The sequence below is a fragment of the Glycomyces sp. NRRL B-16210 genome (genome assembly GCF_000719515.1).
GTDB lineage: Bacteria > Actinomycetota > Actinomycetes > Mycobacteriales > Micromonosporaceae > Glycomyces.
In genome coordinates this window covers 1-57,671 of the sequence record NZ_JOGR01000017.1, presented here as the reverse complement: position 1 = coordinate 57,671, position 57,671 = coordinate 1, and the positions used below count along the sequence as shown (strand labels likewise).

General features: G+C 71.1%; 46 protein-coding genes and 2 pseudogenes. 24 read left to right on the top strand and 24 right to left on the bottom strand.

Going from position 1 to position 57,671, the window contains the following annotated elements:
• Positions 1-258: 258 nt before the first annotated feature.
• From mshA to IF12_RS0121610, 3 genes are all read left to right on the top strand, one after another.
• A complete protein-coding gene (gene mshA, locus IF12_RS0121620) occupies positions 259-1,494 on the top strand; it encodes a D-inositol-3-phosphate glycosyltransferase (protein WP_051704743.1) in 1,236 nt (411 codons plus the stop codon).
• The gene (locus IF12_RS0121615; RefSeq protein WP_030162232.1) at positions 1,491-1,970 is read left to right on the top strand and encodes a YbjN domain-containing protein; all 480 of its coding nucleotides are present in this window, start codon (positions 1,491-1,493) and stop codon (positions 1,968-1,970) included. Before mshA ends, IF12_RS0121615 begins: the two co-directional genes overlap by 4 nt.
• Positions 1,971-2,081: 111 nt before the next feature.
• Positions 2,082-2,489: a VOC family protein gene (locus IF12_RS0121610; protein ID WP_030162231.1), complete on the top strand. Its 408-nt coding sequence runs from the start codon at positions 2,082-2,084 to the stop codon at positions 2,487-2,489.
• A 34-nt stretch (positions 2,490-2,523) separates the two neighbouring features.
• Here the strand turns inward: IF12_RS0121610 and IF12_RS23475 are convergent, their stop codons facing one another.
• From IF12_RS23475 to IF12_RS0121595, 3 genes are all read right to left on the bottom strand, one after another.
• Positions 2,524-3,546 carry a hypothetical protein gene (locus IF12_RS23475; RefSeq protein WP_035749953.1) on the bottom strand — a complete coding sequence of 341 codons (1,023 nt, stop codon included), beginning with the start codon at positions 3,544-3,546 and terminating at the stop codon, positions 2,524-2,526.
• The gene (locus tag IF12_RS0121600; protein ID WP_133884445.1) at positions 3,539-3,958 is read right to left on the bottom strand and encodes a hypothetical protein; all 420 of its coding nucleotides are present in this window, start codon (positions 3,956-3,958) and stop codon (positions 3,539-3,541) included. Before IF12_RS0121600 ends, IF12_RS23475 begins: the two co-directional genes overlap by 8 nt.
• 236 nt (positions 3,959-4,194) lie before the next feature.
• A complete protein-coding gene (locus tag IF12_RS0121595; RefSeq protein ID WP_030162228.1) occupies positions 4,195-5,022 on the bottom strand; it encodes an SHOCT domain-containing protein in 828 nt (275 codons plus the stop codon).
• A gap of 109 nt (positions 5,023-5,131) precedes the next feature.
• Between IF12_RS0121595 and IF12_RS23470 the strand changes: the two are divergent.
• From IF12_RS23470 to IF12_RS0121535, 12 genes and pseudogenes are all read left to right on the top strand, one after another.
• Positions 5,132-5,995, top strand: a pseudogene (locus tag IF12_RS23470) (GNAT family N-acetyltransferase).
• Between the two features lie 268 nt (positions 5,996-6,263).
• On the top strand, positions 6,264-7,073 hold the full coding sequence (locus IF12_RS0121585; RefSeq protein ID WP_030162226.1) for a hypothetical protein: 810 nt from the start codon (positions 6,264-6,266) through the stop codon (positions 7,071-7,073).
• Entirely contained in the window at positions 7,066-7,359 is a 294-nt protein-coding gene (locus tag IF12_RS0121580) for a hypothetical protein (protein ID WP_030162224.1), read from the top strand. The genes IF12_RS0121585 and IF12_RS0121580 overlap by 8 nt, the downstream gene beginning before the upstream one ends.
• A gap of 33 nt (positions 7,360-7,392) precedes the next feature.
• A complete protein-coding gene (locus tag IF12_RS0121575; protein WP_030162222.1) occupies positions 7,393-8,442 on the top strand; it encodes a hypothetical protein in 1,050 nt (349 codons plus the stop codon).
• 103 nt (positions 8,443-8,545) lie between these two features.
• The gene (locus IF12_RS0121570; protein ID WP_081913833.1) at positions 8,546-9,379 is read left to right on the top strand and encodes a phosphoglyceromutase; all 834 of its coding nucleotides are present in this window, start codon (positions 8,546-8,548) and stop codon (positions 9,377-9,379) included.
• Positions 9,380-9,388: 9 nt separating this feature from the next.
• Positions 9,389-10,579 carry a cell wall metabolism sensor histidine kinase WalK gene (locus IF12_RS0121565; protein WP_197034829.1) on the top strand — a complete coding sequence of 397 codons (1,191 nt, stop codon included), beginning with the start codon at positions 9,389-9,391 and terminating at the stop codon, positions 10,577-10,579.
• 60 nt (positions 10,580-10,639) lie between these two features.
• Positions 10,640-11,326, top strand: a complete 687-nt coding sequence (locus tag IF12_RS0121560; protein WP_030162216.1) for a response regulator transcription factor — start codon at positions 10,640-10,642, stop codon at positions 11,324-11,326.
• A 100-nt stretch (positions 11,327-11,426) separates the two neighbouring features.
• Complete coding sequence (gene mgrA / locus IF12_RS0121555) at positions 11,427-12,419, top strand: L-glyceraldehyde 3-phosphate reductase (RefSeq protein ID WP_030162215.1); 993 nt, start codon at positions 11,427-11,429, stop codon at positions 12,417-12,419.
• Between the two features lie 377 nt (positions 12,420-12,796).
• Positions 12,797-13,294 (top strand): PH domain-containing protein, encoded by a 498-nt coding sequence (locus tag IF12_RS0121550; protein ID WP_030162213.1) that lies wholly within the window; start codon positions 12,797-12,799, stop codon positions 13,292-13,294.
• Entirely contained in the window at positions 13,291-14,841 is a 1,551-nt protein-coding gene (locus IF12_RS0121545; RefSeq protein ID WP_081913832.1) for a PH domain-containing protein, read from the top strand. The genes IF12_RS0121550 and IF12_RS0121545 overlap by 4 nt, the downstream gene beginning before the upstream one ends.
• Before the next feature lie 388 nt (positions 14,842-15,229).
• Complete coding sequence (locus IF12_RS0121540; RefSeq protein ID WP_030162209.1) at positions 15,230-16,099, top strand: ABC transporter ATP-binding protein; 870 nt, start codon at positions 15,230-15,232, stop codon at positions 16,097-16,099.
• Positions 16,096-17,280, top strand: a complete 1,185-nt coding sequence (locus tag IF12_RS0121535) for an ABC transporter permease (RefSeq protein WP_051704736.1) — start codon at positions 16,096-16,098, stop codon at positions 17,278-17,280. Before IF12_RS0121540 ends, IF12_RS0121535 begins: the two co-directional genes overlap by 4 nt.
• A 52-nt stretch (positions 17,281-17,332) precedes the next feature.
• On the opposite strand, the gene IF12_RS0121530 is transcribed toward IF12_RS0121535, so the two are convergent.
• Positions 17,333-18,685 carry an NCS2 family permease gene (locus IF12_RS0121530; RefSeq protein WP_030162205.1) on the bottom strand — a complete coding sequence of 451 codons (1,353 nt, stop codon included), beginning with the start codon at positions 18,683-18,685 and terminating at the stop codon, positions 17,333-17,335.
• A 561-nt stretch (positions 18,686-19,246) separates the two neighbouring features.
• On the opposite strand from IF12_RS0121530, the gene IF12_RS0121525 reads away from it, so the two are divergent.
• Positions 19,247-21,517, top strand: coding sequence for a glycoside hydrolase N-terminal domain-containing protein (locus IF12_RS0121525; RefSeq protein WP_051704735.1), 2,271 nt, complete (start codon positions 19,247-19,249; stop codon positions 21,515-21,517).
• Between the two features lie 106 nt (positions 21,518-21,623).
• Here the strand turns inward: IF12_RS0121525 and IF12_RS0121520 are convergent, their stop codons facing one another.
• The 5 genes from IF12_RS0121520 to IF12_RS0121500 form a co-directional block, all read right to left on the bottom strand.
• Positions 21,624-22,130: a hypothetical protein gene (locus IF12_RS0121520; protein ID WP_030162201.1), complete on the bottom strand. Its 507-nt coding sequence runs from the start codon at positions 22,128-22,130 to the stop codon at positions 21,624-21,626.
• Between the two features lie 42 nt (positions 22,131-22,172).
• A complete protein-coding gene (locus IF12_RS0121515) occupies positions 22,173-22,592 on the bottom strand; it encodes a hypothetical protein (protein WP_030162199.1) in 420 nt (139 codons plus the stop codon).
• A 57-nt stretch (positions 22,593-22,649) separates the two neighbouring features.
• Positions 22,650-23,027 carry a hypothetical protein gene (locus IF12_RS0121510; RefSeq protein ID WP_030162196.1) on the bottom strand — a complete coding sequence of 126 codons (378 nt, stop codon included), beginning with the start codon at positions 23,025-23,027 and terminating at the stop codon, positions 22,650-22,652.
• An 82-nt stretch (positions 23,028-23,109) separates the two neighbouring features.
• Complete coding sequence (locus IF12_RS0121505; protein WP_030162194.1) at positions 23,110-23,475, bottom strand: hypothetical protein; 366 nt, start codon at positions 23,473-23,475, stop codon at positions 23,110-23,112.
• Between the two features lie 205 nt (positions 23,476-23,680).
• A complete protein-coding gene (locus IF12_RS0121500) occupies positions 23,681-24,691 on the bottom strand; it encodes a hypothetical protein (RefSeq protein ID WP_030162191.1) in 1,011 nt (336 codons plus the stop codon).
• Positions 24,692-24,977: 286 nt separating this feature from the next.
• Here IF12_RS0121500 and glnII point away from each other — a divergent pair, with 286 nt between their 5' ends.
• On the top strand, positions 24,978-25,991 hold the full coding sequence (glnII, locus tag IF12_RS0121495; RefSeq protein WP_030162189.1) for a glutamine synthetase: 1,014 nt from the start codon (positions 24,978-24,980) through the stop codon (positions 25,989-25,991).
• A 119-nt stretch (positions 25,992-26,110) separates the two neighbouring features.
• Here the strand turns inward: glnII and IF12_RS0121490 are convergent, their stop codons facing one another.
• Both IF12_RS0121490 and IF12_RS24500 read right to left on the bottom strand, forming a co-directional pair.
• Positions 26,111-27,415, bottom strand: a complete 1,305-nt coding sequence (locus IF12_RS0121490; protein WP_051704734.1) for a glycosyltransferase — start codon at positions 27,413-27,415, stop codon at positions 26,111-26,113.
• Positions 27,412-30,627, bottom strand: a complete 3,216-nt coding sequence (locus IF12_RS24500; protein WP_051704733.1) for a glycosyltransferase — start codon at positions 30,625-30,627, stop codon at positions 27,412-27,414. Before IF12_RS24500 ends, IF12_RS0121490 begins: the two co-directional genes overlap by 4 nt.
• A gap of 180 nt (positions 30,628-30,807) precedes the next feature.
• Between IF12_RS24500 and IF12_RS0121480 the strand changes: the two genes are divergently transcribed.
• Complete coding sequence (locus IF12_RS0121480) at positions 30,808-32,412, top strand: glycosyltransferase family 2 protein (RefSeq protein ID WP_051704732.1); 1,605 nt, start codon at positions 30,808-30,810, stop codon at positions 32,410-32,412.
• On the opposite strand, the gene IF12_RS0121475 is transcribed toward IF12_RS0121480, so the two are convergent.
• The 9 genes from IF12_RS0121475 to IF12_RS0121435 form a co-directional block, all read right to left on the bottom strand.
• On the bottom strand, positions 32,395-33,972 hold the full coding sequence (locus IF12_RS0121475) for a hypothetical protein (RefSeq protein WP_133884447.1): 1,578 nt from the start codon (positions 33,970-33,972) through the stop codon (positions 32,395-32,397). The genes IF12_RS0121480 and IF12_RS0121475 overlap by 18 nt on opposite strands.
• Positions 33,973-34,036: 64 nt before the next feature.
• Positions 34,037-35,593: a glycosyltransferase gene (locus IF12_RS0121470; RefSeq protein ID WP_133884448.1), complete on the bottom strand. Its 1,557-nt coding sequence runs from the start codon at positions 35,591-35,593 to the stop codon at positions 34,037-34,039.
• 49 nt (positions 35,594-35,642) lie between these two features.
• Positions 35,643-37,601, bottom strand: coding sequence for a glycosyltransferase family 2 protein (locus IF12_RS24495; protein ID WP_166659632.1), 1,959 nt, complete (start codon positions 37,599-37,601; stop codon positions 35,643-35,645).
• A gap of 49 nt (positions 37,602-37,650) precedes the next feature.
• Complete coding sequence (locus IF12_RS0121460; RefSeq protein WP_133884449.1) at positions 37,651-38,310, bottom strand: hypothetical protein; 660 nt, start codon at positions 38,308-38,310, stop codon at positions 37,651-37,653.
• A 55-nt stretch (positions 38,311-38,365) separates the two neighbouring features.
• On the bottom strand, positions 38,366-40,654 hold the full coding sequence (locus IF12_RS0121455; protein WP_051704730.1) for an acyltransferase family protein: 2,289 nt from the start codon (positions 40,652-40,654) through the stop codon (positions 38,366-38,368).
• 180 nt (positions 40,655-40,834) lie between these two features.
• On the bottom strand, positions 40,835-42,349 hold the full coding sequence (locus IF12_RS26945; RefSeq protein WP_255343567.1) for an ABC transporter permease: 1,515 nt from the start codon (positions 42,347-42,349) through the stop codon (positions 40,835-40,837).
• Complete coding sequence (locus tag IF12_RS0121445) at positions 42,336-43,391, bottom strand: iron-containing alcohol dehydrogenase family protein (protein ID WP_030162169.1); 1,056 nt, start codon at positions 43,389-43,391, stop codon at positions 42,336-42,338. The genes IF12_RS26945 and IF12_RS0121445 overlap by 14 nt, the downstream gene beginning before the upstream one ends.
• On the bottom strand, positions 43,391-44,119 hold the full coding sequence (locus IF12_RS0121440; RefSeq protein ID WP_030162167.1) for an NTP transferase domain-containing protein: 729 nt from the start codon (positions 44,117-44,119) through the stop codon (positions 43,391-43,393). Before IF12_RS0121440 ends, IF12_RS0121445 begins: the two co-directional genes overlap by 1 nt.
• 185 nt (positions 44,120-44,304) lie before the next feature.
• Positions 44,305-45,525 (bottom strand): NADP-dependent isocitrate dehydrogenase, encoded by a 1,221-nt coding sequence (locus IF12_RS0121435; RefSeq protein WP_030162165.1) that lies wholly within the window; start codon positions 45,523-45,525, stop codon positions 44,305-44,307.
• A gap of 524 nt (positions 45,526-46,049) precedes the next feature.
• Here IF12_RS0121435 and IF12_RS0121430 point away from each other — a divergent pair.
• From IF12_RS0121430 to IF12_RS0121405, 6 genes are read left to right on the top strand one after another with little or no spacing between them, the layout of a single operon-like run.
• On the top strand, positions 46,050-47,150 hold the full coding sequence (locus IF12_RS0121430; RefSeq protein WP_030162163.1) for an ABC transporter permease: 1,101 nt from the start codon (positions 46,050-46,052) through the stop codon (positions 47,148-47,150).
• Entirely contained in the window at positions 47,150-48,061 is a 912-nt protein-coding gene (locus IF12_RS0121425; protein ID WP_081913831.1) for an ABC transporter permease, read from the top strand. The genes IF12_RS0121430 and IF12_RS0121425 overlap by 1 nt, the downstream gene beginning before the upstream one ends.
• Before the next feature lie 4 nt (positions 48,062-48,065).
• Complete coding sequence (locus IF12_RS0121420) at positions 48,066-49,124, top strand: ABC transporter ATP-binding protein (RefSeq protein WP_051704729.1); 1,059 nt, start codon at positions 48,066-48,068, stop codon at positions 49,122-49,124.
• A complete protein-coding gene (locus IF12_RS0121415) occupies positions 49,117-50,271 on the top strand; it encodes an ABC transporter ATP-binding protein (RefSeq protein WP_081913830.1) in 1,155 nt (384 codons plus the stop codon). The genes IF12_RS0121420 and IF12_RS0121415 overlap by 8 nt, the downstream gene beginning before the upstream one ends.
• Positions 50,259-50,447, top strand: a complete 189-nt coding sequence (locus tag IF12_RS26345; protein WP_030162157.1) for a hypothetical protein — start codon at positions 50,259-50,261, stop codon at positions 50,445-50,447. The genes IF12_RS0121415 and IF12_RS26345 overlap by 13 nt, the downstream gene beginning before the upstream one ends.
• Positions 50,444-52,231 (top strand): ABC transporter substrate-binding protein, encoded by a 1,788-nt coding sequence (locus IF12_RS0121405; RefSeq protein ID WP_030162156.1) that lies wholly within the window; start codon positions 50,444-50,446, stop codon positions 52,229-52,231. Before IF12_RS26345 ends, IF12_RS0121405 begins: the two co-directional genes overlap by 4 nt.
• Positions 52,232-52,492: 261 nt before the next feature.
• Here the strand turns inward: IF12_RS0121405 and pknB are convergent, their stop codons facing one another.
• From pknB to IF12_RS26805, 4 genes and pseudogenes are all read right to left on the bottom strand, one after another.
• A complete protein-coding gene (gene pknB, locus IF12_RS0121400) occupies positions 52,493-54,391 on the bottom strand; it encodes a Stk1 family PASTA domain-containing Ser/Thr kinase (protein ID WP_051704728.1) in 1,899 nt (632 codons plus the stop codon).
• A gap of 70 nt (positions 54,392-54,461) precedes the next feature.
• Positions 54,462-55,736: a serine/threonine-protein kinase gene (locus IF12_RS0121395; RefSeq protein ID WP_133884450.1), complete on the bottom strand. Its 1,275-nt coding sequence runs from the start codon at positions 55,734-55,736 to the stop codon at positions 54,462-54,464.
• A 250-nt stretch (positions 55,737-55,986) separates the two neighbouring features.
• Positions 55,987-57,459: a penicillin-binding transpeptidase domain-containing protein gene (locus IF12_RS0121390; RefSeq protein WP_030162153.1), complete on the bottom strand. Its 1,473-nt coding sequence runs from the start codon at positions 57,457-57,459 to the stop codon at positions 55,987-55,989.
• Positions 57,456-57,671, bottom strand: a pseudogene (locus IF12_RS26805) (hypothetical protein); the annotation flags it as partial. The gene IF12_RS0121390 and the pseudogene IF12_RS26805, both read right to left, overlap by 4 nt.

Below are 57,671 nucleotides of genomic sequence, written 5' to 3'. Positions count from 1 at the left end.
CCCGGACGCGTGGTCCGTCGCCTCGGGGCCGGGCCGGGAAACTCCATGTCGCCTATCGGCTTGACGGAATGCGGAGTTGGTCACTCTGGAGGCGACGGCGGTTGTGCGTTAACCGCAGGACACGGAAAGATTGCGAGGGTTTTGCGCGTTGCTCCAGGTGACCTCCGGCAGCGCGGGAGAGAGGACGTACACGTGAACGCACGGCGCACACCGGCCTTCCGGGCCCGATGCCGCAAGCAGGCCGTCCACCGCGTCGCGATGGTCTCGGTCCACACCTCCCCGCTCGCCCAGCCCGGCACGGGCGACGCCGGGGGCATGAACGTGTACGTGCTCAACACCGCCCGCGAACTCGCCCGCTCCGGCGTCGAGGTCGAGATCTTCACCCGCGCGACCAGCTCCGAGGAGCCCCCGACGACCGAGGCCGCGCCCGGCGTCCTCGTCCACCACCTGCCCGCCGGGCCCTTCGAGGGCCTCTCCAAGAACGACCTGCCGACGCAGCTGTGCGCCTTCACCGGCGGCCTCCTGCGCGCCGAGGCGCACAACCCGGCCGGCCACTACGACCTCATCCACGCCCACTACTGGCTCTCGGGCCAGGCCGCGTGGGTCGCCTCCGAACGCTGGGGGGTGCCGCTGGTGCAGACCTTCCACACCCTCGCGAAGGTCAAGAACGACCGGCTCGCCGACGGCGACTCGCCCGAGCCGATCGGCAGGGTCGTCGGCGAGGAGCAGATCACCACCGAGGCCGACCTCCTCATCGCCAACACCGCCGCCGAGGCGGGCGAGCTCCAGCGGTACTACAACGCCGACACCCGGCGCGTCGAGGTCATCCACCCCGGCGTCGACCTCGGGGTATTCCGGCCCGGCGACCGCCGCCTGGCCCGCGAGGCCCTGGGGCTGCCCGCCGACGCCCTCGTGGTCGCCTTCGTCGGGCGCATCCAGCCGGCCAAGGCCCCCGACGTGCTGCTGCGGGGCCTGGCGCGGCTGCGCGAGACCGACCCGGCGCTGGCCGAGCGGATCGTCCCGGTGCTCGTGGGCGGCCCCTCGAACACCGACCTTTACTGGCTGCCGAAGCTCGCCGGGGACCTGGGCCTGGGCGACCGGGTCCAGTGGCGCACCCCGCGCTCGGGCGAGGCGCTCGCGCAGGTCTACCGCGCGGCCGACGCGGTGGCCGTGCCCAGCTACAACGAGTCGTTCGGCCTGGTCGCCCTCGAAGCGCAGGCCGCGGGCACCCCGGTCATCGCCGCGAAGGTCGGCGGACTGCCCACGGCCGTGGCCGACGGCGTCTCGGGGCTCCTGGTCGACTCCCACTCGGCCGAGGACTGGGCCGCGGCGCTCGGTCGCGTCATGGGCGACGCGGCCCTGCGCGAACGCCTCGCCGCCGGGGCCCGCGCCCACGCGGCCCTGTTCTCGTGGCAGGCGACCGCCGAGGGACTCGGCAACGCCTACCGGCGCGCCCTCCTCATGCGCTCGCGAGCGATTACGCTCAACAGGTGATCGAAGCACTCATCGCGGCGCTCGAGGAGATCGGCGTCGACCACCGGGTCGACGGGCCCAGGTCGGTCGTCGTGTCCCTGCCCGGGCAGCGCAAGCTCAACATCGCCTGCGGCCTCGTCGTCGAGGACCACGCGCTCCGCGTCGAGGCCTTCGTGGCCCGCCGGCCCGAGGAGCACCACGAAGCGGTGTGGGCGGACCTCCTGCGCCGCAACGGGAAGCTCTACGCCGTGGCCTTCGCGACCGACGAGTCCGAGGACATCCACCTCGTCGGGCGCCTGCCGCTCGGCGCGATCACCGCCGAGGAGCTCGACCGCGTCCTGGGACAGGTCCTCGAAGCGGCCGACGATACCTTCAACGTGATCCTCGAACTCGGCTTCAAATCCTCCATTGAGGACGAATGGCGCTGGCGCCTCGCCCGCGGCGAGTCGACGAAGAACCTCGAAGCGTTCGAACACCTCAGGCCCCGTGACGAATAGCCATTAAGACTATTGTGGACCGATAACTCGGCGTCCTGAGCGATAAGGCACCGGTGTTCGCGCCTCGCAAACCGGTGCCGTTCGCGCATCGCTCTGTGGCAAGATCGCCTGATGCTGAAACTCACCGATTTCATCATCGACTGCCCCGACACGATGGCGCTGGCGGCCTTCTACTCGGCGGTGACCGGCAGGGAGGTCCTCGCCACGAGCACCGAGGACTGGGCCGGCATCCAGTACGGCGAGATCGAACTGGCCTTCCAGCGGGTGGACGAGTACCGCCGCCCGACCTGGCCCGGCGGCGAGCACCCCAAGCAGTTCCACCTCGACTTCGAGGTGGACGACATCGAGGCCGAGCAGCGCCGCATCGTCGACCTCGGCGCGACCTTGCAGGAGGACTTCATCGGGTCCGAAGGCTACGGCTGGCGCGTCTACACCGACCCGGTCGGGCACCCGTTCTGCCTGTGCCGCAACAAGGGCGTGGTCTGGACCGGCACCGAGATGGCCTGGCCCGAACGCTAGGCGGTTCGATCCGGTGGCGGCGCGTCCGACGCCGTCACCGGCTCTCCGGGTGCGGTAACAGGCGCCCGGAGGCCAGGATCTCCTGGGCCTGCGCGGTCATCGCCTCGGCCCGCTCCTGGAACTCGTAGAACGCCGTCTCGTTGGCGCTCACGTAGGCGATGAGGTACTCCCAGAAGACCGTCTCCTGCGCCTCCTGGAGCCCCGACTCCTCGTGGCAGGCCGCGTCGTCCTCGGCGGTCCCCACCACCGCCGCGGCCAGTTCGGCCTCGGCTTCCTCCAGGCCGATGGCCTGCCGGATCTGCCACTCCGCCTTGAGGTCTCCGGCGAAGTTCGATAGGGAGCCGCGCAGCGCCAGCGGCGACTCGAAGTCGTAACCGCGAGCGTCCATGCATGCGGCCCAGTCGAAACGGGCGGTCTGGACGCGCTCGTCGCTCTGCCAGTTGGTGCCGCCGCGCGCCCCCGCGAGCCCGGCCTGGTTGAGGTAGTCGGGGTAGGCGCCGCCCGAGATCGCGTCCTCGGCCTCGCGCATGCACCCGCCGCCCGCGCGCTCGGACTGGCCCAGATCGGGAAGCTGCACGACCTCGGGCTCCATTTCGGACGAACCGTACAGCGCGGTGAAGTAGGCGTCCCGCTCCGACTCGGTCTGGGAGTTGAACGGATTCGGCTCGGTGTAGGCGCCCTCGTCGTGCTCGTCGATGACCACCAGCGTGATCGAGGGGCTGTCGACGACGACGCCGTAGATCTCCGGCGGCGGCAGCGACGGGTCCGGGGCGGAGTAGACCTCGGCGCCGAGCAGGTGCTCCAGGTCGGGGGCATCGGGATACTCCAGGCCCGCGGGGTGCACCGTGAAGCCGAGTTCCTCCAGGCACAGGCGGGAGACGCGCTCCAGCGCGAGCTCGACCTCGTTGGCCGCGTTCAGGTTCTCCAGCAGCACCGCCTCGGCGACGGCCCGGTCGATCGGCTCCGGCGCCTCCGCGCAGCCCGCCGCGGCCGCGAGGACCGCGACGAGCAGGGCCCGGCCCGCCTTGCGGCGGACCGGGATTGCGCGCTCAGGCATAGGACCACTCGACATGGCAGCCCGAGCCGCAGCCCGAATGCCATGACTTGTAGGCGCCGACCCGGTACAGCCGCAACTGCTCGGGGACGTTGACGCTCGCCTGGCCGTCCGACTGCCACTTGCCGGTGGAGCCGGAGCCCGAGGACGAGGCGTAGTGGACGTCCAGCCACCCGTAGTGCGAGGAGCAGGTGCTCTGCGAGTGGCGGTAGCGCTGGGTGTATCCGTAGTCGTCGCCCACCTGGTTGGTCTTGCCCTGCCAGTAGTCCTTGCAGGTCATCGTGTACCAGACGTCTCCGGCTCCGGCGGCCGACGGAGTGGCGACGTTGACGCCGAGCACGAGCGCCGCGACGGCGGCGGCCGCGGCGATGCCGCGCAGCGCCCGGGTTAGGGTAGGCCGAATACCACGTGTCATGGGTTCTCCTTTCTGACATGCGGTTTCCGGTGCGCGGTCGTTCTGGTTGGCGCCTGCGGCCGCGCACCACTTGATACCCGACGGTAGCGACGTCGGCACGGGTCCACAAGAACCGAAACCCGATGTGGCACAAAGTCCCAGGAACTGGAACGCCTTGCGCCGCAATCGCATACCCGCAGTGATGGCGGCTTGACTCCGAGGTGCGGACGCGGCGGCGCGGACGGGCTTGCGGCGGTTCAGGTTCCGAGGTGGCGGCGCTTCGCCCGCTGAAACTCCTCTTCGGAGAGCAGGCCTTCGCGGCGCAGGGCCGCGAGCCGTTCGAGCTCGCCGATCACCGAGGCCTCGGGCGCGCCGGAGTCCTCGAAGGTCCGCTCCGCCAAGGCGGCCCTCGCGGCAGCGGCGTTGAACGGGCGGTACCAGGTGAGGGCGATGCGCGCCCGGGTCGGGTCGTGCGGCGGGTAGACCGCCAGCAGCGCCCGGCGCGTCCACGACTGCGGGACGGCCGGGAAGCGCCTGCGGTGCCGGTGGCCGCTCTTGTCGCGGAACACCAGTGTGCCGCTGCCGATCCCGGGCTTGGCGCCCTCCTGGTAGTCGACGAGATGGGCGGGGACCCGCTCGCGTCCGATGAGCGATTCCAGCGTCGCGGTCGCCCGCAGTTCGTAGACGAGGCCGGCGAAGGCCAGCAGCAGGCCCGCGCCCGCCACCGCGCCCCAGACCTTGAACTCGGTCGCGACCTCGGACGCGGGCAGGCCGGAGTCGATCGCGTCTTGCCAGCCCTGGATCGCCGCGAGCGGCGCCAGGGCCAGGGCGGCCCCGAAGGCGACGAGCCGCAGCACCGAGATGAGGACCAGGAAGAACGCGACGGTGGCGGCGGCCCCGCCGAAGAACAGGAACACCTTCGGGTCGTCGGTGCTGCACCCGTCGGCGCCGCAGGCCCAGGCGATGGTGTGGGCGACGGCGTTGCCCTCGCGCAGCAGGGACCAGGCCGCGTAGGCGAGCGGCAGGGCGAGCGCGATGCGCCCGAGCGCGATCCGGGGTGAAGGGCGCGGCGGAACTGGGGTCACGGGTCAAGTCTGCCCGCAGCGCGCCAACCCGCGCCACCGGCTGAACGGCCGTAGGGAACGTGCACAAATCGATTGCGAGCGGGCGGTGCGGTGGTGTGTGATCGGGTGCATGGCGATCGAATTGGGGCGACCGAGTGTCGACGGACTGGGCGAAGCCGCGGACGCGCTTCGGGAATGGCAGTCCGATGCGGCGCCGATGCAACTGCATCCGGGCGACCTGGGCTGATTCTGGCGCTTCGGGGCCGAGCAGACCGCCGCGGCGGTCCGGACCTGGTCCCGCGACGGCCGGATCCTCGCCGTCGGGCTGCTCGACGGCCCCGCACTGCTGCGGATGACCCTCGCGCCGGACGTGTACGAGGACGCCGCGCTCGCGCTCCGGCTCGCCGACGACATCGCCGACCCCGACCGCGGCGTCCTGCCCGCCGGGAAGGCGGACCTCGAATCGCCGCACGGCGCGCTGTTCAAAGACCTGCTGTCCGAACGCGGTTGGAACGCCGGCGAGCGGTTCACCCCGCTGCGCCGCGACCTCGCCGCACCGGTGGACGACCCCGGGGTCCGGATCGAAGTGGTCGGGCCCGACCTGGTCGCCGACCGGACCGCCGTGCAGCGCTCGGCGTTCAAGGGCTCGACCTTCACCGACGAGCGCTGGCACGCGATGGCCTCCGGGCCGCTCTACGCCGACGCCCGGTGCCTGGTCGCGTACGACGAGGACGCCGCCGTGGGCACGGTGACCGTGTGGTCGGCCGGACCCGGCAGGCCGGGCCTGCTGGAGCCGATGGGTGTGCACGCCGAGCACCGCGGTCGCGGCCACGGCAAGGCGGTCAACCTCGCCGCCGCGGCCGTGCTCCGCGAGATGGGTGCGTCGAGCGCGATCGTGTGCACCCCGAGCGCCAACATCGGCGGCGTCGCCGCCTACAAGTCGGCCGGCTACCAGGCGCTTCCCGAGATCGGCGACCTGAGCCGCGGCGCCTGACGCCGAAAGGCTCGGTGAAGGTTTGATAACGATTGGATTCCCCCGGTCTCGGGTCCCGTTGAGCGAGGACCGGGATCGGGGGTTCCACATCGTACGGACGTTCGCCTCCGGTGGCCTCGGATTAACATCGCGCCTGCTCCCGGCGGTGCCGGGGCGGGCGCGTGAGGCACCGCGCGCGGCGGAATCGGCCGACGCGTTAACACGGAGTTCGCAAAACCCTGCGTACCATGGGGCAACCCTTGAACCTTCAATCCACGCAGGAGACCTGTTGTCCGAGAACACTCCCGGAGAGCGCTCACTCACCAGCGCCTGCGGCCGGGTCACCGTGACCGTCACCCTGGGGGCACCGCCGAAGGTCGAACTGTCACCGGGGGCCGAACGCATGTTCAGCCAGGACCTCGCCGACCTCGTCACCCATACCGCCATCGCCGCGACCGACGCGGCGCTGGCCGAAGCGCCCGAACCCGCTGCGGCGCCGTCGATCGAGGACTCGATCGCCGAACTCACCGGCCTGCGCGACGACCTCCAGCAGCACGATCTCGCCACCGCCTTGGAGCGGCGCCGCTCCGCGTTCTCCCCCGCCGAGGACCGCCCCGCACCGCAAGAGGGCTTCACCGGGCCGACCAAGCTCGAACTCCACCCCGCCGTCATGGAGACCATCGAAGCCTCGATCAAGCTCCTGGAGCGCTTCAACACCGCGCCTCCGGGCGGCGGCGGCAAGGACGAGGTCGAGCCGCCGGTCGGCAAGGCCACCAACGAGGCCCGCACGGTGACGATCGAGTCCACGTTGGACCAACCCATCGTCTCGGTGTGGCTCAGCAAGCGCGCCAGCGAGATCGGGCCCAAAGCGCTCGGCGTCGAACTCACCGAGACCGCCGCGGCCGCGGCCGCCGACCTCGCGGGAAAGCAGAACGGCTACTTCACCGACCTCGGCATCCCCTTGGGCCCCGACGACATCGGTCTCATCGCCGACGAGAACCGCGCCCGGGGCGACCAGGCGATCGAGGACATCGAGCACATCGACCGCCAGCGCGAGGAACTCGAACGGCGCTTCAACGAAGGAGGGTTCCGTGCCTAACATCGAGACCGCCCGGATCGACCAGCTCGGCGACGAGATCGAGACCGAGATCGTGCCGCTGCTGGAGGAGGCCAACGAGCTGCTCCCCACCCTGCGCTCGCTCGACCAGACCCTCTACACCACCGTCCACTATTCACTGGCGCTCGCCTACACCGGCGCCACCAGCTACATGTTCGAGATGATCCGCGGCGCGGCCGAGTGCTTCCAAGGCCTCAACCAGGACCTGACGGCGACCGCCGAGTCCTGGGCCGACGCCGACGACGCCACCGCGAACGACTTCAAGTGACGCCCTCGAACGAGTCCTGAAGGAGCACGACAGATGGCGTACACCGCCCCCGATCCCAACCAGTTCAGCGGCCTGGAGCAGGCCAGCTCCTATATGGCCCCGCTCGCCGCGGCCCAGATCACGTTGCCGGCGTTCGTCTTCTCCGGTCCCTGCACCGCGCTCTCGCGCCTGATCTACATGAACCAGTGCAACCCCGGCCAGCTCATGATCGTGGCCGCGACCTGGCTCCAGGTCGCCGAGAAGTACCTCGCCGCGAGCGACAAGCTCAAGGAGAAGACCGGCGCCGTGGACGGCGACGCCTGGACCGGCGACGACCGCGACGCCTTCGACGGCAAGGCCGACAAGGTGGCCGTGCAGTTGCAGGTCATCGGCGCCTTCGCCATGCAGATCGGCATCTCGCTGTTCATCATGGGGACGATGCTCGCGGTCATGGTCCCGCTCATGCTGGCCGTCGCCACCTCGCTGATGGCGTTCGGCGTGGCCTACCTGACGATCCGGGCGATCCCCAACCCGATCTCGGCCATCGTGGCCGAGAACGTCCGGTTGGCGGCGACGACCACGGCCGCGAGTTCTCTGACGGCGTTGACCGCTCTGGACAACGCGATCGGGGTCGCGGCGAAGACCCTCGCCGCCTTCATCGGGGGGAACATGACCACCTCGTGGATCGCGATGGCCTCCCAGGGCAACTTCATCAATCCCGTCAACACGTTGGGCTCCACCGGGTTCAGCATGCTCCAGGGGCTCTCGCAGCTCGCGCTGCGCAACCTCATGGCCCCGGGCCGCAAAGGGGCCGACGGGCTCCACCTCGACAAGATCTCCAAGGGCCTCAACGACACCGTGGCGAAGGCCAACCCGTTCATGCAGGGCTTCGTGGGCGTGCAGGGCGTGTACAACATCGGCAACAACGCCGCCGGGGACGTCAACCCCGACGGCCCCAACGCGATGACCGACGCCGGCATCGACGTCATGGGCCTGGACTTCATCCCCAACAACTTCGAGGACAAGGCGCGCGGCGGCGGCGACGCCGCGCCGTCGTGGTCGCTCCAGGACGAGACGGCCGACGGCGAGGAGGGCGGCGGATGAGCGCCCTCGTCGGCCGCGGGCGGCCCGGCCGAGGGGCGACGCCCGCCACACACCTCCGCCGACCGGGACGCGTCCCAGCCATCGGGCAGGCAGGATAAGGGGCATGACCTACACTCTCGTGCTGCTTCGCCACGGCGAAAGCGAATGGAATGCCAAGAACCTGTTCACCGGGTGGGTCGACGTGAAGCTGTCGGCCTCGGGCGAGGACGAGGCCCGCCGCGGCGGGCGCCTGCTCGCCGAGGCCGACCTGCTCCCGGACGTCGTGCACACCTCGCTGCTGCGCCGCGCCGTCAACACCTCCGAGCTGGCGCTGGCCGAGGCCGGCCGCTCCTGGATCCCGGTCAAGCGCTCCTGGCGCCTGAACGAGCGCCACTACGGGGCCCTCCAGGGCAAGGACAAGGCCGCGACGCTCGCCGAGTTCGGCGAGGAGCAGTTCATGACCTGGCGCCGCTCGTACGACGTGCCGCCGCCGGCCATCGAGGCCGGCTCCGAGTACGCCCAGGACGGCGACGCCCGCTACGGCGACCTCGCCCCCGAGATCCTTCCGGCGACCGAGTGCCTCAAGGACGTCCTGGAGCGGATGCTCCCGTACTGGTACGACGGGATCGTCCCCGACCTCAAGGGCGGCAAGACCGTGCTCGTGGCCGCGCACGGCAATTCGCTGCGGGCGCTCGTGAAGCACCTCGACGGGGTCGGCGACGAGGCGATCGTGGGCTTGAACATCCCCACCGGGATGCCGCTGCGCTACGAGCTGGACGAGGCGACCCTCAAGCCGGTGGTCGCCGGCGGCGAGTACCTCGACCCCGAGGCGGCGGCCGAGGCCGCCGCGGCCGTGGCGGCCCAGGGGAAGAAGTTAGGCGCGGATGTTCACTTCGCGTTAACGCGGTGTGACGTTCGATGCGGCCCGGCGTTCGACGCCGGGCCGTTTCGCCCCTAGGCTGGGGTCGTGGCCCACAATCATCAGCCCAAGAGCCTGCGCAAAGGCGTCGGCCGCCTCCTCACCGGCGTCGCGGCGGGAGCCGCGTTCGGCGCCGCTGCGACCGCCCTCATGCGCGTCAGGAACCGCGGCGGCGCCCGCACCGAGCCGCGCGCCGTCCCCGTCGCCGACTCCCGCCCGTGGGAGGCGGCGACCAATCTGCTCCGCACCGGCGTGTGCCTGGTCGACGACCACAACCGCGTCCTCTACGCCAACCGGGTCGCCCGCGACCTGGGCCTGGTGGACGACCACGAGATAGTGTCGCTGACGCTGCGGGCGCTGCTGGCCCAGGCGCGGCGCTCGGGCCGGTACCGGGACGCCGAGATCGAGGTCCCCGGCCGCGCCATGGGCGAGCCGAGCGCCGTGAGCGTCCGCATCACGCCCCTGCCCGAGGGCGTGTCGGTGGCCGAGTTCCAGGACATCTCCGAGCTGCACCGCCTGGAGCGCGTCCGCCGCGACTTCGTGGCGAACATCAGCCACGAGCTGAAGACCCCGGTCGGGGCGATGCAGATCCTCGCCGAGGCGCTCAAGGACGCCTCGGAGGACCCGGACGCGTCGGCGCGGTTCGCCGCCCGCATCCAGTCCGAGTCCAAGCGCATGAATCACCTGGTCAACGACCTGTTGGAGCTGTCTCGGCTCCAGGGGGCGGAGAAGTTGCCCGACCCCGAGCCGGTGGAGGTGGACCGGATCGTGGCCGAGGCGTTCGACCAGACGCGCATCGCCGCCGAGGAGAAGGACATCGAGCTGAAGCACTCGGGGCTGACCGGCGCCGAGGTGCTCGGGTCCGAGCCGCAGCTGGTGACCGCGGTGAAGAACCTGGTCGGCAACGCCATCTCCTATTCACCCGAGAACACCACGATCGAGGTGTCGACCTCGGTGCGCTCGCCCACCGGGCACCTGGCGGGGGCGCGGATGGTGTGCATCGCCGTTCACGACCAGGGCATCGGCATCCCGGCCGAGGAGCTGGACCGGATCTTCGAGCGGTTCTACCGGGTGGACTCGGCGCGGTCGCGGGCGACCGGGGGAACCGGGCTCGGCCTGGCGATCGTCAAGCACGTCGCGGTCAATCACGGGGGTAGGGTCGAAGTGTCCAGTATGCCCGAAGCTGGATCAGTGTTTACCTTGATGTTGCCTGCCCGTTCCCTTCCGTCCGACGCCTAGGCACCGGGCTCGGATCAAATCGGAACCAGCAGGAAGCCGTTTGTTCAGAAAGGTTCGCTCGTGACCCGCGTGCTCGTAGTTGAAGACGAGGAATCGTTCTCCGATGCCCTCTCCTACATGCTCCGCAAGGAGGGCTTCGAGGTGGCCGTCGCCGCGGACGGCGACGCCGCCATCAAGGAGTACGAGCGCGCCGGGGCCGACGTGGTCCTGCTCGACCTGATGCTGCCGGAGAAGTCGGGCACCGAGGTCTGCCGCGAGCTGCGGGCGAACTCGAACGTCCCGATCATCATGGTCACCGCGCGCGACTCGGAGGTGGACAAGGTCGTGGGGCTCGAACTGGGCGCCGACGACTACATCACCAAGCCGTACTCCTCCCGCGAGCTGGTGGCGCGCATCCGCGCGGTCCTGCGCCGCTCGGCCGAGCCGGACGACCCGATCGTCACGGTCCTGGAGGCCGGGCCGGTCCGCATGGACGTCGACCGGCACACGGTGACCGTGGGCGGCCAGGACGTGCAGCTGCCGCTCAAGGAGTTCGAGCTGCTGGAGATGCTGCTGCGCAACGCCGGACGGGTCCTCACCCGCGGCCAGCTCATCGACCGCGTCTGGGGCGCGAACTACGTCGGGGACACCAAGACCCTCGACGTGCACGTCAAGCGCCTGCGCTCCAAGATCGAGCCCGAGCCGGGCAAGCCGCGCCACCTCGTCACCGTGCGCGGCCTCGGCTACAAGTTCGACCCCCACGCCTGAACCGCGCGCCTTCACCTCGCGTTCACCTCCGGCTGAGCCGGAGCAGACCGAGGGAAGGCGTTTGCCGTTCGGTGTGCGGCCGGCCGGATAGGCTGCTTCCGTGAGTTACCTTCCCGCGGACGACCGCTACGAGACCATGCCCTACCGCCGATCGGGACGCAGCGGGCTGCGCCTGCCCGCGATCTCCCTGGGCCTGTGGCACAACTTCGGCCACAGCAGGCCCCTGGAGACGCAGCGGGCGATCCTGCGCCGCGCCTTCGACCTCGGCGTCACCCACTTCGACCTCGCCAACAACTACGGGCCGCCGGCCGGGAGCGCCGAGGAGAACTTCGGCCGCGTCCTCGCCGAGGACCTGCGGCCCTACCGCGACGAGATCGTCGTCTCCTCCAAGGCCGGGTACTACATGTGGCCCGGCCCGTACGGCGAATGGGGCTCGCGCAAATACCTGGTGTCCTCGCTCGACCAGTCGCTCCAGCGCATGGGCCTGGACTACGTGGACATCTTCTACCACCACCGGCCCGACCCGGACACGCCGCTGGAGGAGACCATGGGCGCCCTCGACGCGATCGTGCGCTCGGGCAAGGCCCTGTACGTGGGCGTCTCGAACTACACTTCCGAGCAGGTCAAGGCCGCCGCGGCGATCCTGGCGGACCTCGGCACGCCGCTGCTGATCAACCAGCCCTCGTACTCGATGTTCAACCGCTGGACCGAGCGGGACGGCCTCCTCGACGCCCTCGAGGAGGCGGGCGCCGGCTGCATCGTCTTCAGCCCGCTCGCGCAGGGCCTGCTCACCGACCGGTACCTCGGGGGCATCCCCGAGGACTCGCGCGTGCGCACCAGCGTCTTCCTCAACGAGGACGCGCTCGACGAGGAGAAGATGGGCCGCGTGCGCGCGCTCAACGCCATCGCCTCGGCGCGCGGCCAGTCGCTCGCGCAGACCGCACTCGCCTGGGCGCTGCGCGACGAGCGCATGACCAGCGTCATCATCGGCGCCAGCAGCGTCGCGCAGCTCGAGGACAACGTCAGCGCCATCGCGAACCTCGACTTCACCGACGAGGAGCTCGCCGCGATCGACGAGCACGCCATCGGCTGAGCCCCGGCTGCCGCAACGGCCGTGGCCGTTGCGGCAGCCGAGTTCCGGCAACGCCGGGAGGCGAGCCGCCGGCGCCGGTCTCGCACCGGCGCGCGGAGTGCGGTGGCAGCCGGTATCCGGCGGCACCGAGGCGCGTCCCGCAGCAGTGCCCGCCGGGAGGCGAGCCGCCGGCGCCGGTCTCATACCGGCGCGCGGAGTCCGGTGGCGCCCAGAATCCGGCGGCACCAGTGCGCGTCCCACGGCGACCGGTCCCGCGGCAGTGCGGCACTCGCCACGGCGGCCGAAGGCCGCGGACCCTACCTGGGTACGACCCGGCCCCGGCCGAATTCCTACTCCGGGCGGAAGACCGGGCCCGCTCGGATCACTACGATTCGGTCATGACCGCTCGCCCGACCGCCCTCCGCCCGCCGCAGCACCGGTTCGACCGCCGCGTCCTGCCCTGGTGGCGCACACAACTCGCCATCGCCTTCGCCGTGCCCGTGGTCCCCCTGACCCTGCTCGGATTCCTCATCGCCCCCGCGCGGCCGTGGCTGCTCGGCCCCGCCGCGATCGTCGCCCTCCTCGGACTCGCCACCAGCCTCGCGCTGCCGGTGTGGTGGTTCCGCGTGCACCGCTGGGAGGTCACCGACACCGCCGTGTACACCCTCACCGGCTACTTCTGGCGGACCTGGCGCGTCGCCCCCATGTCGCGCATCCAGACCGTCGACACTACGCAGGGCCCGATCCAGCGCGCCTTCGGACTCTCCACCGTGGTCGTCACGACCGCGTCTTCGGCAGGCGCGGTGGAGCTCAAGGGCCTCGACCAGGAGCGGGCCACCGAACTGGCCGCGCGCCTGACCGAGCTGACCGACGCGACCCCCGGGGACGCGACATGAGCGAGGAACCGAACCCCGAAGCCGAAGCGGCGAACCCCGAGTCGCCGGACGCGACGCCGTGGCTGCGCCTGCACCCCGACGGGCTCAAGGTCACCGCGCTGCTCATGGTGGGCGTGTTCGTCCTGGTGGGCGTGCCCGTCGCCGGCGGCATCGCCTCCGAGTCGTCCTGGCCCGTCGCGCTCGCCTTCGTCGTCCCCGGCGCGGCGGTCCTCGTCGGCTTCGTGGTCGCCCTCGAAGCGATCCGCCTGCGCGTCTCCAGGTACCGCGTCACCGACTCGCGCGTGGAAATGGTCACGGGCCTGCTGTTCAAGCGGCGGCGCTCGCTCGCGCGCGAACGCATCCGCTCGGTCGACCTCGGCTCCAACCCGCTGGAGCGGTACTTCGGCCTCGCGAAGGTCAAGGTCGGCACCGGCGAGACCGGCAGCGGCTCGGGCTCGACGAGCGCGCAGACGCTCACCCTCGACTCGGTGGCCCTGGCCGAGGCCGACCGGCTCCGCGCCGAACTGATGCGGCGCGACGAAGTCGAGGCATCGGACGGCGAGCAGCGCCTCGCCACCTGGCGGCCCGCCTGGCTGCGGTACGCGCCGCTGTCGTTCCTGACCCCGGCGCTCGCCGGGGCCGCGGTCGGCGCGGCCTTCCAGGTCTCCGAGTGGTTCGGCGACGGCGGCCTGCCGGTGCGGATCGTCGGCGACCTGGTCGAGGCCTACGGGCCGTGGGCCGTGCTCGGCATGGGGCTCCTCGCGCTCCTCGTCCTCGGCGCGGTCGGCAGCCTCGCCCTCCAGGGCGAGGCGTGGTGGAACCACCGCCTCGACCGCGAACCCGGTGGGACCCTTCGGGTCCGACGGGGACTCATGATCGCCCGCTCGCTCAGCCTCGAAGAGGAGCGCATCCGCGGCGTCGAGGTCGTGGAGCCGCTCGGCGTGCGCGCGGCGGGCGCGGGCCGCCTCGACGTGGTCGCGATCGGGCTCAAGACCGACAAGGACGGCAGCGACCTGAGCACCCTCGTCCCCGCCGTGCCGATCGGCTACGCCAGGGACGCGGCCGAGGCCGTGATCGGGCCGATGGCGACGGAGCTGTCCCCGCACCCGAGGGCCGCGAGGACCCGGCGCCTGCGCTGGGCCGCGATCGCCGTGGCGCTCTTGACGATCGCCGCCGTGACCGTCCATATATTGTGGACGCTTCCGGAGCTGCTGAGCGCGAGCGTCGTGCTCGTGGCGGTGCTCGGCTCGGCGTTCGCGGTCTGGACGGCCTTCGACGCGTATGCGTCCCTCGGCCACGGCCGGGACCGCGGCCACCTCGTCTCGCGCCGCGGGAGCGTCCGCCGCGCGACGGTGCACCTCGACCGCTCGGGCATCATCGGCTGGCGCATCAGGCAGTCGGTGTTCCAGCGGCGCATGGGATTGATGACCCTCGGCGCGACCACCGCCGCGGGCAAGGGCCACTACGCGGTGATCGACGCCGACGAGCACGAGATCCTCGACTTCGCCGACGAGGCCGTCCCCGAACTGCTGCGCCCCTTCCTGATCCGGGAGGACTCAGCGGGGTGACCGCAGCGCTTCGAGGTTCGGCGGGCGGTCGGCTCGGATGAGACGCTCTCTTGGTCCGGCCGTGCTGGTCGATCCCGAGGTCTTCGGCGGGCGGTCCGGCGGCGGCGAGACCGGCGGCCTCGCGGCGGGCTTCGTCGGAGGGCGGCACGGTCGCGGCCACGGCATCGAGCACGTCGGCGCAGGTTCGCTGGGCTGTGTCATCGCATCGCTCCCGCCGTTCTGGAGGCCCAGATTAGGCGCTAGTGTCGCTCCGAAGAGGACGAATCGGCAGACTGTCCGGGGCCCCCGCGGGCAGGAGAGGTGATTCCTTCTCTGGAAGGAAACGGTCCGGGCCGGAATCCACCCCAAGGCGGAAGCTCCCGCTCGCACGCGCAACTAGGGTGAACACATGCTTGAAATCAAGGACCTGCACAAGCGGTTCGGCGACGTCGTGGCCCTCGACGGCGTGTCGCTCACCGCCTCCCCCGGCGAGGTGGTCGGCTTCGTCGGCGCCAACGGCGCCGGGAAGACCACCACCATGCGCATCGCGATGGGCGTTCTCGCCGCCGACTCCGGCGAGATCTCCTACGACGGCGCGCCGCTCGGCGTCGAGGAGCGGCGCCGATTCGGCTACATGCCCTCCGAACGGGGGCTCTACCCGAAGATGAAGACCGCCGACCAGATCGCCTACTTCGGCGAACTCCACGGCCTCGCCAAGGCCACGGCGCGCCGCTCGGCCGCCGACCTCCTCGAACAGCTCAACCTCACCGACCGCGCCGGCGACTTCGTCCAGGACCTCTCGCTGGGCAACCAGCAGCGCGTCCAGCTCGCCGTCTCGCTCGTCCACAACCCCGAGGTGCTCATCCTCGACGAGCCCTTCTCCGGTCTCGACCCGATCGCGGTGGACGTCATGGGCACCGCCCTGCGCGACCGCGCCGCCGCCGGAGCGCCCGTCCTCTTCTCCAGCCATCAGCTCGACCTCATCGAGCGCCTCTGCGACTCCGTGGTCATCATCGGCAACGGCAAGATCATCGCCGGCGGCACCGTCACCGAGCTGAAGGCCAAGGAGGTCAAGCAGTTGCGCGTGACCGTCGCGACCGACGAGGACCTCACCGGCCGCTTCCCCGGCACCGTGACCCGCGACGGCGACGACTACCTCGTCGAGGACACCGACGACCAGGAGGTGCTGCGGATCGCCGCGGCCGCCGGGCGCGTCACCCACTTCGCCTACGACCAGCCCACCATCGCCGAGATCTTCCGAGAGGCCGTGACCCGATGACGAACCAAGACGCGGAAACCTCCCGCCTGAGAGGCCTCATGCTCGTGGCCGGACGCGAGATCCGCGTCCGCGGCCTCGCCAAGTCCAACCTCATCAGCCTCCTCGTCACCGTCGTCATCGTCGGCGTCCTCGCCGCGCTGCCGACCCTCATCGGCGGCGACGACTCCGACGAGAAGATCGGCCTCGCCGGCGCGAACGCCGCCGCGATGGAGTCCCAGCTCGACGCCATGGGCGGCTTCGAGGTCACCGTCTACGACAGCCGCGCCGAAGCCGAGCAGGCCGTCAAGGACGAGGAACTCGAAGCCTCCGTCGCCGACGGCGTGCTCTTCAGCCGCGAAGGCGTCGGCCAGGAGCTCCAGACCCTGCTCGACGCCGCCTGGCAGGCCGCGAGCGTCCAGACCAACCTCAACGAGGCCGGGCTCACCGACGCGCAGATCGGCGAGGCCCTCGCCGTCCAGCCGCTGGAGGTCGTCTCCGACGAGGCGAGCGGCATCGGCTCCGCGCTCGACTACTTCACCGGCCTGATCATCTCGATCATCATGTTCATGATGCTCATGACCCCGGTCCAGTACATCGCCATGGGCGTGGTCGAGGAGAAGTCCAGCCGCATCGTCGAGATCCTGCTGACCAGCCTCAAGCCCTGGCAGCTCCTCGGCGGCAAGATCATCGGCCTCGGCGTCATCTCCCTGGTCAACCTCGTCGCCATGATCGCCGTCGGCCTCGGCGTCGCCTCCGCGACCGGGCTGCTCGACAACCTGCCCGAGGGCACCGCCTCCGCGGCGATCTCGGCGGTCGGCTGGTGGCTCATCGCCTTCCTGCTCTTCGGCGCCCTCGCCGGCGGCGTCGGCTCGCTCGTCTCCCGCCAGGAGGAGGCCGGGTCGGTCCTGACCCCGCTCATCATGGCGCTGTCGCTCAGTTACGTCGGCGCGATCTTCCTGCTGAACGCGCCCACCAGCACGTTCGCGGAGGTCCTGTCGATCGTCCCGCCGTTCTCGGCCATCGCGATGCCCACCCGCATGGCGATCGCCGAGGTACCGGTCTGGCAGGTCAGCCTGTCCGTGGCGCTCCTGGCGGCCTCGGCGGCCGGGGCGCTGGCGCTCGGCTCGCAGCTGTACAAGCGGAGCGTGCTCTACACCGGCTCGCGCCTGAAGCTCACTGACGCGCTGCGCCGCGCGGCGTAAGCGCGAAAGGAAAGGGCCCGGGATCGCTCCCGGGCCTTTTCTCGTGCTTCGGCTATTCGGTGAGGAAGATGAAGTAGCCGATCGAGGCGAGCATGAGGACCCACGCGATGGGGTGCACCTCGCGCCAGCGGCCCTTGGCGGCCATCATGATCGGGAAGAACACCAGGCCGAGGGCGATGCCGTTCGAGATCGAGTAGGTCAGCGGCATCGCGGCGACGATGAGGAACGCCGGGATCGCGTATTCGAGCTTCGGCCATTCGATCTCGCCGAGGGCCTTGGCCATGAGCACGCCGACGACGATGAGCGCGGGCGCGGTCACCGCCGGGTTGTTGGCGACCAGGCCGAACACCGGGAAGGCCACGAGCGAGACGAGGAACCAGAAACCCGTCGTCACCGCCGTCAGGCCGGTCCGGCCGCCGACGGAGACGCCCGCGGTCGACTCAATGTAGGCGGTGGTGGTCGAGGTGCCGAGCACCGCGCCCGCCGAGGTCGCGATCGAGTCGGTGGCGAGGGCGCGCCCGGCGCGCGGGAGCTTGTCGTCCTTGACCAGGCCGGCCTGCCCGGCGACGGCGAACAGCGTCCCGGCCGTGTCGAAGAAGTCCACGAACAGCATGGTCAGGATGACCGCGATCATGTGGACGGTGAAGGCGTCCTCGATGCCGGTGAAGGCCGCGCCGGCCGCGTCGAGGTTCGGCGTGAAGCCCTCGGCGAGCTCGAGGTCGATGACGCCGGTGGCGATGCCGAGGCCCAGCGTGGCGAGCATCCCGTAGAAGACGCCGCCCTTCCAGCCCATGACCATGAACACCGCGGTGACGACGAGGCCGAAGACGGCGAGCAGGACCGTGCCGTCGGTGAAGTCGCCGATCGTGACCAAGGTGGCCTCGGAGCCGACGACGATGCCTGCGTTCTTGAGGCCGATGAAGGCGATGAAGAGGCCGATGCCCGCCCCCACCGCGAGTTTCAACTGCGCGGGGATGGCGTTGATGATGTACTCGCGCGCGCCGGTGACGGCGAGGATGAAGAACAGGATGCCCGAGACGAGCGTCCCGGTCAGCGCGGTCTGCCACGGGATCCCGAGGGTGAGGACCACGGTGAAGGCGAAGAACGCGTTCAGGCCCATGCCGGGGGCGGTGGCGATCGGGTACTTCGCCCACAGGCCCATGATCAGGCAGCCGAGGGCCGAGGCGAGGGCGGTGGCGGTGAAGATCGCGCCGGGATCGGGGGCGCGGCCGTCGGCGATCGCGGCGAGCGGGGCGGTGGGGTCGAGCGCCTCGGAAAGGCCGAAGCTGAGGATGCCCGGGTTGACCGCGAGGATGTAGGCCATCGCGAGGAACGTGGTCGTCCCCGCGAGGATCTCGCGCTTCCAGTTGGTCTTGTTCTCGGTCATGCCGAAGTACTGGTCGATGCGCCCGGGCCGGGGCGAATCGGTGGACGCGGGTGTGGCTTCAGTGGCCATGTGGCGGGCACTCCTGTGCGGGCGCAGATGGGTGCCGGGCAGCGGGCACCTCGGGGAACAGGGTATTCGTTCAGTCGCTGAACCTGCGGGTAATTTACCGGGTCCACCACCGAAAAGAAAGCGCGCGGGCCTTGCGAGTGTGAGTTTTACGCGGCCGATATGACGCGGAAAACAGCGATGCCCCGGAGCCAAGGGGGGGACGGCTCCGGGGCATCGAATGAGGGTCGAGCCCCCGGTGGCAGGATTCCGGGGGCTCGACAAGGACCGCACCGTCAAGCAGCGGGCGGTAGTCCACGTCCAGGCTCGGCGCTCGCGCCGGGCCTCCTGCCTTGAGACAACTGCTAAACGCGGCGGTGTCGCATACGGTTGCATAACAGTTCAATCACGGAACCGAACGTGTCCAAGGTGTTCCACGCGGCCGGTCCCGCGGGGCCCGCACGGGCCGCGCGGACCCGTGCGGCGTGCGCCGCCCGCTTCGATCCGTGACCGCCCGGATGGAATGCTGATCCCATGCCGCGAGAGCTTGAACTCAGATACGACGCCGCACCCGGCGCCTGGCACGACGGCCTGCCGATCGGCAACGGCCGCGTCGGCGCGATGCTGTGGGACGGCAGGATCGACCTCAACGAGGACGGCTTCTGGTCCGGGAACGGCTCCTGGAAGGTCCCCGAAGGCGTCGAGGGCGTCGCCGCCGAGGCCGCCGAACTGGTGCGGCGCGGCGAGCACGCCGCCGCCGACCGGCTCCTGACGAGGCTCCAGGGCGCGAACACCGAGGCCTACCAGCCGGCCGGGTCGCTCGTGGCGACCCACGGGGACGACGCGGCCGAGGAGCGGCGGGCGCTGGACCTGCGCGACGGCGTGGCGACGGTGGCGCGCGGGCGCGTTCGCCAGGAGGCGTTCGCCTCGGCGGCGTTCGGCGTCATCGCCGTGCGGTGGACCGCGGACGAGCCGTTCGACCTCGACCTGGTCTTCGAGTGGCCGCACGAGCGCGGCACGACCCTCGCCGACTACGACGACCTGAGCTTCACCGGGTACGCGCCGCTGAGCGTCGCCGGCGGCGTCCCCGACTACTCCTCGGTGGACGGCGTGCGCGGGCTCGGGCTCAACGCGCAACTGCGCTGCGACGGGGACCTGACCCCGCGAAGCGGCGGGCACCGCTTCACCGGGTGCCGCAATGTCGAGGTCTACGTTGGCCTGCGCTCGGGCGAGGACCGCAACGCGGCGCTGGAGGTCGCGCGCCGCGAGGCCCGCCAGGCCGCGGCGAACGGCTGGAAGACGCTGCTCGCCGACCACGTCGAGGCCCACCGGGAGGTCATGGACCGGGTCGGGCTCGACCTGGGGCAGCGGGACCGCGCCGGCGAGTCGACCGCCGACCGGCTGCACCGCCGCGCCTCGGGCGAGGCCGACGAGGGCCTGGCGGTGCTCGCCTTCCAGTACGGGCGCTACCTCCTGGCCGCCTCCTCGCGGCCGGGCACGCAGGCCGCGCACCTCCAGGGCATCTGGAACCGCGAGGTCACCCCGCCGTGGAACTGCGACTACACGACCAACATCAACACCGAGATGAACTACTGGCCCGCCGAGACCTGCGGGCTCCCGGAGTTCCACGAGCCCCTGTTCGACCTGATCGAGGACCTCTCGCGGACCGGCGAGGCGACCGCGCGGCGCCTCTACGGCGCGGGCGGTTGGTGCTGCCACCACAACACCGACCACTGGCGGCTGACCACGCCGGTGGAGGGCCGGTCCTGCTGGGCGGCCTGGCCGATGGGCGGCCTGTGGCTGGCGATGCACCTCGCCGAGCACTGGCGGTTCGGCCGCGACGAGGAGTTCCTGGCCGACCGGCTCCCGATCGCCCTGGGGGCGGCCCGGTTCGCGTACGACCGGCTCACCGAGGGCCGGGACGGCACGCTCGTGACGAGCCCGGCGACGAGCCCGGAGAACGAGTTCACCACGCCCGAAGGGCCTTCGGCGGTGGACGAGACCACGGGGATGGACACCGCGCTCGTCCGCGAGCTGTTCGCGTTCGTCCTCGAAGCGGCCGACGTGGTCGCCGAGACCCTCCACGGCGAGGACCTCCAGCTCGTCGAGGGCGTCAAGGAGGCGCTGCCGCGCCTGGCCGCGCCGAAGATCGGCGCCGACGGGCGGCTGCTCGAATGGGCCGAGGAGCGCGAGGAGGCCGAGCCGCACCACCGGCACGTCTCGCACCTGTACGGGGTCTACCCCGGCGACTCGCTCGCCGACGAGCCCGAGCTGCTCGAAGCGGCCCGCAAGAGCCTGGAGGCGCGCGGCGACGCGGGCACCGGCTGGTCCCTGGCGTGGAAGACCGCCCTGTGGGCGCGCCTGGGCGACGGCGACCGGGCGCACCGGCTGCTCGGGGAGTTCCTGACCCCGGTCGGCTTCCGCGGGGCCGACGCCGAGTACGCCGACGGCGGGGTCTACGCGTCGCTGCTGTGCGCGCACCCGCCGTTCCAGATCGACGGGAACTTCGGGACCACCGCGGCCGTGGCGGAGATGCTGGTGCAGTCGCACCGCACCCGCGGCGGCGTGCCGGTGATCGAGCTGCTGCCCGCGCTGCCGGCCGCCTGGCCCGACGGGGAGGTCACGGGCCTGCGGGCCCGCGGCGGCGTCACCGTCGAGCGGCTGCGCTGGAGCGGGGGGAAGGTCACTCACGTGATACTCACCTCCACGGTGGACACCGCGGTGCACGTGGAGGCCGGCGGGGCCGACCTGGGCCGCACCGAGCTGACCGCGGGCCGATCCTGGACCCCCGAGGTCGGCGAATAGCCAAGGCGCACAAGGGAGCGGCCGGAGTCCGAGAGGACTCCGGCCGCTTTGGCATGAAGGCGACGGCACTACTGGAGGCGACCGGCCGGGCCGCGGCCGGCGCCGTTCAGCAGGTGGTCGCCGCCGTGGTCCCACCCACGGTGATCCCGCAGACGGACCACTGGAGTGCCCCGGTGGCGTCGGCGTTCACCAGCGAGACCCCGCTCCCGGGGCCTACCGGCTCGGTCGGGCCGGGAATCGAGTTGTCGCATTCGAACTCCGTGCTGGAGGCCGCGACGGCGACGCCGCAGACCTGCCACTTGGCGAAGTTCCGCAGGTCGATGTTCGCGACCGCCGGCATGCCGCCGAAGTCCCCGGGAGACTCCGGGACGGCCATGCCGCCGGCGGCGAGTTCGTCCTCCGACGGCGAGCCGAGGACCGTGCCGCACGCGGTCGCGGTGAGCGGGCCGAGGTCGTCGGCTTCGCACACGACCGGCAGCACCGAGTCGTGATCGGTCTCCACGTCGGCGATGGTCAGCCAGTCGGGAGTCGACGCCGAGGCGGCCGTGCCCGAGAGCGCCGCCGCTGCAGCGGCGGCTGCGGCCGTAGCCGCGACCATGGTGGTGTTGCGCATGTTCCTCTACCTCTCTCGACCGAACCGGGGAATGCGGACGACTTAGAAGTCGCCCTGGTCGTCGCCCTTGCCGGGGTTGCCGCCGTTGCCGTTCTGCTCGCCGACGTGGTCGTAGTTCAGGCACTGCTGGTTGAGCGACGGCGCGACGCCGACGTTCTGGCCGCAGATCTGCCAGTGGGCCGCGCTGGAGGCGTCCAGGTTCGCGAGCGACACGTCGCCGGCGTTGATGCCCGACTGGGGACCGGAGCCGATGTGGTCGCGGTTGTCGCAGACCTGGTTGAACGAGGTCGTGAGCACGTTCTGGCCGCAGATCTGCCAGTGCGCGGCGCTGGAGGCGTCGATGTTGACGAGGCTGACCGGGCCGGCCCAGACGCCCGAGTTCTGGGCCATGGCGGGAGCGGCGGCGCCGAGCGCGGCGACCGCACCAGCGGCGACGGCTGCGACAGTGAGGACCTTGCGCATGTCTTTTCCTTTCGAGTTGGGTGGGGCGGGCCCGGGTCCGGGCCCGCCCCGGGTCGATTACTCGGCCGCTTTGGTCACGTGGTCGTAGTTCAGGCACTGCTGGTCGAGCGACGGCGCGACGCCGACGTTCTGGCCGCAGATCTGCCAGTGCGCGGCGTCCGAGATGTCCAGGTTCGCGAGCGACACGTCGCCGGCCTGGATGCCCGACTGGGGACCGGAGCCGATGTGGTCGCGGTTGTCGCAGACCTGCCCGAAGGACTGGGTGAGCACGTTCTGGCCGCAGATCTGCCAGTGGGCCGCGCTCGAGGCGTCGACGTTCACCAGGCTGACCGGGCCGGCCCAGACGCCCGAGCTCTGGGCCATGGCGGTTCCGGCGGCGCCGAGGGCGGCGACCGCTCCAGCGGCGGCGGCTGCGACGGTGAGAGCCTTGCGCATCTTCTTGTTCCCCGTTTCTGTGTGGATTCTCTGGTCTTCCGCGGGAGGGACGGTCCGGTGCGGACCGCCCTCCCCGGAGGTCTTAGTTGTTCAGGTGGTCGGTGTTGTCGCAGATCTGGTTGAGCGACGGCGCGACGCCGACGTTCTGGCCGCAGATCTGCCAGTGGGCGGCGCTCGAGATGTCGAGGTTCGCGGCCGAGACGTCGCCGGCGTCGATGCCGGACTGCGGGCCCGGGCCGATGTGGTCGCGGTTGTCGCAGACCTGGCCGAAGGACGTGGTCAGCACGTTCTGGCCGCAGATCTGCCAGTGCGCGGCGCTGGAGGCGTCGATGTTGACGAGGCTGACCGGGCCGGCCGAGACGCCGGAGCTGTTGCCGGCCATGGCGGGGGACGCGATGCCCGCGGCAGCGGCGGCGGCGACGGCGGCGACAGTGAGAACCTTGCGCATGAGTTGCGGTTTCCTTCTGGGTTGTGCGCCCGTTGAGCCGGGCGGCTTGCATGGATTCCCCGCCTCTGTCGAGGCGGCGGTGGCGCCTGACCGCGCGCCGGCGTCCCGGGCAGCGCCGAATCGTGCTCTCGCATGGGATTCGGTGCCGGGCCGGAGGGAGTTTCGAAGGCGGACTTCAAGCTCCCCGCGCCGACGCGCGGAGGCGCTAGTCTGGGGCGACGGACAGCTCGGCGGCGCGGTCCAACGGCCGCCCCAATTCCCCGATCACCGTGCGGGAGAGTGACACCTCTTCCCCCCCGGTGGACGGGGAGACGCAGACAGCGTTGTGGCCGCTGTCGACGCTGATACCGGCGGTCGAGCCAGTGGCTCCACCGGGGATGATCTTCAGGTCGGGCAGGACGGGGGCGCCTGAGCCCCACGGCCTGGCCGCGGTGCGCGGCACGCCGCGCACGTCCTCGACCTCGGACTGGTCGGTCCCCCGCTCTGGAGCCGCGGAGCACTCGAAGGCGGCGGCCGGCCGGCCGCTGGACGCTCCGTGGAGCGTCGCCGCCACCTCGTTGGAGACGGACTTCGCTGCAAGCGAGGTGAGGCTCGGCTGTCCTGCGTCGCCGGCGAGGACGCTCCCGGGCGTCGCCGCATCGCCGAAGCGCAGGCCATCGGTCACCAGTCGCGCCAGTGCGTCGACCTCATCGGTCGCGGGCGCGACAGTCTCGTAGACACCGGACACCGCGGCGGCGGGAGCGTCCGCAAGGGACGTCGTTCCCTTGATCAGGGATCCCACCAGCGGCGCCACTACTTCAGCGGCGTCGTCTCCGACAGACTCGTCGTTCAAGTCGAGCAACCCGGGTCCGGCGCCGCTCGGCAGCATGTCGCGTACGGCGGCGTCCGTCTCGTGCATCAGCGATCCCACCGGTTCGGTCAGGCCCGACACCAGCCCGGTGACCTCCTCCTGCGCCGCCGGCGTCCGATGTCCCTGCTGGTTGTGCGGGACCAGCCGCGCGGCCAGGCGCGACATGTCGGAGACCTCTGCGGCGAGGGGGTCGGTCATCGGGGCAAGGCCCTGCGATGCGGCGGATTCGTCTGACGCGGAGGCGGCCGACGCCATCGCGAAGGCTCCCAAGAGCAGGGAGCCGAATGCGGTGAGCGCGGCGCCGAGGAGGAACCGGAGCACGCTGAAGCGGCGAGTGTCCTCGCTGCCTCCTGCGATGCGTCCCATCGTCTCCCCCGTCGACCCGATTCCTGAGTGCGAGCGGTCTCGCCGCTCGCAATTAGAAGAACGAAACCGAACCGAGAGGGGATACGGGGTGAATCAGATTTTCTCGCCGAAAATAGGGCGAGTGCGACTCACGGCTTCCCCTTGCTCACGCAGGGCAGCCGTTTACACACTGTTTACAAGGCATCAACGAGCGAGAAATTGGCCCTTGGGAACGTGGCGGCACAGCTTCGGGCTCGCCCCCGGGCCGGAGGCTGGACCGCGTCACCGCATGAAGGGCTCCCACCTGATGGCAATCAAGGCCGAGTACATCTGGATCGACGGCACCGAGCCGACGGCCAAGCTGCGTTCCAAGACCAAGATCCTCGGCGCCGGCGAGGAGCCGCCGATCTGGGGCTTCGACGGCTCCAGCACGAACCAGGCCGAGGGGCACTCCTCCGACTGCGTGCTGCGCCCGGTCAAGACCGTGCCCGACCCCATCCGCGGCGGCGACTCGATCCTGGTCCTGTGCGAGGTGCTCGACACCGACTTCACCCCCCACCCGACCAACACCCGCGCCAAGACCGCCGAGGTCGCCGAGAAGTACGCCGGCCAGGAGTCCTGGTTCGGCATCGAGCAGGAGTACACCTTCATGGTGGGCTCGCGCCCGCTCGGCTTCCCCGAGGGCGGCTACCCCGCGCCCCAGGGCGGCTACTACTGCGGCGTGGGCGCCGACGAGATCTTCGGGCGCGACATCGTCGAGAAGCACCTCGACAACTGCCTGACCGCCGGGCTGCCGATCTCGGGGATCAACGCCGAGGTCATGCCCGGCCAGTGGGAGTTCCAGGTCGGACCGGCCTCGGCGCTGGAGGTCTCGGACTCGCTGTGGCTGGCGCGCTGGCTGCTGTACCGCACCGCCGAGGACTTCGGGGTGGCCGCGACGATCGAGCCGAAGCCGGCCAAGGGCGACTGGAACGGCGCCGGGTGCCACACCAACTTCTCCACCAAGGCGATGCGCGAGGACTACGAGCCGATCATCGCCGCGTGCGAGGCGCTGGGCGAGAAGGCCGAGGAGCACGTCAAGAGCTACGGCGACGGCATCGCCGACCGCCTGACCGGCGCGCACGAGACGGCCCACTACACCCAGTTCTCCTACGGCGTCTCCAACCGCGGGGCCTCGATCCGCATCCCGTGGCAGGTCGAGAAGGACAAGAAGGGCTACCTGGAGGACCGCCGCCCCAACGCGAACATGGACCCCTACGTCGTCACCGGCCTCATCGTCAACACCGTCTGCGAAGCCCTCGAAAAGAAGGGCCTCGTCTAAGCGGTGTCCTGAGGACTCCGCGACCTGGAACGGAACGGAGAGGGGCCCTCGCGCATCAGCGCGAGGGCCCCTCTCCGCGTGTCCGGAGATCAGTCGGGTAGAGGTCAGTCGGGTAGAGGTCAGTCGGGTACCCGGACGCCGAGCGCGGCCACCCGCCGCAGCAGCGCCTCCCGGGAGAACCGCTCGGCGATGACCTGCCGGGCCAGCGCCGCCTGCGCCTCGTAGGCCGCGTCGTCCTCGGCGAGCGCCCGCACGGTGGCGGCGACCTCCCCCGGTTCGCAGTAGCGGGCGGCGCGTCCGAACAGCGGCTCGAACCGGCGGTCCATGACCACCGGGATCCCCGCGGCCATCGCCTCCAGGGGCGCTATGCCGAACGCCTCGCGCCCTTCGGCGGCGATGAAGTAGACGTAGACGTCGATCGTGCCGAGGAACTCCTTGGCGCTCATGGAGCCGAAGGGGTGCTCGACCCAGTTGCCGGGGAGTCCGCCCAGGAGGCGGCGGGGCGCGTCGGCGCCGCCGAGGACGTGGATCGCGAACCGGTCGTCGTCGGGGTAGCACTCGCGCAGCCGCTCGGGGGAGGTCGGCCATTTGAGCTCGTGGTCGCGGGAGTGGCGGCCGATGCGGATCGGGCCGTCGCCGCGGGGGCGTTCGGCCGGGAGCGCCCAGCGCCGCGCGTCGAGGCACTCGTACCAGTGCTCGGCGGCGAGGTCGAGCGCGGCGGCCTCCTCGGCGTGGTACTCGTCGAGGGCCTCTCTGACCATGGGGCCCACGGTGAACCAGGTGTGGTCGCCGACCCACTCGCGCATGTTGCGGTGCGCGGTGCGCAGGTCCCAGGCCGGTTCGACGCCGCCTTCGGGCCCGTAGTACTTGAAGGGCGTCTGGTTGGCCAGGACCACGGTCGTCGCCGCGTGGATCTCGGGGCGGTCGTCGAGGGGCGTGAGCACCACGGTGGGCAGTCGCACGATCATGAGGTCGCAGGAGACCCTGTCGTGCGCGTTGAGGAGGACCACCCGGTCGCCGTCGACGAGCCGTTCGATCTTGCGGTTGACGGGGCGGGAGACGTCCCAGCGGTAGACGGGGTGGTGCAGGAGGCCGACGGTCAGCCCCGCCTCCCGGTAGGCGGCGATCTCCTCGGCGTTGGCCGTGGTGTTGCCGCCGGGGAGCGCGAAGTGGGAGACGAGGACGATGTCGAATCGGAGCCGGCGTCCGGCGTTCCTCGCGGCGGCCCGGTCCCGCTGCCACTCCAGGAGTGCCGATCCGGTCGCGATGCGGTGGGCCGGGGACTCCTCGGGCGAGGCGATGACCTTCTTCATGTCGGCCGTCGCCTTGCGGGAGAAGCCGACCCGCAGGCGGGCGCGGGACTGGGACAGCCGGCGCCGCTGGGCCTCGTCGAGGCCGTCGGTCTTCGGGTCGCGGGCGCTCACGTGGCGACCGCTTCGCGGTCGGCCCCGACGCCGAGGCGCCGGACGCGCTCCAGGAGGACCTCTCGGGAGAAGTCGGCGCGCACGCGGGCGAGGGCGAGGTCCGACTGGCGGCGGTAGGCCTCGGGATCGGCGGCGAGGCCGCGGAGCAGGTCGGCGACCTCGGACGGCTCGCAGTACAGGGCGCCGTCGCCGTAGAGCGGCCGGAAGCTGCTGGGCAGGACGCAGGGCAGGCCGACGGCCATGGCCTCCAGGGGGGTCCTGCCGAAGGCCTCCTGCCCGGCGTCGGCGATGAAGAAGACCAGGAAGTCGACGCTGTGGAGGAAGTCCCTGGGGGACATCGACCCGAACTTGTGGACCACCCAGTTGCGCGGCAGGGTGCCGAGGAGCTTGCGGGCCATCCGGGCCCCGCCGAGCACGTGGATCTCGAAGGCGTCGTCGTCGGGGTAGCAGGCGAGCAGGTCCTCGGTGGTCTCGGGCCACTTGCGCACGTGGTCGCGGGCGTGGCGGCCGATCCGGATGGGGCCGCCGTGCGGGCGCTGGGCGTCCCTGCGCCACGCGTCGGGGTCGACGATGCCGAACCAGTAGTCGTCGGCGAGGTCGATCCCGTCGAGCTCGCCCTCGTGGTCGGCGGCGAAGGCGTCCCGCACCACCGGGCCCTGGGCGTACCAGGTGTGGTCGCCGAGCCAGGCGCGGAGGTTCTCGTGGACGGTCCGGACGTCCCAGGTGAGCACCCGTCCCTGCTCGGGGCCGTAGTACTCGTAGGGCGGCTGGTTGACCACCAGGACGGTGCGTCCGGCGGTGAGGTCGGGGAGGTCCTCCATGGTCCGCATCATGATCCGCGGGAAGCGGACGATGGCGAGGTCGCAGCGGACGGTGTCGTGCGGGGAGAGGACGACCACGCGCTCGTCGTCGACCAGCCCCGCGATCTTGGGGTTGAGCGGGCGGTCCAGCGGCCAGTCGTGGACGCGGTGGTGCAGGAGGCCGACGGTGAGGCCGGCCGCGCGGAACGCCTCGATCTCCTCGGCGTTCGAGGAGGTGGTCCCGCCGGGCATGGAGAAGTTGGAGACCAGGACGACGTCGAGGTCGAGGTCCCTGCGGCGCAGGTGGCGCTGGTGGTCGTCGTCGTACCAGTCGGTGAGGACGCGCAGGGCCTCGATCCGGGCGGCCGCCGGGCGGGCGGGGTCCTCGGCGAGGGCGGTGAGCGCGGCCGACGCCGAGGCGGACCAGCCGCCGTGGAGCCGGGAGCGCCAGAGGTCGATCTCCTCGCGCAGTCCGGGCGCCAGGGCCTCGCCGCCGCGGCTGGGGCGGACGAGGGCGAGGGCGCGTCGCTTGGCCTTTCCGGCCAGGCGCCTCGCGGCGGCCTTCTTGCCGCGCAGGAGCCGGCGCGGGAGCCGCTTGAGGCCGGCGGGGCCGGTCTTGGCGGCGGCGCGCAGCCGCCGCAGTTCGTCGGCGCGCCGGTCGATGAAGGAGGGGCCGTCCATGACCGTCACGGTCCCGGTCGCGCCGCCGGTCAGAAGGTCGACGGCGATGGCCTCGTCCATGGCCACGAGCGCGGCCCCGGGGACCGCGGCGGGGTCGACCCAGTCCACGCCCTCGGCGGCGGCGAACTCGATCGCCTCGGCCGAGACGATCAGGTGCTTCTCCTCCAAGGAGGCCAGGCTCGCGACGTGGGCGAGGGCGACGGGCAGGCCGCGTCGGCGGTCTTTGGCGACGGCGGCGCGCATCGTGCGCTGGAGCGGGCCGTCGTAGCGCCAGTCGCCGACGTAGACGCGTTCGGGGGCCGGCGGGCGCTCGCCGTGGCGCACGAGCTGCCGGGGGGCGGGGAAGGGCCGGGTACCGGTCGCCTCGGCGGGCATCCGCGGCCCGGTCTCCTTGCGCTGGATGCGGCGGTGCCAGTTGGTGAAGGCGGATTCGTAGACAGCGCGCAGCGGGTGCAGCCACCCTTCGCCGACCTCGCCGCCGGAGAGCGAGCCGGGGCGCTGGCGCACGATGGTGTGGTGGGTCTGGTCGAGGTGCCACCGCCGGGAGCCGACGGTCTTCTGGATCCGCAGCCGCAGCTCGGTGTCGGCGCCTTTGAGGACGGCGTCGAAGCCGCCGAACCGCTCGCGGACGAGCGCCGCTCGGAACATCATGGACGTCGAGCGCGGTTCGCTGAAGCGCTTGCGGGGCGCGGTGACCAGGCACAGGTCGGCGGTGGCGCGGATGCCGCGCGACTGCGTCATGACCAGGTCCGGTTCGGCGAGCAGCGGGGCCGCCTGCTGTTCGAGCCACCTGGGGTGGGCCCAGTCGTCGGAGTCGATGCCGGTGACGAACTCCCCCGAGGCGGCGGCGAGCCCTTCGTTGCGGGCGCGGTAGGTGCCGCCGCTGGAGGGTCGGCGCAGGACCGTGATCCGGGGGTCGTCCGGCAGCGCCGCGAGCAGCGCCTTCGACTCGGGCTCGGTCGTGCCGTCGTCGATGAGGAGGAGCTCCCAGGCGCTCCAGGTCTGGGCGGTCACCGAGCGGACGGCCGTCAGGAGTTCGGGCCCGGGGTCGCGGCAGGTCATGAGGACCGAGACGAGCGGGCCGTCCGTGACCGAGGAGGCGGGCGCGGTGCCGCGGAGCCGGTCGAGCAGCGGCAGCGACTCGTCGGGGTCGAGTTCGACGTCGTTCCAGCCCGCGAAGTCGTTGAACGCGGGCAGGAACGTCTCGGGTTTGCCGCCGTGGCACGGGTGGGCGAGTTCGGCGCGGAGCGCGGCCCGCACCGGCGGGTCGAGGTCGAGCCGGCCGATCGCGTCGCGGTCGGAGGGGTCGCGGAGCAGGATCAGCTGCGCGTGGAGCGAGCGGTGGCGCGCGGGGACCGCCGCCGGGCCGCCCATGGCTTCGGCGAGCCGGTAGAGGCCGAGGGCCCGGGAGAGGTCGGCCTCGTCCCGGGGCCGGCACGCGAGGGTCTCGGCGAGGTCGCGGAGCGCTTCGGGGCGGGCGGTCTCCGGCAGTTCCCCCAGGGGGATGGCCGCTTCGAGCACCCGCGCCGGATCGGCCGGGTTGACCCGCGCGGCCAGCGCGTGGCGTCCGAGGTCGGAGCCGCTTCGCACGGCGGCCTGGACGAGGGCGGCGGGGTCGGCGCTGCGGAGGCGGTCGCCGTGTTCGCCGAGGAATGCGGCGAGACGCCGTCGCGGGTCGGGCTCGGTGGTCGACCGGGAGTGCGGTGCGCCCTTACGCAGCTTTTCCAACATGAATGGTGAGTGGCCTCTATCGGTGGTGTCTGACGGGCGCGCGGCACACTGGGGCTGTGGTTGAACGCGGGGTGAACAGCAGCGGGCGCCCGGGTCGCCCATTCTATCCTCCCCGCGCCGGTGCGGCGGGTCCGTACGTCGCCGGGCGGGACGCGACCGGCTCGTTATCATGGTGCCTTGATGAACGGCCATGCTCCCGCCACAGCCTCCCGGTTCGCCCGCAACGACCACCCCTCCGTCCCCCGGCCCGGGCTCGGCTCGTGGACGCCTTCGGCGACGGTGTCGGTGGTGGTCCCCGCCTACAGCGGCCAGGACAAGCTCGATCTGCTGCTCGCGGCGCTCGCGGCGCAGACGTACCCGGAAGCGCTGATGGACGTCGTCGTGCTCGACGACGGGAGCGAGCCTCCGCTGCGGCTCCCCGACCTGCGGCCCGCCCGCACCCGGCTCGTGCGCGCCGAGGAAGGCCGCTGGGGCATCGCCTCGGCGGTCGCGGCCGCGATCGACGCCGCGGAGGGCGAGGTCGTCCTGCGGCTCGACGCGGACCTCGTCCCGGCCCGCGGGCATGTGGAGGCGCACGCCCGGTGGCATGCGGCGGCCGACTACCTCGTGGTGGTCGGGAAGCTCGCGTTCGCCGACGTCGCGGCCGGCGACCTCGAGGCCGCCCGCGTCCGCGAGGCGGTGGCGGCCGGTCGGGCGCGCGCGCTCTTCGGCGACGCCGTCGCCTCGGACCGCTGGCAGATCGGCCTGGTCCGCGATTCGGGCGGCGAGGTGGTGGACGAGCTGCGGGCGTTCACGATCGCGAACGGCGCGACGATCTCCTTCACCAGGTCCCTGTACCGCGATTGCGGCGGCATCGACACCGCGATGCCGCTGGGCAGCGACACGGAGCTGGGGTACCGGCTCGCGCAGGCGGGGGCCCTGTTCGTCCCCGACCCCGAGGCCGAGGTCTGGCATCTGGGGGTCTCGCAGATGAACGCCGACCGCAACGCCGGGAAGCGGTTCCGCCATCCCTACCTCGCCAACCGGGTGCCTTCGCTGCGGTACCTGCGCTGGCAGACGGGCAGGACCTGGGCCGTGCCGTACGTCGAGGTCCTCGTCGAGGTCGGCGGCGCCTCGCTGGAGGCGGTGCGGTCCACGGTCGGCTCGGTCCTCGGCGGTTCGCTCGGCGACGCCGCGGTCGCGCTCGTGGGCCCTTGGAGCGCGCTGGACCGGGCCGAGCGGGTCGCGCCGCTGGCGGACGCGCTCCTGGACCTGCGGCTCGTGCGGGAGTCGTTCGACGGGGACGCCCGGGTGCGGTTCCTGGAGTCGGCGCCCGCTTCGGCCGCGCCGGCGCCGTTCCGGTTGACGCTGCCGCCGGGCGCGGCCTTCCGCTACGACGGGCTGGAGCGCCTCGTCGGTTTCGCCGACGCTGAGCGCGCCGGGCGCGTCAGGGTCGGCCTGGCGGGCCCGGAGGGACCGGGAGTCGCGGTCCTCGACCGGACCGCCGCGCTCGCGCGCGCCGAGCGGTGCCGGGCCGAGGGCGAGGCCCCTGATGCGGTCCTCGACGCGGTGTGGGGGGTCCGGTCGGTCGACGGCGACGCGTGGTTCGCGGTCGCGGAGGCCGAACCGCTGCGGCGGCTGCGGATGGAGCGCGGGCGCGAGGTCACGGCGCGCCTGGCGGCCGAGCTGCGGCTCAAGCGGCGCATCGCGGCCCTGACGCGCAGGCCCCGGCGGTTGTCGCCGAAGCTGCGCAAGGGCGCGCGGAAGATCAGGTCCGGGCTGCGCCGCCTACGCGGACACCGCTGAGTCCCAGAGGGTGTCGGGGAAGGCCTCGGCGATGCGCTTGATGTCGTCGGCGTCGTCGCGGAGGCGGTGGACGCCGACGTTGCCGAGGGAGTCGGCGGGCCGGTACTCGCCTTCCCGCTCCACGATGGTGTCGACGTCGAGGCCCAGTTCGGCGCCGAGTTCGCGGCGGTACGACGCCGAGGTGACGAAGTCCTCGAACCCGGCCATGACGACCCGCTCTGGGTGGGCGAGTTCGGCGACCGCCTGTTCGAACGCCTCCAGGGACCGCTTGTAGTGGTTGATGAAGCGCTCGCTCGGCAGCGCGAGGCGGCCGGCCTCGACCATGCGGGAGGCGTAGACGTCCCGCATGTCCCTGGTGACGACGACGACCTTGCCGCCCGGGAAGTGGTCGATCCGGTCGATGAGCCTGGCGTTGATGCCGTTGCTGAAGACGCTGACGCGCGGTTCGCGGTCGGGGAGGTTGGCGACGGCGGACAGGAAGCGGCCGAACCCGGCCGCGGTCTGGCCCCCGCGGTAGGCCTCCAGCAGGTCGGCGACCGCCGCGGCGAGCTTGCGCCCGTTGTGCGCGTCGGTGCCCACCGCTTGGACGAGGGCCTTGGAGGCGCACGAGCGCGGGTTGCCGCCGGTGCTGCCGGAGAAGCCGATGACGTCGCGTTCGATCGCCATCACGAGCGCGTCCCACACCTGCTCGGGTTCGTCGGAGCGGGTGATGGTGCGGAACTCGGAGCTGCGGAAGAAGGTGGTCTCGGCGTCCCCGAACGGTTCGCTGGCCCGTTCGCACTGCCGGTAGTAGTCGAAGAGCGCTCCCGAACCGGTCCATCCGAACCCCGCGAAGAACACCTGCGTGCCGCCTTCGACGAAGGCCGGGCGCTCCTGCGGGCCGGGCGCCGGGGCCTTGTCCCGGGCGAGGAGACGCCGCAGGAAGCCCTCGCGCATCGGGGGCTCCTCGGGCGCTTCGGGACGCGACGCGGCGGCGACCGCCAGGCAGATGTCGGTGATCGCCTGCCGCTGCTCGGCGGTGTACTCGCTCAGTTCGAGCGCGGCGGCGATGTCGCCGATCCGGGGCGCGGGGGCCTGCGGGTCGCGGGCCGCGTCGAAGAACCTGGCGCCGAGGCGGTGCGAGAGGTAGAGGTTCTCGATCTGGGTGAGGGCCTCGAGCTCCTTCTCGTAGCGGCGCTCCTCGAGTCCCTGCCGCTTGGCGGCGTAGAGCTTCATCCGCGCGTTGGCGTAGGCGCCGAGGAACCGGTAGCAGACGGCCATGTGGTACTGGATGAGCTTGTGGTGGCTCGAGGTGTGGTCCGGGAGGGTCTGCTCCCACAGGGGCAGGGCCTCGTCGTAGCGGCCGAGCTCCATCTTGATGCGGGCGCGGTAGAAGTCGTGCTCCGGCTCGTGCGCGCGGGCCGAGAGCTCGACGGTGCGGGCCTCGAGCGAGAGGAGGCGCTGGCGCCGCGCGTAGAGTCCGGCCTCGCCCTTCTCCTTCGGGACCGTCCCGTAGATCCGCCCGATCTCCTGGTCGAGCGCCTCACGGATCGGCTGGAACGGATCGGTCTGCGCGGCCATCGTCAACTCCTCACAGTGACATGAACTGGAGTCATGATTCCATACTGGCCGCCGTGCGCCGCCGTCACCGGCGGGTACGTCGATTCCCGGCCGTCTCGGCGACGGCGTCGACCTTCACGCCGAGCCCTTGTACCCGGCGCAGCAGCGCCTCGTGGGAGAAGTGCCGGTCCACGAAGTCCAGCGCCCTGCGCGACTGCTCGGCGTAGGCCTCGGGGTCCTCGACCAGGCCCTTGACGACCACGGCGACCTCCTCGGGCTCGCAGTAGACCGCCGCGGTCCCGAACAGTGGCTCGAACCGCCGGTCCATGACGCACGGCAGGCCGACGGCCATGGCCTCCAGCGGCGCGCGCCCGAACGCCTCGGCGCCGTCCGCGGAGATGAAGTAGACCATCACGTCGAGCCCGTGGAGGAACTCCCTGGACTCGACGGAGTTGAACGGGTAGTCGACCCAGTTGGCCGGCAGCCCGCCCATGATCTCCCGGGCGGCGTCGACCCCGCCGAGCACGCGGATCTCGAACCCGTCGCCCTCGGGATAGCACTGCTTGAGCGAGAGCGGGTCGTTCGGCCACTTCAGGAGGCTGTCGCGCGAGTGGCGGCCGATCCTGATCGGGCCCTCCCCCGCGCGGCGCCCCTCGCGGCGCCACTCGACGGTGTCGATGGACTCGAACCAGAAGTCGTCCGCGAACGCGACCTCGCCGATCTCGTCGGCGTGGTGCTCCCTGAGCGCGTCGCCGACGACCGGGCCGATCGTGTACCAGGTGTGGGGGCCGAGCCAGGAGTGCAGGTTCTCCACCACGGTGCGCACGTCCCAGATGACCTCGACGCCGCCGTACTCGCCGTAGTAGGAGTAGGGGGTCTGGTTGACGACCAGGACCTTCTCGGCGGCCTCGATCTCGGGGGCGTCGTCGAGCAGCCGCATGCCGACCCCGGGGAACCGGACGATGAGCAGGTCGCAGCGCACCCGGTCGTGGTAGCCGATGAGGACCACCCGCTCGCCGTCGACCAGGTCGGTGATCTTGTCGTCGATCGTGCGCGAGACGTTCCAGCGGAACACCGGGTAGTTCAGCAGCCCGACCTTCAGGCCGGCGGCGCGGTAGGCGCGGATCTCCTCCGCGTTCGCCGAAGTCGTGCCGCCGGGCAGCCCGAAGAAGGAGGCGATCACGATGTCGAACTCGTGGTCGGTCCCGCTCGAACGCCACTCGGCCTCGCGTTCGTGGAAGTCCAGCAGGATCTCGGCGGTGGCGAGCCGGTAGGCGGGCGAGGCCTTCCCCGACACCACCGTGCCCCGCATCAGCGGCAGCGCGGTGGCCGAGAACCCGTTCCACAGCCTGGCCTTCCAGTTCCCGAGGGTCCGCGCCTCGCTCTCGGTCAACCGCGGCGCCCGGGCGACCGCCGGGCGCCTGCCCGACGAGCGGACCTGCCCGAGGCGGCGGTAGACCTGCGCCAGCAGCAGGATCGCCACCGCGGCCTCGAGCACCAGGACCGCGGCCAGCAGCGGCACGCCGAGCTCACCGGGGAGGAGGTGGACGCAGGCGGCCACAGCGGCGGCGAACGCCAGAGCGAACCCCAGCCGAGTCCGGGTCCTGGTTCGCCCCAAGAGCTTTCGGAGACGCTGGAACATGCTCAACCTTTCAATGGAACGGCGTCGGACGAGACGGCGCCGCCGGTGGTCAGCGCCACCTGAGTGCTCGGATCTTGATCTGCCGGGCCGTCTCGACCCCGGTCCCGGCCCCGAAGACGCTTCCGAAGGCGATCAGAGCGAGTCCGGCCTCCTCACCGCCGCCGACGGCGAGCCCGCCGACCAGCGCCGCGAGCGCAACGGCCGCGGAGGCGGCGAGAAGGCGCCGGCCCGCGCGGGTCAGCACCACCGGGCGGGCGGGCGCGGTCGCAGTCTCGGGCGCGGCCTCGGCGGCCCGGACCGGCAGGGCGGTCTCGACGGCCGCGGTCGCCGAGTCGTGGTCGAGGTCGGGGTACTCGATCCGCGCCGCGTCGCGGGTCGGCCCGTCGGTGCAGCGCACCCACGCCGCCTGGACGGCGGCGGCGTCGACGAAGGACCAGCCGTGGCGCTCGGCGTGCCGGAGCACCTCGGCGCTCATGGGCTCGCGTTCGGCCGAGAGCGCGTCGAGCCGCGAGTAATGCGCCAGCGCCACGGTCGCGCCGGTCTCCTCCGCGGCCGCTTCCAGCAGCGCGCGCTGTTCGGGGCCCTCGAAGCGCCAATCGCCGATCAGGAGGAGGTCGAACCGTTCGGGCGGGCGGGCACCGACGCGGATGGGGTCGGGCGCGAAGAACCGGCGCGGGCCGGACTCGTCGACGAACGCGTCGCCGGCGCGGTCCTCGATCGTCTTGTGCCACTGCCGGAACGCCGACTCGTACGCGTACCGGTCGGGGCTGAGCCAGCCTTCGCCGATCTCGCTCTTCGACAGGGAACGGTCGTGTTTGCGCACGATGGTGTGGCGTCCGGGGACGGCCTTGACGGCGGCCTCGCCGAAGTGGCTGATCACGCGGAAGCGGAACTCGGAGTCGGCGGCCTTGCGGGTCGCGTCGAAGTAGCCGATGTGCGGGAAGACCTCGGAGCGCCGGTACATGACCGAGGTCGAGCGGACCTCGGTCTGGCGGCTGCCCGGGGAGAGCACCGTCCGCAGCTCACCGGTGGCCCGGATGCCCTCGGAGCAGGTCATGACGGTGCCCTTGTTCTCGGTCAGCGGCGCGACCTGGAGTTCGAGCCAGCGCGGATGCGCCCAGTCGTCGGAGTCCAGACCGGTGACGAACACGCCCGTGACGTGGCGCAGCGCGAGGTTCCGCGCGGTGTAGGTCCCGCCGTTCTCGCTCCGGCGCAGCAGGCGCACGCGCGGGTCGACCGCCGCGGCCGCGTCCAGGAACGGGTCGAACTCGGCGCCGGAGGAGTCGTCGACGATGAGCAGTTCCCAGTTCTGCCAGGTCTGCGCCTGGACGGAGCGGACGGCGGTGAGCAGTTCGGGTCCGGGGCGGTGGCAGGACATGACCACGGAGATGCGCTGGCCGCCGCGGACGGGGACCTGGCCGCGGAACTCCAGGCGGTCGAGCAGCGGGCCCTCGCGGTCGGCGAGGACGAGTTCGAGGTCGTCCTCCCAGCCGGCGAGTCGTCTGAAGCGGCGCAGGAACTCCTCGGGATCGCCGCCCTCGGCGGGGTGGGCGAGGTCGGCTTCGACCGCTCTGCGGACGGTCTTCTCGATCCCGGTGCCGGCATTGAGCGCGCTGGCGATCCGGTGCCGTTCGCCGAGGTGGAGCAGCAGTTCGACGTGCATCGCCTGGTGGCGCGGGGGCGCTGCGAAGCCGTGCTCGGCGAGGAGGTCGTAGAGGGCGAGGGCGCGGCGCCGGTGCCAGTCCTGGAGCGGCTGGGTCCCAAGGACCAGCGCCAGGCAGGCGCCGGCGGCGGGATCGGCGAGGTGCGCCGCGAGCGGGGCGAGGTCCGCTTCGGCGTCGAGGGCGCGTTCGAAGTCGGTCGCGAACGCCCGCGAGGCGAGCATGAGCCGCGCCGCGCGGGACCGCTCGCCGATGGCCTTGACCGTGAGCGCGTCGAGCGACGCGGCGGCGGCGAGGCCGGGGAGTCCGGCGGGCAGCGGGGCCCCGGAGTGTTCGAGTGTGCGCAAGGCATTCATGGGAATCAGTACTTATCTACGCCTCGAACGCGAGGGGCGACTACAGCCACCACTCCGGGAAAGCGAAGTTGGAGGTCACGTCCTGGCATCCCTGGAAAGAGGCGGCGAAGTCGTCGTGCCACTGGCAGGTGACGAGGATCAGCTGGTTCTCTTTGAACAGGAAGTGGTTCTGCTGGGTGAGTTCGTTGCCGGCGCCGTCGGTCAGTTCGTTGAAGAGCATGACGCCCTCCCGCCGGTGCACGATGGTGGCGCGGTCGTTCATCGTCGCGTACTCGTATCCGGTGGATTCGAGGTATGTGCGGGCGAAGGCCAATTGGGACTTGTAGTCCTCCTCGACGGCCTCGTCGAGCAGATACGAGCTGACGATGATCTTCGAGGTCTCGCTGCCGCCGTCCAGATCGAACACGTAGTCGTTGAACTGCTCGGCCACCGGGAACTCGCGCGAGCCGTCCGCCGCCAGGTACCCGTCGGGCGGGGAGACCGCCAGATCGAGCGGCGCGGTGGCCTCGGGGATCTCGACCTCCTGGACCGTCGGCTGCTGGGCCGCTTCGGTCGGCTGCTCCTCGGTGCCCGTCCCGCCGTCCGAGCAGGCGGAGGCGAGGAGCGCGAGCACCGCGAGGGACGTCGCGACGCTGCCGATTCGGCTCGCGGCCGCGCCCGAACGCAGCGTCGATCGCGAGCGGCTTTGGGGGTAAGGCATACGCACGATGCTAGCATGTGCCCTGCTAGACCGCCTGCACCCGATTCCGGAGCGACTATGGACGAGGGAGCGCATCGTCCACCAACGGCACCAATGCCTCCATGTACTGATGGGTGATGTGGTTGGAGTCGCGGTAGACGAGCGTGCCGTGCACGATCACCGGGCAGACGTCCTCGAGGCAGAACCATTCAGTGGTGTCGATCGCCTCGACGCCCTCCCGTTCCCAGGCGCCGGCCTCGGCGTCGCGCCAGCTCTGGTCGAGCATCGCGGGCTCGGCGTCGAACACGCATTCGGTGGCCGTGTCCAGATGCAGCGCGAGGCATTCGGCGACGTCGAACGGCGCGCGGGGGGTGTCGGCGAGCGCGACCACGGTCGGCGATGCGGCCACCAGGCGGCGCGCGGCGCGCGCCCATCCGGCGGCCCATTCGGTCGACTCCCCTTCGTCGATCCCGCGCAGGTCGTAGGAGAGGGAGGAACTGACGATGACCATCGCGGGCTCGATGCGGTCGATCTCGTCGAACACCGCCGCCCGCCATTCGTCGCACGCGCCGTACCGGCCGTTGACCGCGTCGTTGTCGACGGTGACCGACGAGACCGGGCAGGAGCCCTTCGTGTGCACGACCAGTCGCCAGCCGGCGTCGATCGCGATCTGCTCGATCGCCGGGAACCACTGCGCGGCGTGCGAGTCGCCCATGAGCACCACGGTCGTCGCCGAGTCGGTGTCGCCGAACTCGCAGCCGGCGGACGGCTCGGTCGCGGCGAACGGCAGGAGGCATCCGTTCTCGAACACGCCCCCGCGGTCGTCCTTGATCCCCGCGAGCAGGTCCACGACGTGATCGGGGACCGTCTCGAGGGTCGCGCCCTCCTCCAAAGCCTGCGCCATGGTCGTGGGCTCCTCGATCACCGCGACCGGGGGCTCCTCGACGTCCCCGCCGCCGGACCCGGGTATGGAGGTCACCGCCGCGACCACGACCGCGATCGCCGCCACCGAGCAGACGGCGCCGACCGCCAGGCCCCACAGGTTGCCCGACTTGAAGGGCTTCATGTTGCGGACCGGCTCTTCGACGTAGCGGTAGGAGAGCTGGGCGAGGGCGACGGCGCCGACGAGCAGCACGAGGTTGAGGACGATCGAGGACTCGGCGGCCACGGCGAGCGGGATGAGGATGAGCATCGGCCAGTGCCACAGGTACAGGCTGTAGGAGATCTTCCCGAAGAACTGGAACGGGCCCGTGCCCAGCAGCCACGTGACGGGGTTGAAGCCCCGGCCCGACCCGGCGATGATGACGAGCATCGTCCCGGCCACCGGCATCAGCGCGGTGTAGCCGGGGAACGGCGTGCTCCCCGAGTACAGCACCCCCGCGGCGACGATGGCCGCCAGTCCCGCGATGCCGAGCGCCCAGGCGAGGAACTTCGGCGTCTTCCTGATGGTCGGGAGCGACAGGGCGAGGAGGGCGCCCGCCGCCAGTTCCCAGGCGCGGGTGTGGGCCCCGTAGTAGGCCACCGTCGGGGCCTGCTCGGTGACCAGGACCGACAGGACCAGGCTCAGGGCGAAGACCCCCGCGGCGACGGCCGCGCCGACGCCGACCAGTTTGCGCGGCACGCGCTTGACCAGGAGCAGCAGGCACAGCAGGAGCAGCGGCCACACCAGGTAGAACTGCTCCTCGACGGCGAGGGACCAGAACTGCTGGAACGGGGAGGGCATCTGGTCGGCGTTGAGGTATTCCGACTCCTGGGCGATGAACCGGTAGTTCACGACGTAGACGATGACGGTGAACGCGTCCTGCATCACCGCTTCGAGGCGGGTGATGGGGAACCACAGCCATGCGCCGATCACGGTGGCGACCGTGACCACGGTCGCGGCCGGGAGGATGCGGCGGGCCCTGCGGGCGTAGAAGCCCGCGATCGAGATCTTGCCGGTGTCGAAGACCTCCTTCACCAGCAGCGAGGTGATGAGGAAGCCGGAGAGGACGAAGAACACGTCGACGCCGACGTAGCCGCCGCTGAACAGGGAGAAGCCCGCGTGGGAGAGCAGGACCAGGACCACCGCGACGGCCCGCAAGCCCTGGATGTCGGGGCGGAACCCCAGGCCCTCCCAGTGCGCGGGCGCCGCGGGCCGGGGTTTGGGCTGGGCGGCCGGCGCCGGGCGCAGGTCGCCCGGGGGCGGGGGCGGCGGGGCCCGGAACGCCGGGCGGGCCGGGTACGGGCTCGGGGCCGTGCGCGGCGCGGGCGAACCCGGGACGGGCACGGCCGGGCCCGGTGTCGTCAGCGGCAAGTGCAGGGTCTCCTCGTTGACCGCCCCCGCGGTGACTCGGTCCTGGGGCCTGGGGGGCTGGGGCGAGGTCATCGTGAAAAAGTCTCCGTCTGCGGGGTGAAGGTCGCCCCAATCCTAGGCGCCGCCGGTGCGTGCGGCGGCGCGGTGGTGCCGGCCCGTCCGTCGAGGACCGCTCCGATCATCGTACCGAGGATCGGCCATCGAGGACGGCCCAGAAGGCGGCCCCGGTCCTTGCGGACCGGGGCCTTCTCGCTAGAGCGCCTTGAGGACGCGCGGTTCGAGCCGGTAGAAGATCCAGCGCCCGAAGAACAGCAGGAACGTCGAGATGCCCACCGCGGTCCCGAGCTGGAACCAGCTCGGCGCGAACTCGGGGATGAACACCGCGCGGTGCATCGAGAAGATCCCGATGAGCGGGTTGACCGAGTAGATGTCGTAGATCAGCGGGTGGTTCTCCAGCGCGTCCTGGACCTTCGTGATCGGGTAGATGATCGCCGAGGCGTAGAACAGCAGCCGCATGAACAGCCCCAGGAACCGCTGCACGTCCTTGAACAGCACGTTCGCGGCCGACAGGATGAACACCAGGCCCGTCAGCAGCATCGCCTGGACCAGGATCGCCGGGATCAGCCACAGCAGGTTGAGCCCGAAGGTGCCGCCGAAGATGACCGCGACGATGATCAGGATCGGGAAGCCGACCACGTACTCGGCGAAGCGCGCGAAGACCTTCGAGACCGGGAAGACCTCCCGTGGGACCTTCATCACGGTGATGAGGCTCGACTGCCCGCCGAGGGACTTCGCGCCCTCGTTGACCGCCGAGCTGAACCACTGGTACGCGAAGATGCCCGACACGATGAACAGCGCGTAGCCGACGTTCTCGGCGCCCTCGGGCATCCCGGTGTCGCGCTGGAACAGCACGCCGAACACGAACCAGTAGATGAGCGCGAGGCTCAGCGGCTCGATGAGCGACCACAGGTAGCCCATCACCGTCGCCTGGTACTTCACGGCCAGGTCGCGGCGGATGAGCACCGACAGCGAGTACCGGTGGCGCAGCAGCGCGGTGAAACCGGTCGTCAGCGGGAACTTCCGCTTGAGCGGCTTGACGGCCGTCTCGGTCCGCTTCTCCGGCTTGTCGCGCAGGGGCCGCTCGTCGCTGCGGGCCGAGTCCAGGAACGCCGGCAGCTCCGCCGTGTCGTCGAGGTTGCGGCGGATCGGGGAGGCCCCGGCCATCGGCATGTCGCGGCTCGGCTCCACCCGCGTCGCGTGCGGGGCCGACGGGACCTGGCCCTGGTACGGGCCCGCCGCCGCCGGAGGCTGCTGCCCGTACGGGCCGTGGGGCGGAGGCGGACCGTAAGGCGGGGACGGGTTCCCCTGCGGCGCGCCGTACGGCTGCGGGCCGCCCTGAGGACCGCCCGGCGGCGGCGGCGCGCCGTACGGGGCCTGGCCGGGACGGGCCGGAGGCGTGCCGTACGCCGTGGGCTGCTGGCCCGAAGGCGCCGGATAGGACGCCGGGCCCTGCGAACGCGTGGGCAGCGCCCCGGGCCGGCCCTGAGGCTGCTGGGACGGGGTGATGCCCGGCGCCGCCGCGGGAGGCGGACTCGCGAACGCCGCCGCACCGGAGCTCATGGCCCCCGGCGGGTATCCCGCGGGGGAGGCCGAAGGCCCGGTGCCGGAACCGCCCTGTGGAGCGGCCGCGTCGGGGGTGTCCGGGCTCCCGTCGCCGCCGCCGGCCGGGCCGGAGACTCCGTCGGGGTGCGGGCTAATCGAGCTCATGCATCATCTCCGTCAGGTGTCGCTCAAGCGCCACCGAGTCCAGTTCACGATGTTCGAGAATCGTATAACGGCCTGGCCGGGTCCTCGGCGCGTAGGCCACCGCTGTGGCGAGCTCCGCCGCGCTCAAACCCAGTTCACTCGCCGTGCGCGGCAACCCGTGCCGCCGCATGGCCGCCGACAGCTCCCTGAACAGGGCCTCGTCGCCCCGCAGCCACGTGCACACCAGCGCCCCGACCGCGCCCTGCTCCCCGTGCGAGGCCAGACCCGGATGGAGCACGTCCAGAGCGTGCGAGATCTCGTGGCACCCGCCCGAGCACGGCCGCGACGACCCGGCCATCCCCATGGCGAGACCGCCCTGGACCAGCGCGTTCGCCAGCGACGTCAGGAAACCGTCGTCGCCGATGCCCGCCGGGTGGCGCAGCACCGCCTCGGCCCCCGTGCGCGCGATCGCCACGGCCAGGCCGTCGATCGCCTCGCCGTTGACCTCGTGCGAGAGCTGCCAGTCGGCCACCGCCGAGAGGTTCGTCAAAGCGTCGCCGATCCCGCTGCGCAACTGCCCCGCCGGAGCGCGGCGGATGAAGTCGAGGTCGGCCAGGACCGCGAGCGGCGGATGCACCCCGTACGACACCGAGACCCCGTCGCGTTCGAGGCTCGCGGTCGGCGACGCGAGCCCGTCGTGGGCCAGGCTCGTCGCGACCGCGACCATCGGCAGGCCCAGCTCCGTGGCCGCGAACTTCGCGGTGTCCAAGAGCTTCCCGCCGCCGATCCCGACCAGGGCGTCCACCCGGTGGTCGTCGCGCAGTCGAGCGGCCAGGTCCCGGGCGCTCGCGAGCGTGCCCGGCTTGACGGTGTGCACCGTCGCGTCCGGCAGGTGGTCGAGTTCGGCCGCGATCGTCTCCCCCAGGCCCGGCCCGAGCGCGACCGCGACGCGCCCGCCCGCCGAGATCCGGCTGTCGACCAGCAGTTCGGGCAGGCGCGCGAGCGCCCCGGCCGCGACCTCGACCGTGATCGGCGCGAGGACGGTGCGCGCGAAGGTGGGCACTACAGGTCCTTCGCGATTTCTTTCGCCCTCGCCCAGTCCGCGTGGTCGTCCACCTCGGTCCAGGCGACCGGGCCGGTCGAGACCGTGCCGATCCGCCCGACCTCGGCCAGGAGCTGGTAGGCGTCCTCGTAGTAGAGGTTCTGGTCGCGGGTGAAGGTCGCTTCGAGGGCCTTGGTGAGGTCCTCGGCCAGGTCGGCGGGGATGAGGCTGACGCCGATGTACTCCCCCGCGGCGGCCTCGATCGGCTGCGCCTTGTGGATGAGCTCCACGCCCCGGTCCCCGATGCGGACCTTCATCGCCTCGTCGGTGAGCGTCTTGTGGTCGTCCAGGGCGAGCAGCAGGCGCGGGTCGTCGGCCGCCGCGGCCAGGAGGCGCCGCTCGATGCTGTGGGGGTGCAGCGTGTCCCCGTTGACGAGGATCGCACCGCCCTTGTAGTGCTCGCGGGCCGTCCACAGCGAGTAGGCGTTGTTCCAGTGCGGCCGGTCGTTGTCGACGATGTCGACGGTGACGCCGTAGCGGCCCTCAAGGGCCGGGGCGTGCTCGCGGATCCGCTCGGCGGCGTGCCCGACGGTGACGGCCAGCTCGGTGACGCCGACGGCGGCGAGGCCGCGCACGATGGTGTCGAGGATCGTCTCGTCCTCGGTGACCGGGAGGAGCGTCTTGGGCAGGCGGTCGGTGTCGGGCCGCAGGCGCTGGCCCTGGCCGGCGGCGAGGATGACGCCTCTCACGTGGTTCTGCCTTTCGCTCGGCTCATTGCAACCCGCTCAGTTTACAAGCCGGGAAAGGGGGGAGGCCCCTGCCGAGTGTGCGCCTGCACACGTCGGCCGGGGCCTCCAACTGGGAAAGGACGGTTCCCACACGGGTGGTGACCGCAACGGGTCAAACGAGTCCGCGCGGGACCGGTTACGGCCTCTCAGGCGGCGATCTTCTTGGCGAGGTTCTCCGAGAGGGTGTCGAGGAACTCGTCGGTGGTCTGCCACTCCTGCTCGCGTCCGATGAGGAGGGCGAGGTCCTTGGTCATCTTGCCGCCTTCGACGGTGTCGATGATGACCTTCTCCAGGGTCTCGGCGAAGCCGGAGACCTCGGGGGTGCCGTCGAGCTTGCCGCGGTGGGACAGGCCCCGGGTCCAGGCGAAGATCGAGGCGATCGGGTTGGTCGAGGTCTTCTCGCCGCGCTGGTGGGCGCGGTAGTGGCGGGTGACGGTGCCGTGGGCGGCCTCGGCCTCGACGGTCTTGCCGTCGGGGGTCATGAGCACCGAGCTCATGAGGCCGAGCGAGCCGAAGCCCTGGGCGACGATGTCGGACTGGACGTCGCCGTCGTAGTTCTTGCAGGCCCAGACGTAGCCGCCGTCCCACTTGAGCGCGGCGGCGACCATGTCGTCGATGAGGCGGTGCTCGTAGGTCAGGCCCGCGGCCTCGAAGTCGGCCTTGAACTCCTCGTCGAAGATCTCCTGGAACACGTCCTTGAACATGCCGTCGTAGGCCTTGAGGATGGTGTTCTTGGTCGACATGTAGACCGGGTAGTTGCGCTGGAGGCCGTAGCGGAAGCTGGCCCGCGCGAAGTCCTCGATGGACTTCTTGAAGTTGTACATGCTCAGGGCCACGCCGCCGGCCTCGGGGTACTTGACGACCTCGAACTCGACCGGCGCGGTGCCGTCCTCGGGGGTGAAGGTCACGGTGAGGGTGCCGGGGCGGTCGACCTTGAAGTCGGTGGCGCGGTACTGGTCGCCGAAGGCGTGGCGGCCGATGACGATCGGCTTGGTCCAGCCCGGCACCAGGCGCGGGACGTTGCTCATGATGATCGGCTCGCGGAAGACGACGCCGCCGAGGATGTTGCGGATGGTCCCGTTGGGGGAGCGCCACATCTTCTTGAGGCCGAACTCCTCGACGCGGGCCTCGTCGGGGGTGATGGTGGCGCACTTGACGCCGACGTTGTGCTCGGCGATCGCGTTGGCGGCGTCCACGGTGACCTGGTCGTCGGTGGCGTCGCGGTGCTCGATGGAGAGGTCGTAGTAGCGCAGGTCCACGTCCAGGTAGGGGTGGATGAGCTCGTCTTTGATCTTGCTCCAGATGATGCGGGTCATCTCGTCGCCGTCGATCTCGACGACGGGGTTCGCGACCTTGATCTTCGCCATGGGTTTCGACACCTCTCCTTGCGCCCTCGCGGCGCCTGGTCCGACTGCGCCGTGATTCGGCGCGGGAGCGTCCGCTCCTAACAGTACGAGCGTACTGGCTTCGTCCGGGAGTCCGCCGACCGGCCCGGCGAGTCGATCGTCACAGCCCGGAGCGATCACGCACAATGCGCATTGTCGCCCACCGAACGGGAACGAACAGGCCGGGTCCGCTCGGCCGAACGGCCCCATCGGCACCTTTCGGGGCCCGGAATCGGACCGCGCGTGCGCGATGACGGAATCGGCGGACCGGCGCTCCGCTACCGTCGCCGTGGGGCACCGAGAGGCGTCCCCGGGATGAGACCAGGGAAAACGTCCACTGAAGTTCAACGTAACGATTCCGTCTCAAGGCTGGCGTGCTCGGGGTCACGGCAGGTAAGTTCGTTAACTAGAAACAATCTTTCCAATTTGTTTCGGCCTCGAATCACCCGTTCACGGCGACGCTTGCGAGCCGTGCGAACGACTAGCGCACGAAGGAGTGCACCAAGGTGACCGCACCTACCGCACCCCCGCCGCGATCGAGCGCGGCGGCCGGTACGCCCTCCCAGCGCACCGCCTCCGGCGTCGTCCGGCGCATCTGGGCCTCCTACGCCTTCCGCCGGATCCTCCAGTCCGTCTTCGTGATCTGGCTGGTCTCGACGATCACCTTCCTGCTCATGCACTTCATGCCCGGCGACCCCATCGAGATCATGGCCGGGCGCCTCAACAGCTCCGGCATGTCGCACCAGCAGGCCCTCGCGACCGCGGCGAACATCGTCAACTACGACCCCGACGCGAACGTCTGGATGCAGTACGTCGACTTCATGAAGGGCCTGGTCACCCTCGACCTGGGCAACTCGCTGACGAACCCGAGCAAGTCGGTGTTCGAGCACGTCATGACCTACCTGCCCTGGACGCTCTTCGCCGTCGGCGCCGGCATCGTCCTGGCCACGATCATCGGGCTGTCGGTCGGCATGGCCGCCGCCTACCGGCGCGGCTCGGCCTTCGACCACGTCATGACCTCCATCGGCTCCTTCCTCACCGGCGTGCCGAACTACATCCTCATCGCCGCGGTCGTCGTCATCGGCTACACGGTCCTGGGCATCCTGCCGTTCCTGGACATGCGCGGGCGCATCACCGCCGGGGTCGAACCGGGCTTCGACTTCGTGTTCTTCGGCGACGCCCTGTTCCACGCGACGCTGCCGATCATCGCCTTCGCGTTCACCGCCACCGGCTCCTTCATGCTCAACATGAAGGCCGCGACCACCGAGGTCCTCACCGAGGACTACGTGACCGTCGCCCGCGCCCGCGGCCTCAAGCCCGGGCGCATCTCCCGCGGCTACGTCGGGCGCAACGCGATGCTCCCGGTCATCCCGCAGGTCGCCCTCCAGATGGGCACGCTCGTGGGCGGCTCGATCGTCATCGAGCAGATCCTCGACTACCCCGGGGTCGGCCAGATGCTCATCAACGCCATCTCCGACCGCGACTACCCCGTCGTGCAGGCCGCCGTGATCATCCTCGCCACCTCCGTGGTCATCGCCAGCCTCATCGTGGACCTCGTCCTCGTCAAGATCGACCCCCGCATCAAGTCCGAAGGGCAGGACGCCTGATGGCCACCGTCGACACCAGCGGCGTCGAAGCGATCGCCAAGCCCCGCAAGCAACTGCGCGAGACCTTCTTCGGCCGGCTGTGGACCGGGCTGACCCGCTCCCCCGCCGGGTTCGCCGGCACCGTCCTGGTCCTGTCCATCGTCGGGTTCTCCTTCATCGGCCCGCTCCTGATCGACCAGCACAACCCGGTCGACACCTCCAAGATCTGGCAGTCGCCCTCCGCCGAGCACTGGCTGGGCACGCAGTACGAGGGCAAGGACACCTTCACGATCCTGGTGAACTCCGGGGCCGAGCCGATCTGGGTCGGCACCCTCGCGGCCCTCATGGCCGTGTTCGTGGCCGTCGCCTTCGGCTCGATCGCCGGGTACTTCCGGGGCCGGATCGACGCGGTGCTGCTCCAGCTCACCGACGTCACCGTCACCATCCCGCAGTTCCTGCTCATGCTCGCGGTCGTCGCGTTCTTCGAGAACATCCCGCCCTGGGGCATCGCCCTGGTGGTCGGCTCGACCATGTGGGCGTTCCTGTTCCGCTCCATCCGGGCCCAGGTCATGTCCCTGAAGGAGCGCGAGTTCGTCGAGGCCGCGCGCCTCCAGAACCTCGGGGCCGCCCAGATCGTCTTCCGGGAGATCCTGCCGAACATGGCCGGGTTCATCTTCGTGAACTTCGTGATCGCGGTCAACCAGGCGATCTACGCGATCGTCGGCCTCTACGTCCTGGGCCTCATGCCCTCGGGCACCCCCAACTGGGGCTTGATGATCCACCACTCCTGGAGCCAGAACTTCTACCTCAACCCGATCACGCTGCCCTACGTCATCGCACCGCTGGTCATGATCGTGCTCTTCACGATCGGCCTGGTGACCATGGGCCGCGGCCTCGACCAGGCCCTCAACCCGCGCCTGAGGGAAAGGTGAGACCATGACCGACCCGATTCTCAGCGTCCGCGACCTCGCGATCGCCTACCGCACCGGCCGCAAGGAGTCGGTGACCGCCGTCAGCGGCATCGACCTCGACCTCTACGAGGGGCAGTCCCTCGCCCTCGTCGGCGAGTCCGGCTGCGGCAAGACCACCCTCGGGCTGGGCCTGCTGCGCCTGCTGCCGAACCTCGGCGAGATCACCTCGGGCTCCCTGACCTACCGGCTCAAGGACGGCACCACCGCGGACCTGCTCAAGATGCAGAAGGAGCAGTTGCGCCGCTTCCGCTGGAACGAGGCCGCCATGGTCTTCCAGGGCGCGATGAACGCCTTCAACCCGGTCATCCGCATCGTCGACCACTTCGCCGACACCCTGCGCGACCACGCCGACGGCAAGCGGAAGTGGACCAAGCGGGCCGTCGAGGCCCGCGCCGGGGAGCTGCTGGAGACCGTCCGGCTCGACCCCGACCGGGTCCTCCAGTCCTACCCGCACGAGCTGTCCGGCGGCATGAAGCAGCGCGCGCTCATCGCGCTCGCCATCGCCCTGGACCCGAAGGTCCTCGTCCTCGACGAGCCGACCACGGCCCTCGACCTGCTCACGCAGCGCTCGATCGTGCAGCAGCTCCACGAGCTGCGCGGCAAGTTCGGGTTCACGATGGTGTTCATCACCCACGACCTCGGGCTCGCGGCAGAACTGGCCGACCGGGTCGCGACCATGTACGCCGGGCGCATCATCGAGACCGGCTCGGCCCGCGACATCTTCTACGAGGCCCGCCACCCCTACACCGCCGGTCTCATCAACGCCGTCATGCCCGTCAAGGGCGACCGCCCCGCGCTGGAGTCAATCCCCGGCTACCCGCCGAGCCTCAAGGCCATGCCCGACGGCTGCGCCTTCCACCCGCGGTGCTCGCTCGCCACCGACGGCTGCCGCAGCGAGCGCATCCCGCTCCAAGTGCTCACCGGCCGCCCCGAGGGCATGTCCCACGCCGCCGCCTGCATCCACCACGACCAGTGCCGAAGCGCGTTCAAGCGCGACGCGCAGAAGGAGACCAGCCATGTCTGACGCGCCGCTTTTGAAGCTGTCGGGCCTGGAGCAGGTCTTCGACACCAAGAAGGGCCCGGTCCCCGCCGTCGGCGGCGTCGACCTGGAGGTCAAGCCCGGGAAGGTCCTGTGCCTGGTCGGCGAGTCCGGCTGCGGCAAGACCACCACCGCCCGCGCGGCGGCGGGCCTGACGCGCCCCACCGGCGGCACCGTCGAGTTCCGCGGCCGGTCGCTGGCGGACATGGACGGCGCCGAGCGCGCCGCCTACCGCAGGGCGGTCCAGTACATCCACCAGGACCCGTACGCGGCCCTGAACCCGACCCGGACGGTCTACTCGACCCTCAGCGCCGGACTCAAGCGCCACGGCCTGGTCAAGAACCGGACCGAGGCGCGGGCGAAGGCCGCCGAGCTGCTCAGGCTCGTCGAGCTCACCCCGCCGGAGTCCTACCTGGACTCCTACCCGCACCAGCTCTCCGGCGGCCAGCGCCAGCGGGTCAACGTCGCCCGGTCGCTGGCGATGAACCCCGAGCTGCTCATCTGCGACGAGTCGACCTCCATGCTGGACGTGTCGATCCGGGTGAGCCTGCTCAACACGCTCGGGCGCCTGCGCGACGACCTCGACGTCGGGTTCCTGTTCATCACCCACGACCTCGCGGTCGCGAAGTACTTCGCGTGGGACGGCGAGATCGCGGTGATGTACCTGGGGAAGGTCGTCGAGCACGGCCCAACCCCGGAGGTCATCGGGAATCCGCAGCACCCGTACACCAAGGCCCTCATCGGCGCGGTGTGCGAGCCCGACCCGGACCTGGCGCGGGCGAACCGTTCGGCGGTGCAGCTGCGGTCGGCGGAGATCCCGAGCCTGACCGACCTGCCGGCGGGGTGCGCCTTCCATCCGCGGTGCCCGGCGTTCGAGCCGGGCCTGTGCGATGCGGGCGAGCCGTCGCTGGCGTTCGCCGGCGCTCCGGGAGGCGGCGTGTCGCGCCCGCAGCGCCGACGCGTGTCCTGCCACGTGGTCGCCCGCGACCTCGGGCGGGGCGTGCCTTCGGCGGGTCGGGACGCCGCCGACCTGACGCTGACCTTCGACGCCGTACCCGGCTCGCGGCGTTCGGCACCGGAAGGGAAGGCGGAAGATCCACAGACCCCTCGGGGAGCGGCATGGTCGGCCTGATCGCCCGTTCGGGGCTCGCGGCGGGGGTCCTGCTGACCCTGGCGGCGGCGCTCCTCCTGCTCTCCCTGCCTACCGGGACCGCGGAGTTCGCCATCACCGTATGGACGGCGGGCCTCGGACTGTTCCTCATCCTCATCTCGTTTATTGCCCTCTACATCGAAAGGAAGCGGCGATGACCTCTCAGCAATTCGAGCTCAGCCGACGTCGGCTCATGCAGGCCGTCGGCCTCGGCGCCGGAGCTGTTGCCACCACGAGCGTCCTCGGGGCCTGCCAGGCCGGCGGCTCGGACGACGGGGACGCGAACGGCAAGTTCGTCTATGTGTACCCGTTCGACACCACGACGCAGCACTACAACGCGGCGATCAACAACGCCTCGCTGCTGACGTCGGCGCCGAACGCGGAGCTGTTCGTCCCGCGTCCGGCGATCCTCGACTGGGCGACCCAGGACTGGATTCCGCAGTTGGCCGAGTCGGTGTCGCTGGACGGCACCACGCTGACGATCAAGCTGCGCTCGGGCATCAAGTGGACCGACGGCAACACCGTGACCGCCAAGGACGTGGCCGGCACCATCTACCTCCAGAAGCTCAACGCGGCGCAGGGCACGGTGGGCTGGGACCAGCTCGTCTCGGCGGTCGCCGACGACGACACGACGGTGACGGTGTCCTACACGGACGCGTTCCCGGGCGTGGAGCACGGCGCGCTCAAGGTGCAGGTGCTGCCGCACGCGCGCTACGGCGAGTGGATGGACGAGGCCGAGGAACTGGTCCTCGCCGGCGTGGTCCAGGGCGACGACGAGCAGTCGGCGCTGTCGGAGAAGATCGCCGCGGAGGACTTCCTGGACGCCGAGGGCGGGTTCATCACCTGCGGTGCCTACAAGTTCGACAAGATCGGCGAGACGGTCATCACGATGACCGTCCACGAGGGCGGGCTGTTCGCCGACAAGGTCAAGTTCGACACCTTCGAGATCCAGAAGGGCGACAACGCGGCCTCGGTGCAGTTCCTGCTGGCCAAGGAGGTCGACTACTCCACGCAGGTGCTCGGCGCGACCGACCGGTCGAGCATCTCCGGTGTGGACGGCCTCGTGGAGCTGTCGACGCCCGGTTACGACGGCATCGGCCTCATGCTCAACCAGGCGCGGTTCCCCGAGTTCGAGGACGTGCGGGTCCGCAAGGCGCTCCAGTACGTCTTCGACACCGAGGTCATCGGCGAGATCGCCAAGGGCGCGGGCGGCTACTACGTGCCGGCGACCTACACGGGCCTGCCCGACCCGCACGCCGAGGGCCTGTTCGACGACGTCGAGCTGGAGTACTACGCGACCGACCACGACAAGGCCGAGGAGCTGCTGGAGGACGCGGGCTGGACGCGGGAGAACGACGGCTGGCACAAGCCGGACGGGTCGCTCGCCGAGTACACGATCATCGGCGTGGAGGGCTGGACCGACTTCAGCCTGACCGGCGAGCAGGCGGCGAACCAGCTCTCGGAGTTCGGCCTGAACGTGGCCTACTCGAACGTGCCCGACGACAACCCGTGGGGCATCTGGGGCGCCGGGGACTTCGACATCGCGGTGCGCCAGTGGGCGAACCCGTTCGTGCCCTACGTCTACGGCTCGTGGCAGATGACCTGGTTCACCGACAACTCGCTGACGGCCGACGCGATGGGCATGGGCCTGCCGACGGACGCGGTCGAGTCGCCGAGCCAGGGCACGGTGAGCATCGACGACCTGTACCTCCAGTCCCAGCAGGGCACCGAGGAGGAGCAGGCCGCGGCGAACAAGGTCCTGGGCATCGTGTTCAACGAGACCCTGCCGCGCCTGCCGCTGTTCCTGAACCAGCGCGTCAGCTACGCGATCGAGGGCGAGCGGGTCAAGGAGGTCGACCCGGGCTCGTACGAGCTCAACGACATCTACTTCGACAACCCGATCATGGTCCGCATCCTCGAAGGCGGCATCGAGCCCGTCTAGAGCCGACTCGGGAGGGCTGTTCGCGGTCCTCCCGATCCGGAGCTCCGCTCCCGGGGACGCTGCTCGTCCCGGGGGCCGGACTCGGCGGCGGGGGCCCGCGCCCCCGCCGCGCAGCCGCGCAAGGCCTGAGGCGGGTCACGCGCGGCGACCGAGAGAAGGAGGGCCCCGGCCATGCGGCCGGGGCCCTGCTGCGTGCACAGGCCCTGTGCGAACGCGTGAGGGCCCCACCGCTCGGTGGGGCCCTCACGCGTTCGCCTTACGCTACGGACATTCTTCTGGGTTGGTGATGATGTCGCATTCGTCGCCGGTCGGCGTCTCGGACTCGTCGCCGCCGCCTCCGCCGTCCTCGGCGGGGACGATGGTGATCGAGGAGTTCGGGGCGACCACGTCGCCGCTGCTGAGTCCGCCGTTGCTCCCCGAGACGCTCTCGATGACGGTCGCCTCGGGATCGCCGTCGATGGTGGCGTTGAGTCCGGCGCTGTTGAGGGCCGACATGAGCTCGGCGGGCGTGGTCTCGGCGTCCCACTCGACGACGACGCCCTTGGCGGTGATGGTCACCGTGGCGCCCTCTTCTTCGGTGGAGCCCTTGCCGGGGGTCTGCTCGTAGACGACGCCGAGGGTGTCGCCGCCGGTGCCGTAGACGACCTCGACGTTGAACCCGTCGTTCTCCAGGGTCGAGGTCGCGGTGCTCACGGTCATGCCGAACACGTCGGGGACGACGACCCGCCCGCCGGCGGAGACGGTGAGGATGACGGTGCTGTACTTCTCCACCTCGGTGCCGCCCTCGGGGTCCTGGCTCAGGACGGTGTCGGGTTCGGCGGTGTTGGCCTCGGTCTTCTTCTCGACCACGAGGTCTTGGGCCTCGAGCGTCTTCTTGGCGTCCTCGAACGAGTCGCCTTCCACGTCCTCGACCGTCACGAGCGGCGGGGCGGTCTTGACGGTGATCGTCACCGTGGAGTCCTGTTCGACCTCGTCGCCCTCCTCGGGCGACTGGCCGACGACGGTGTCGATCTCCGGGTCGGCGGGGTCGTCGGCCACCTCGGTCACGACTTCGACCTGGAGGTCCTGCGCCCGGATCGTCTCGGTGGCCTCCTGCTCGGTCTGGCCTATCACCCCCGGCACGACCACCGTCGCCGCGTTGTTCATGGCCGTCATGATCCCCCAGGTCGCGGCGGTGACCGCGACGAGCGAGAGGATCACGCCGAGCGCGATGAGCCACGGGCGCCGCTTGCTGGAGGCGGTCTCGATGGGGGTGATCGGCGCGGTCGAGTCGCCGTTGATGAGCTGGGTGCGGTCCTCGGCGCTCATGACGGCCGGGGCCATGACGGCCTTGCCGCGGGCGGCGCGGATGAGGTCCTCGCGCATCTCGCCGGCCGAGTGGTACCGGTTCTCGGGGTTCTTCGCGAGCGCCTTCATGATCACCGCGTCCACCGACGGCGGGATGTTCGGGTTCAGCTCCGAAGGGGGCCGGGCCTCCTCGCGGACGTGCTGGTAGGCGACGGAGACGGGGTTGTCGCCGGTGAACGGCGGGTGGCCCACGAGCAGTTCGTAGAGGACGCAGCCGACCGCGTAGACGTCGGAGCGGGCGTCGACGGTCTCGCCGCGGGCCTGCTCGGGCGAGAGGTACTGGGCGGTGCCGATGACGGCGCTGGTCTGGGTCATGGTCGCCTGGTTGGAGGCGAGGGCCCGGGCGATGCCGAAGTCCATGACCTTGACCTGGTTGGTGTCCGAGAGCATCACGTTGCCGGGCTTGACGTCCCGGTGGATGATGTGGTGCTTGTGGCTGAAGTCCAGGGCCGAGCACATGTCGGCGACGATCTCGCAGGCCGCGGTGGGCTCGAAGCGGCCTTCGGCGAGCAGGACCTCTTTGAGGGTGCGGCCGTTGACGAACTCCATCACCATGTACGGGATGCCGGCGTCCTCGCCGGTGTCGAAGACGGCGACGATGTTGGGGTGGTTGAGGGAGGCGGAGTTCTGGGCTTCGCGCTGGAAGCGGATGAGGAACGACTCGTCGCGGGACAGGTCGGCTCGCAGCAGCTTCACCGCGACGTCGCGGCCGAGTCGGAGGTCGCGGCCGCGGTGGACTTCTGCCATCCCGCCGTAGCCGACGACCTCGCCGATCTCGTATCTGCCGCCGAGCAGGCGGGGCTCTGTCGTCATCGCGTTTTACGTCCTCGTGTTCCGTTCATCGCGGCTTGATTCTAATGCCAGGGACGGGCCCGAAAGCCCGCTATCGGTCATCGCAGGGGGGCTGGAGGCAGGAGCCGAGGCCGCCGCCGACGGGGCTCGTTCCGGTCTCGTCGGGTTCGGAGGTCGGCTGCTCGTCGGGGGTCGACTCCTCGGGGGCGGTCGTCGTGGTCTCGGTCGCGGACGGGTCCTCGGTGCCGCCCGGGGTCGCCCCCGAGCCGTTCATCACCAGCCACACGATACCGCCCACCAGGGCGAGGACGACCACGCCCACGATGGCCCCGAGCAGGACCTTGCTCGGTCCCCGCCGGGCCGGCGGGGGCGGGGGCGCGGCCCCGAGGTCGATGCCGGGGGGCACAGGCCCGGGCGGCTGCTGGGGGAAGGCCGCGGAGGGGTCGGCGACGCCAGCGGGCGGGCCGCCCATGGTGACGACGCCGGCGCGCTGCGGGAGCTGTCCGACGGGGGGCATGACGGAGGTGGCCGCCGGGGCGTCGACGGCGACGCGGGCGGCGGCGGCCATGTCGGCGGCGGTGGCGAAGCGCCGGTGGGGGTCCTTGCCCATGGCGCGTTCGACGAAGGCCCGCACGCCCGGGGGGATGTCCTCGGGCAGCGGCGGGGCGGGGGTGCGCACGTGGTGGAGCGCGAGTTCGATGGGGTTCTCGGCCTGGAAGGGCCGGTGCCCGGTGAGGCCGTGGAAGGCCACGACCCCGAGGGAGTACATGTCGGAGGCGGGCAGGACGCCGGTGCCTTCGGCCTGCTCGGGGGCGATGTAGGAGGCGGTGCCCATGACCGCGCCGGTCTGGGTGAGGTCGCCGGAGGCGCCGGAGCGGGCGATGCCGAAGTCGGTGAGGACGGCCTCGCCGTTGCGGTCGCGCACCAGGATGTTGCCGGGTTTGATGTCGCGGTGGATGACGCCGCGGTCGTGGGCCTGCTGGAGGGCTTCGGCGGTGGCGGCGATGATGGGCATGAGTTCGCGCGCGTCGATGCGTCCGCGTTCGGCGATGAGTTCGGCGAGGGACTTGCCTTCGACGAACTCCATCACCAGGTAGGCGGTGGTCTCGCCGCTGGGCAGGTCGGCGTTGCCGAAGTCGTGGACGTTGACGATGTGGGGGTGGGTGAGGGCGGCGACGGTCTTGGCCTCGGCGGTGAAGCGCTTGGCGAATCCCTCTTCGCTGAGGAGGGCGGGGAGCATGGCCTTGACGGCCACGGTGCGCTCCAGGACGGTGTCCTCGGCTCGCCAGACCTCGCCCATGCCGCCCACGGCAATGCGTTCGCGCAGGCGATAGCGTTGCCCGAGGAGCATTTCGGGGCTCAACACGGCGTCTCCTCATTTCTCCGGGGGTCGACGGTTCAGTCTACTGGCAGGCCGCCTGGCGACCACGAGGTCGAACCGGGCCGCCGGGGCGCGCCGCCGAGCCGTGTTCTCGCACCGTGTGGTCGCTTCGGGCGGCTGGACCGATCCGTCGAGCCGTCTCCGCAGATCCACGCCCGAGCGGGTGTTTCGGTTGCCCCCGGGGCCAATCGTGAGGGAACTGTGTCCTTACCGGGAGGGTTCGTTCACCTCGCGGTCAGTCGCCGTCGCCTTCGAGGACCATCTCCATGAGGTTCCCGGAGATGTCGGCGGCCTTGGAGGAGGCGCCGTCGCCGTAGGAGTCGAGGAAGACGCAGACGGCGACGGCCGGTTCGCCGTCGTCGTCCATGCCCCAGCCGTGGAACCAGCCGTGGTCGGGCTCGATGTTGTCGGAGGAGTCGGAGTGCTCGGCGGTGCCGGTCTTGCCGCCGACGGTGTAGCCGCTGACGGCGGCGTTCTTGCCGGTGCCGTTGCCGCCGGGGTCGACCACGGCCTCCATGATGATCTGGAGCTCCTCGGCGGTGTCGCGGCTGATCGAGCGTCCCAGGGAGTCCTCGCCGCCGTTGCGGACCGTGTCGCCTTCGGAGTCGGTGAGTTCGGCGATGAGCTGGGGGGCCATGCGTTCGCCGTCGTTGGCGACGGTCGCGGCGATGAGCGCGTTCTGGAGGACCGTCTCCTGCACGTCCTGCTGGCCGATGCAGGCCTGGGCGCGGAACGCCGGTTCGCTGAGGTCGCCGGTCGAGGAGGGCTCGGTGGCCAGGGGCGTCTCGTAGGCTTCCCCGAAGCCGAAGGCCTCGGCGGTCTGCTGGATCTGCTCGGCGGTGAGCTCCTCGACGCACAGGCGCGCGAACGTGGTGTTGCAGGACTTCGCGAAGGCCTCTTCGAGGGTCATCTGCTCCTGCGGGCACTGGTTCGAGGAGTTGGTGATGGTGTGGTTCGTGTTGGGGGCGGTGTAGCCGTTGCCGGCGGGGACCATCGAGTCGGCTTTGCCGCCGTTCTCGATGAACGCGGCGGCGACGATGGTCTTGAAGGTCGAGCCGGGCGGGTAGTGCTCGAGGCGGGAGCGGTCGCGCGCGGGGTTGTCGGCGTCGCCGTCGATCGCCTCCTTGGCGGCGGAGGCGACGTCGTAGTTGTTGGAGGACATCTCGGTCGGGTTCCAGCCGGGGTAGGAGACCTGGGCGAGGATCTGGCCGGTGCGCGGGTCGAGGACCACGGCGGCGCCCTTGACCCCCGAGTTCGCGAGCGCCTCGAAGGCGGCCAGCTGGAGTTCAGGGTCGATGGTGGTGACGACGTTGCCGCCGGGCTTGCGCTCCTTGAGGATCGTGGCCCAGAAGTCGTCGAAGGCGAGCAGGGAGCTGGTGCCGTTGAGCAGGTCGTTCTCGGCGTATTCGATGCCGGTGGCGCCGAAGGTCATCGATTTGAAGCCGGTGAGGTTGCTGAAGGCCTCGCCTTCGGGGTAGTCGCGCTTGTAGCCGTAGGTGCCGCCGTCGGTGGGGACCGACTGGGCGATGACGAGGTCGCCGGCGAGGATCGAGCCGCGCGGCACGCTGTACTCGGCGATGAGGGTGCGCCCGGAGAGGATGCCCTCGTAGTCGTCGTGGTGGAAGAAGCCCACCCACGTGGCCTGGGCGATGAGGGCACCCAGGAGCGCCAGTGCGATGACGCCGGTGCGTCGCAGGGCCGGGTTCATCGGCCGCCCTCCTTCGTGTGGTCGTCGCCGTGCGGCGGTCGTGTCCGGTGGTCGTGGGGGGCCCGGTCGTAAGGGGCGTCGCCGAACGCCGAGGGCGGCGGAGGCGGGGTCTGCGGGGGGCCCGCCTGCGGCGGGGAGGACTGGGGGGCCGGGCGGGTCGGGCTCGGGTGCCCGGTGGGGCCGCCGCGAGGCCCGTACGCGGAGGTCGGCGG

What these genes read in the sequence shown, in the direction of transcription:
- mshA (WP_051704743.1), top strand. Translation starts at nt 259, where the DNA reads ATGGTCTCGGTCCACACCTCCCCGCTCGCCCAGCCCGGCACGGGCGAC.
- IF12_RS0121610 (WP_030162231.1), top strand. Translation starts at nt 2,082, where the DNA reads ATGCTGAAACTCACCGATTTCATCATCGACTGCCCCGACACGATGGCG.
- IF12_RS23475 (WP_035749953.1), bottom strand. Translation starts at nt 3,546, where the DNA reads ATGCCTGAGCGCGCAATCCCGGTCCGCCGCAAGGCGGGCCGGGCCCTG.
- IF12_RS0121600 (WP_133884445.1), bottom strand. Translation starts at nt 3,958, where the DNA reads ATGACACGTGGTATTCGGCCTACCCTAACCCGGGCGCTGCGCGGCATC.
- IF12_RS0121575 (WP_030162222.1), top strand. Translation starts at nt 7,393, where the DNA reads ATGGCGTACACCGCCCCCGATCCCAACCAGTTCAGCGGCCTGGAGCAG.
- IF12_RS0121570 (WP_081913833.1), top strand. Translation starts at nt 8,546, where the DNA reads ATGACCTACACTCTCGTGCTGCTTCGCCACGGCGAAAGCGAATGGAAT.
- IF12_RS0121550 (WP_030162213.1), top strand. Translation starts at nt 12,797, where the DNA reads ATGACCGCTCGCCCGACCGCCCTCCGCCCGCCGCAGCACCGGTTCGAC.
- IF12_RS0121545 (WP_081913832.1), top strand. Translation starts at nt 13,291, where the DNA reads ATGAGCGAGGAACCGAACCCCGAAGCCGAAGCGGCGAACCCCGAGTCG.
- IF12_RS0121540 (WP_030162209.1), top strand. Translation starts at nt 15,230, where the DNA reads ATGCTTGAAATCAAGGACCTGCACAAGCGGTTCGGCGACGTCGTGGCC.
- IF12_RS0121535 (WP_051704736.1), top strand. Translation starts at nt 16,096, where the DNA reads ATGACGAACCAAGACGCGGAAACCTCCCGCCTGAGAGGCCTCATGCTC.
- IF12_RS0121525 (WP_051704735.1), top strand. Translation starts at nt 19,247, where the DNA reads ATGCCGCGAGAGCTTGAACTCAGATACGACGCCGCACCCGGCGCCTGG.
- IF12_RS0121520 (WP_030162201.1), bottom strand. Translation starts at nt 22,130, where the DNA reads ATGCGCAACACCACCATGGTCGCGGCTACGGCCGCAGCCGCCGCTGCA.
- IF12_RS0121515 (WP_030162199.1), bottom strand. Translation starts at nt 22,592, where the DNA reads ATGCGCAAGGTCCTCACTGTCGCAGCCGTCGCCGCTGGTGCGGTCGCC.
- IF12_RS0121510 (WP_030162196.1), bottom strand. Translation starts at nt 23,027, where the DNA reads ATGCGCAAGGCTCTCACCGTCGCAGCCGCCGCCGCTGGAGCGGTCGCC.
- IF12_RS0121505 (WP_030162194.1), bottom strand. Translation starts at nt 23,475, where the DNA reads ATGCGCAAGGTTCTCACTGTCGCCGCCGTCGCCGCCGCCGCTGCCGCG.
- IF12_RS0121500 (WP_030162191.1), bottom strand. Translation starts at nt 24,691, where the DNA reads ATGGGACGCATCGCAGGAGGCAGCGAGGACACTCGCCGCTTCAGCGTG.
- glnII (WP_030162189.1), top strand. Translation starts at nt 24,978, where the DNA reads ATGGCAATCAAGGCCGAGTACATCTGGATCGACGGCACCGAGCCGACG.
- IF12_RS24500 (WP_051704733.1), bottom strand. Translation starts at nt 30,627, where the DNA reads ATGTTGGAAAAGCTGCGTAAGGGCGCACCGCACTCCCGGTCGACCACC.
- IF12_RS0121480 (WP_051704732.1), top strand. Translation starts at nt 30,808, where the DNA reads ATGAACGGCCATGCTCCCGCCACAGCCTCCCGGTTCGCCCGCAACGAC.
- IF12_RS0121475 (WP_133884447.1), bottom strand. Translation starts at nt 33,972, where the DNA reads ATGGCCGCGCAGACCGATCCGTTCCAGCCGATCCGTGAGGCGCTCGAC.
- IF12_RS0121470 (WP_133884448.1), bottom strand. Translation starts at nt 35,593, where the DNA reads ATGTTCCAGCGTCTCCGAAAGCTCTTGGGGCGAACCAGGACCCGGACT.
- IF12_RS0121460 (WP_133884449.1), bottom strand. Translation starts at nt 38,310, where the DNA reads ATGCCTTACCCCCAAAGCCGCTCGCGATCGACGCTGCGTTCGGGCGCG.
- IF12_RS0121455 (WP_051704730.1), bottom strand. Translation starts at nt 40,654, where the DNA reads ATGACCTCGCCCCAGCCCCCCAGGCCCCAGGACCGAGTCACCGCGGGG.
- IF12_RS26945 (WP_255343567.1), bottom strand. Translation starts at nt 42,349, where the DNA reads ATGAGCTCGATTAGCCCGCACCCCGACGGAGTCTCCGGCCCGGCCGGC.
- IF12_RS0121435 (WP_030162165.1), bottom strand. Translation starts at nt 45,525, where the DNA reads ATGGCGAAGATCAAGGTCGCGAACCCCGTCGTCGAGATCGACGGCGAC.
- IF12_RS0121425 (WP_081913831.1), top strand. Translation starts at nt 47,150, where the DNA reads ATGGCCACCGTCGACACCAGCGGCGTCGAAGCGATCGCCAAGCCCCGC.
- IF12_RS0121420 (WP_051704729.1), top strand. Translation starts at nt 48,066, where the DNA reads ATGACCGACCCGATTCTCAGCGTCCGCGACCTCGCGATCGCCTACCGC.
- IF12_RS0121415 (WP_081913830.1), top strand. Translation starts at nt 49,117, where the DNA reads ATGTCTGACGCGCCGCTTTTGAAGCTGTCGGGCCTGGAGCAGGTCTTC.
- IF12_RS26345 (WP_030162157.1), top strand. Translation starts at nt 50,259, where the DNA reads ATGGTCGGCCTGATCGCCCGTTCGGGGCTCGCGGCGGGGGTCCTGCTG.
- IF12_RS0121405 (WP_030162156.1), top strand. Translation starts at nt 50,444, where the DNA reads ATGACCTCTCAGCAATTCGAGCTCAGCCGACGTCGGCTCATGCAGGCC.
- pknB (WP_051704728.1), bottom strand. Translation starts at nt 54,391, where the DNA reads ATGACGACAGAGCCCCGCCTGCTCGGCGGCAGATACGAGATCGGCGAG.
- IF12_RS0121390 (WP_030162153.1), bottom strand. Translation starts at nt 57,459, where the DNA reads ATGAACCCGGCCCTGCGACGCACCGGCGTCATCGCACTGGCGCTCCTG.